The sequence below is a fragment of the Alloprevotella tannerae ATCC 51259 genome, from assembly GCF_000159995.1.
In the GTDB taxonomy this organism is placed as follows: domain Bacteria; phylum Bacteroidota; class Bacteroidia; order Bacteroidales; family Bacteroidaceae; genus Alloprevotella; species Alloprevotella tannerae.
Window position 1 is genome coordinate 85,320 of record NZ_GG700643.1, and the last position, 57,671, is coordinate 142,990.

Below are 57,671 nucleotides of genomic sequence, written 5' to 3' on the forward strand. Positions count from 1 at the left end.
AGATTCTAAAGATGTGCTCAAAGAATTGGAACAACAAATGCGTCAACATTGTGATTCTAAGAAACTTATTTGCGTATTTAATAAAACGGATCTTCAAATCCCTCAATATATCCCAAAGGGGATAGATACCGTTTCTATTAGTGCTAAAAAGAATATAGGGATGGATAAGCTGCGAGATCTTCTGAAAGTAAGCACTGATATTGCTCCGGCTGAAGATGTCATTGTCTCCAATATCCGCCACTATGAGGCACTCTGCGAAGCTAGAACTTCTTTAGAGAGGGTTCAATCTGGCTTAATTAATCATCTGAGTGGAGAGTTTGTAAGTCAAGATTTAAGGGCCTGTATCCAAAGTCTTTCTGAAATAGTAGGAGATATAACTTCTCAGTCTGTTTTAAATAACATTTTTAGTCATTTCTGCGTAGGAAAGTAAGACATATTTATACGTGCTAAAGGCAACGTAAAGAAAACATAATCCCTGCACAATTACACTCGGAGAATCAGGCTTTTGTAAAAATGAAAACATCTTTGCGTTTTGTCTCTATTTGTCTTTGTTTTGTCGTATTTTTGTTGTTACTTTGTTACTCGATATCTAAAGCAACAAATTGAGCAACAAATTATGGGAAATTCAAAAGAGCCTGTACGCTTGCGGCAACGCAAGACGCCATCAGGGCTTATCAGCTTGTACCTTGATGTTTATGTAGACGGGCGGCGCAGTTACGAGTATCTGAAAATGTACCTCGTACCTGGAAAGTAAGCCTATAAATATCTGTTTTTTTCGTATCGTGTCAGGATCTATCTGCCGGCTGAGCTCAAGCAAATAGTGAATTGACTCTTGATGTGTTGAGTCATTAATATCACTAATATTAAGACCCCATTCCTGGATGATACTCTTTAGCTAAACCACCTTCACTAGTCTCGCGATACAACGAGGGGAGATCTTGACCTGTCTCTTTCATAACTTCTACGCATTTGTCATAGCTTATAAGATGTAGTCCATCAGCGAATGTTGCGTAGATATTAGCATCTAATGCTCGAGCTGCTGCGTGTGCGTTTCGTTCTATGCAGGGGATTTGCACTAAGCCGCAAACAGGATCACAGGTCATTCCTAAATGATGCTCCAAACCCATTTCGGCCGCATATTCTATGCTAGCTAATGTACCACCAAATAGATAATTAGCTGCTGCTGCTGCCATTGCACAAGCCACACCAACTTCTGCTTGACAGCCGCATTCTGCTCCGCTAATTGAAGCTCTACTTTTAGCGATATTGCCAATGAGGCCTGCTGTAGCAAGGGCATGTAATATTCGCTTTTCTGGAAAGTTTCTAGAATTGGCGATGTGATACAAAACAGCGGGTACTACTCCGCAACTACCGCAAGTCGGAGCTGTTACAATTTTGCCGCCACTTGCATTCTCTTCGCTTACGGCTAATGCGTATGAAAAGACGAGGCCACGAGACTGTAAAGTCTGCCTATACCCAGTAGCTCTTATAAAATAATCTGGCGCTTTTCTACGTAAATGAAGCTCTCCAGGAAGAACTCCTTCATGTACTAAACCACGGTCTACAGCATCGCGCATTGTTTGCCAAACTCGAGCAAGATAGCGCCAAATCTCTGCACCTTCACAGGCTTCAACGTACTCCCAATAAGTCTTCCCCCGTTGCTCACACCAAATCTGTATGTCTTTAAGCCTATTATATTCATAAACGTCTGGGGTCTCTAGGCGTGAACTGTCTTTTTCAGCCAAGGCTCCTCCACCTATACTATAAACTGTCCAAGGATGTTTCCATTCAGATGTAGAGGTAGATTTTGATGGAGAAGCAACACTATATATTGTACCCCAAGATTTTTGTGGAGGATTTTCTCCAATGATACATTCAAATTTCATCCCATTAGGATGAAAGTCCGGTTTTATTTCTGGTTTCCAAATGATCTCACAACGATCTCCTAAAACTTGTCGAATGGCAATATCTGTTAAGTGTCCTTTTCCCGTAGCCGCTAAACTTCCATACAGTGTTGCGCGAAAACAGATAGCATTCGGGTGCTCAGAAAGATACTTTTCAGCTGCGAATCGAGGTCCCATCGTGTGAGAGGACGAGGGACCTTGACCAATGCGAAATAATTCTTTTAGTGATTTCATTGTTTCCTTCATAATACCACAAAAGAAATTTCACTTTCGCTCCTTTATAATGCCTTTTCGATAAGCCATAAGAAGTTTTTCCAAGTCACTTACCTGTTCACTAAGTTCAACTCCTTTATCTGAGTCTGCTACCATTTCCCTATGTCCCATCATTTCTACGATTTGTGTCGTAGTTTGGATGTCAGTACCATTAAGAATAGCTTCTTCTGTGCTGGTAAAAGGTGCATGTTGAACGAGTTGGAAGCCCCGGCTATGGTATACAAGAGTATAGCCAGCAATACCCGTAGTATTGTGGTAAGCTTTAGCAAATCCTCCATCAATTACCATGAGTCGTCCATCCGCTTTGATGGGTTTCTCACCTTTTCCAACCTTTACCGGAACATGTCCATTTATAATATGTCTATGTTCTCCCTTGACGCCAAACTCGTCCATAATATAATCGCAGATGGCCGCACTATCACGCAATTTATAATACCACCCCTTCTCTTCGACGTGAGTACTCTTATCTGCAATAAAATACCTTTCAAATGTGGACATCTTGGACTTATCGAAAAGAGGACTTTCCGGCCCACACCATAAATACCAGAAATAGTCTATTCCAACTTGGCGTTCTTCTGATTCACTTCCTACATCATACGCAGAACGAATCATTTGTTCAACTCTTTCTAGTAGAGCAACTCCTTTAACATGTTGTCCTGCGACAGAAACTTCATGTAAGCTACCATCCTCATTTAAAGGGACAGATGCATGGTATAGCAGATTGGAATTATAGATTCCATACATAGAACCATGCGTTAGCTGTACGTTTATGTGTCTTTGTAAGCGATCACTGATAAGGAAGCTATGACATAACCGATCAACAACCTCTTTCTCTTCTTTAGTAAGCTCAAAAGGATGTTTAGGATCAATTGTCGGAAAATTCATATCAAGCATTTCATATGTATTTCCATCGACGGTTACAATGCCTTTTTCAAAATCAATTTTGTCGAGAAGTTTGCGATCATCCATTTTCCATTCGGGATGCTTATTATAAAGCTGTCCTTCAAGCTTAAATTGGATAATGGATATAGCCTTGTGCATTTGGGCAATGAGCTTACACTTCTTTTCTGTTAGTAGTTTATCGTTAGTTTCAATTTTGGGCTTGAATACAGTACATTCATCATTTCCGTACGTGTCTATGGAAAATGTTGTGAGAGGCACAAGGTTTATAGCATATCCATCCTCAATGGTTGCTAAATTAGCGTATCGAAGTGAAATTCTCAACACACTAGCAACACAAGCTGGATTGCCAGCTGCTGCTCCCATCCATAAAATATCGTGATTGCCCCATTGTAAATCCCAATTGTGATATGATTCAAGCACATCCATAATTAGATGTGCTCCTGGCCCGCGATCATAAATATCTCCAAGTACGTGCAATTGATCAATTGCAAGTCGTTGTATAAGATAACAGAGTGCAATAATAAAATTGTCAGCTCGTGTTGTTCCAATAATCGTTTGGATGATCACATTAACATAGGCTTGTTTATTATGATCATCCGTACTTTCGTGCATAAGTTCTTCTATGATATAAGCATATTCGGGCGGTAAACTCTTTCTTACTTTTGAACGTGTATATTTAGAACTTACACGCCGACAAACCGCCACCAATTGGTTGAGCGTTGTTTGGTAATAATCAGAAATATTTCTGTCTGTCTTTTTTACTAAGTCTAATTTTTGCTCCGGATAATAAATAAGTGTGCAGAGGTCTTTTTTCTCCTGTTCTCGTAGTGTAGTGCCAAAGAGTTCATTTACCTTGCGTTTAATATTACCCGACGCATTTCTCAGCACATGCTGAAAAGCTTCATTCTCTCCATGCAAGTCTGCTAAGAAATGTTCTGTTGGTTTAGGTAGATGAAGAATGGCTTCCAAGTTTATAATTTCAGTTGTGACAGAAGAGATTGTGGGAAAATCTCTAGATAATAAGCGAAGGTATCGCAAATCGTCATTGACCTTTTTAATAGAAGATTGTTTCATAGCGCTTTTATATTTTAATTATACCGAGACTTCCCTCTTTGTTGATAAAGGGAAGCTCGGTACGTAGGTTATTATGCAAAGCTAAGTTCTCCATCTATTTATAAAAGAGATGCTATTATGCTTGCTGAAGTTTGGCGTCCATTTCAGCTGCAGCACGCTTTCCGTCACCCATAGCAAGGATAACGGTTGCTCCTCCACGCGTGATGTCGCCTCCGGCATAAATCATTGGGATAGATGTTTCTTGCTTTTCATCAACCTCAATGGTGCCCCATTTGCTAAGTTGTAGCCCTTCGACAGAATTAGCGAAAATAGGATTAGCAGATACGCCGACCGCTACGATGACTAAGTCAACGTCCATTTTAATTAAAGCGCCTTCGATGGGTACCGGTCTGCGGCGACCTGATGAATCCGGCTCTCCCAATTCCATCTTTTGAAGTATGACGCGACAAACATTTCCTTGGTCATCTGCTTCGTAAGAAACAGGGTTATGCAAGTTCATAAACTGAACGCCTTCGTCTTTAGCTTGGATAATTTCCTCTAAGCCTGCAGGCATTTCTTCTTCACTGCGTCGATAAACGATCGTTGCACTGGCTGCACCTAAGCGAAGTGCTGTGCGCACGGAGTCCATAGCAGTGTTTCCACCGCCGACAACAATAACTTTCTTACCATAAGGAATAGGTGTTTCACTGGACTCCTCTATACCCTTCATTAAGTTAACGCGAGTAAGATACTCATTTGAAGAAAGGATATTGTTATAGTTCTCTCCGGGAATATTCATGAAGTTCGGGCGTCCGGCACCTGTGGCAACGAAAAGACCTTTGAAGCCTTCCTCTTTCAATTGTTCTACAGTGACTGTTTTACCAACAAGGCAATTCTTGACAAACTTAACCCCACTGCGTTCGAGCGTTTCGATTTCGTTGTCAACGATGCGATTAGGTAGGCGATATTCAGGTATACCATATTTTAATACGCCTCCCAATTCATGCAATGCTTCAAATACCGTTACGTCATAGCCGCGTTTGGTCATTTCACCTGCAAAAGACAAGCCTCCAGGACCTGAACCTACAACGCCTATCTTTATATTGCGCTTGACGGCAGGGATAAAGCTCTCCTTTACACCATGCTCGCGTTGATAATCTGCGGCGAAGCGCTCTAAGCCGCCAATAGCTACGGCACGACGCTTGGTCTTTGTATGAATACATTGGCTTTCGCATTACTTCTCTTGCGGACATACGCGCCCACATACGGCCGGTAGCGAACTAATTTCTTTGATGGAAAGGGCAGCTTTGATAAATTCTCCCTTTTCAATCAATTTGATAAATCGAGGAATGTTTACATGGACAGGACATCCTTGTACGCAGCCGGGATTAGGGCAATCTAAGCAGCGCTGTGCTTCTTGAATGGCTTGCTCTTTTGTAAATCCACAGCTTACTTCTTCATTCATTTGACGCGCACGGTAAACAGGATCGAGCAAGGGCATAGCTACGCGCGGCATAGCCATACGTTCTTTTGGCTTAAATTTAGCCAATAATTCTTTGCGCCATTCTGCGTCACGCGAAAGATCATCTTCGGTGAGCGTAACGGCTATACGGTCAGCTTCATCTATTGCAACTTCGTTTACTTTGTCGGTAGTTGTTGCATCTGAAGCTTTTGTTTCCTTTAAATAATGTGCGTAAGCGACCTTTTCTTCTTCTGAATAAGAGTTAAGGCGGTTAATGAGTTCGGGGAAATCAACCTGGTGTCCATCAAAGTCAGGCCCATCCATGCAAACGAACTTCGTGCGCCCATCTATTGTAATACGACAAGCACCACACATACCCATACCATCAACCATAATAGCATTGAGCGCCACGTTCGTAGGTATAGAATGCTCTTTCGTTAGATCGCAAACATATTGCATCATCAGCGGATCGCCTATTGTAAATACCTTGTTTACGGTCTGCTGACGGAAGATTTGATCCAAAGAGGCTATAATCTGTGCTTTTTCTCCATCTTTTCCGTGGTTAGAAGAAAGAATTACTTCGTCAGTTATTGCCTTTATTTCCTGTTCAAGAATAATAGGTTCATTCTCGCGCTCCATTAATACAGCGATGACATGATTGTTTTCGCTTTTCAGAGCAGAAATGATGGGTAGGAGTGAGGCAATTCCTATGCCGCTGCCCACACAAACGACAGTGCCATATTGCTGCACCGGTGTAGGTTTTCCCAAAGGACCTACAATATCTTTAATTTCTTCTCCGCTATTAAGCGCTACAATTTTAGCCGTAGAGACGCCTACGGCTTGAACCACTAAAGTCAGGGTTTCTTGTTTTTTATCAGCAGCAATCACAGACAAAGGAACGCGCGCGCCATCTTCTACGGCACGAGCAATAACAAAATTTCCCGGTCGATGAGCCTTAGCAATGCGAGGCGCCTTCACAATAAATTTAAAGAGGTTCTCAGAGAGTTTCTCTTTTGAAATGATTTGATACATACGGTTAACGATTTGATACGGCGAAGATACAGGAAATGTATGATATAAAAGATATTTTCTCGATTATTTCTGGCTTTTAGCTGATCTTACTTGACAGATTGACGTTGCATAATCGTTGTTTGAATAACTAACTGTGACAAACAGAATAAAAGGGTTGGTTGCTTTTCTCTTGTTTTCTTGGTATAATCCATAGAAATGTTATGAAATAATCGCTGTTTTTGAAAATAAAGATACATTTGCGTAGATGGAATTTGTGGGCATTGAAGATTCATAAACGAGACTTTATGAATAAAATATAAGATGCCTATATTTGAAAATAGGAGTGCAAGAATATGTAGCTATTATCAGAAGACGATTCTATTTTTATCTTATCACGTAGATTCCAGTGGACAATGAAATAATATGCAGGTCATTATGTGTTAGCTACACTTTTTTGCTGATGACCTATATTAAGCTTGGAGGTCATAAGGACAACATATAAACAGATGCTGATTAGATTGTAGAGTAGAAAGCAGTGTAACCATTGTACCATAATTAAGTTTCCGATAGTTTCCGGCAAACTTTGTTGATGTCCTTTCACGAGGGTACGTTTGTCCTTTCACGAAAGTACAATCGTACTTCTATGATGGTACATTCTTTTTCTCACGGATGCACATAAAAACAACAACACATAAATGTTTATATATTGTTGTTGTTTATGCGTTTATACATTTCTATTCCTTGAAAACTATTCTCTTCTTTACTGAGCTTTGATGTATGTTGATTTATCTCCATTATTGTTCGGTAGATTATGGTGGATAGTAAATGCAAGGTGTATTATCAGATGATGAATAGGATTACTCTATAGTCGTAAATGTGGAGTTGTTAATAACGTGATTGGCATAGAAATTTTTAAGCCCTTCATACGCTTGACTAGTATGAAGGGCTATGTTAGAGTAAGAGCTTTGCTATATTGGGTAAGAGGATGCAGGATTTTATCCTAATATAGTGTTCTTATCAAGCAAACGATTTTGGGGAGGCATAATAATTGCCTACTCCCATTCGATAGTTGAGGGTGGTTTTGAGGAGATGTCGTAACAAACTCTATTAACCCCCTTAACCTTACGTATGATGTCGTTGGATACTTTTGCCATAAATTCGTAGGGAAGGCGAGCCCAATCTGCAGTCATTGCATCAGAACTGGTTACTGCACGCAAGGCTACTGCTTGTTCATAAGTACGTTCATCGCCCATAACGCCTACGCTCTTAATAGGTAATAGGATTGTGCCGGCTTGCCATACCAAATCGTAAAGTTCTACTTCATTTCCGTTGTCGTCTTTTACTCTCCAGTCGTGCAAACCTTTTATATAAATGTCGTCAGCCTCTTGCAAGATACTTACTTTTTCAGGTGTAATGTCGCCCAAAATGCGCACAGCCAAACCCGGTCCCGGGAATGGGTGACGCTTGATTAGGTGCTCAGGCATTCCTAATTCGTAGCCCACGCGTCTAACTTCATCCTTAAACAACCATTCGAGCGGTTCACAGAGTTGTAGATTTAACTCTTCGGGCAAGCCGCCTACGTTATGATGGCTCTTGATAGTTTTTCCTGTAATGTTTAGACTCTCGATGCGGTCCGGATAGATCGTGCCTTGTGCCAGCCATTTAGCATCTGTAATTTTTCTCGCCTCTTCTTCAAAGACATCAATAAATCCTTTTCCAATAATCTTGCGCTTTTTTTCGGGATCTGTTACACCGGCCAAATCGTTAAAGAACTTTTCGCCGGCATTTACCCCCAACACGTTTAAGCCTAAGCCTTCATAATCTTTTAAGACGTTAGCATATTCGTTTTTACGAAGCATTCCGTGATCTACAAAAATGCAAGTGAGATTTTTACCGATTGCCTTATTCAGTAATGTGGCACAAACGGAAGAGTCAACGCCACCGCTTAGCCCTAGAATCACTTTGTCGTTGCCCAATTGGCTCTTGAGTTGGGCAACTGTGGACTCAATGAAAGACGCAGGACTCCAATCTTGCTTGCTTCCGCAGATATCGACAGCAAAATTACGCAGCAGCTGTTTGCCTTCTAAAGTGTGAGCTACTTCAGGATGAAACTGAACACCCCAAATCTGTTCGTCTTTTGCCTGAAATGCAGCATTAACAACTTTGTCGGTAGAAGCTATATGATAGAAGTTGTCGGGTAGGGCAGTAATTGTGTCACCATGACTCATCCAAACCTGACTGTCCTTGCTGATATCCTTTAATAAGGGATTATCTTTTTCAGCCAACTGCAAGTTGGCACGGCCATATTCTCTGCAGTCTGCTGATTCCACTTTTCCTCCAAATTGAGATGCAAGAAATTGAGCGCCATAGCAAATACCCAAAATGGGAAAGCGCCCTCTGATGCTGCTTAAATCTAACTTAAAGGCTTGTGGATCATTTACACTGAAGGGAGAGCCGCTAAGAATGACACCAATAACGCCCCTAGTGTCTTTAGGGAATTTGTTGTAAGGAATAACCTCACAGAATGTATCCAATTCGCGTAGCCTGCGACCGATAAGTTGGGTCGTCTGTGAGCCGAAGTCTAAAATGATGATCTTTTGTTGCATCGTTGGGTTAGATTATAATAGGCGCAAAGTTAGTTTTTTTCGTTTAATCGCTTTCTTCTTTCATAAGGAAAATAAAAAATACGCCGGGTAGGCTATGACTTGACTACATCATTTCTAAATATTCAACTCCGCAAAGCCCATCAAAATCCATCACAATATTTTAGTAATATAATTATAATCTGATTTTGTTGAAACTTCGTTGGAATTAAAAAAGGCTCTACTTGAAATTTTACATCGAATGTCGTAATTTTGCCGTATCTAAGCAAAACTATCATCTATGAGTCTACTATATTTGGGCATCTTATTGTTCTTGTTCATACTGGCTATTTGTGATTTGTCTGTAGGAGTCGCGAATGACGCAGTAAACTTTATGAGCCCGGCAGTAGGCGCAAGGGCTGCCAAATTTAAGGTCGTGCTAATTGTAGCTGCAATTGGTATCTTGGTGGGAGCTTCAGCTAGTTCTGGAATGATGGATATAGCCCGACATGGCATTATTAATCCGCTCTATTATACTTTTGATGACGTTATATGCATATTCCTAGCCGTCTCTGCAACAGATATTATCCTTATGGATATATTTAATACGTTAGGAATGCCCACCTCTACTACTGTTTCAATGGTATTTGGTTTGCTTGGAGGTAGTAGTGCATTAGCGTTGAGTAAAATGATGGATAATGCCTATACTTATGCAGACTTGATCAATACAGGAAAAGCCCTGCAGGTAATTATTGGCATATTCTTGTCTGTGGCTATAGCCTTTGTCGTGGGTCTCATCGTTATGTGGATTGCCCGCGTCATCTTTACCTTTAATTATAAAAAGCATTTGCGCTGGAGTATCGCAATCTATGGCGGCTTAGCTATTACTTGTATCTCTTATTTTTTGCTAGTGAGTGGTCTGAAAGGCACAAAACTCCTCGCTTCAGTGGGAATGACGTCAGAGTGGATCAATACACATAATTGGGAAATCCTTATTTACTTATTTGTCGGGGCAACTATCTTGATGGAAATTCTCCATTTATTGAAAGTAAATATATTCCGTATCATCGTCTTATTTGGTACCTTTTCGTTGGCGATGGCTTTTGCCGGCAATGACTTGGTTAACTTTATTGGCGTTCCGCTGTCTGGCTTAGAGTCATATATAGATTTTACTCGACACGGTAGCGATGGCCATACTTATATTATGAGTATTCTTGCCGCTCCTTCCACAGATCCTCTTTTTGTCTCAATGAAGCCGTGGTTTCTTATTGGGGCGGGAATTGTTATGGTTTTGGCTATTAGTATGTCTCAAAAAGCCAGAAAGGTTATTGAAACAAACAATAATTTGGCAAGCCAACAAGAAGGAGAAGAGGTCTTTAGTTCTTCCAAGATCGCAAGAACGATGGTGCGAACTGTGATTAATGCAACATCGACGGTAGATAAAATAATCCCGAAAAAGGTAGAGGCTTGGATAAATACACGTTTCAATGAAGACGAGTCTATTATACCAGAGGGGGCTACTTTTGACTTGGTGAGAGCTTCTGTAAACCTTGTTTTGTCAGGCCTGCTGATTGTTGTTGGTACATCTCTTCAGTTGCCATTGTCTACAACCTATGTGGCCTTTATGGTTGGAATGGGTTCTAGTTTGGCTGATCGCGCTTGGGGAAGAGAAACAGCTGTCTATCGAATTACAGGCGTAATTACTGTTATTGGTGGATGGTTTATTACAGCAGGCGCAGCCTTTATATTGAGCCTATGTATTGCCTCTATAAATCATTCTGCTGGCGTCTTGGGAATTTTGATCGTCATTGGAATCGTAATAGCTGTTATTATTCGTAACAATAGAGCCTTCAAAAAGAAGCAGTCAAGTGAAGATGTCGACTTAATCTTCCGTCGTTTGGCAAAATCTCATAATAAACAAGAGGTCTGGGAACTTTTATCTTCTCATGTATTGAGAATGCAGGGGGACTTTACAGAGTCCATAAGGGAGATCTTTAGAAATATAACTAATGGTGTAATGCATGAGAATATTCGCCAATTACGTCAGGCATCGCACGACTTGGAAAATTTGAAAAATAAGTGGAAAAGGTATAGACGCAAGGAAATTTTAGGCATGCGTAAGATTGACTATTTGTTAGCTGTAGAAAAGAATACTTGGTTTCACCTTGGCAGTAACAATATGACGCAAATTATCTATAGCTTAAAACGTATGCTAGATCCTGCTTTGGAGCATGTTGATAATAATTTCTCCCCTCTATCAAAAGAGGTAATCGATGAGTTTATTCCGATTTGTAATGATACAGATCTATTATTAGAAAGTATATTACAGATGGTGAAGTCGAATGACTTTAAGGGGTCTGATAAAACCCTAGTTGAAGGAAATGCTCTAAAAAGTCGCCTTTCTCAAATTCGTCATACACAACAAGACCACTTGCAGAGAGAAGAAAATAATATACGTGCAGCATTGTTATATCTGAATATGCTTGACGAAACACAGGAATTGATCTCTATGATGCGCCATTTATTGCGAGCAGCTAAGAGGTTTCAACAATAAGGATGAAAATAGGAATCGTCGGATCTGGAAATGTAGCCTCGCATCTTACCCGAGCTCTAATACAGGCGGGTTATTCTATTGCTGGAGTATGCAGTAGAAAGCTTTCTCATGCAGAGGCTCTAATAGAAGAAATAGATAGCTTGACGCAAACGGCAATAGCAACAGATCGTATAGAGAACTTATTACCGACTGATATCTTAATCTTAGCTATCAATGATGATTCTATACAAGATATTGCTCAAGTTCTTGGGAAGATAGCTCCAAAGAGTTATGTGTTTCATACATCTGGGAGCACTTCTCTTAAAGTGCTCAGTGAATACTTACCACATTGTGGCGTATTATATCCACTGCAAACGTTTTCAAAAGATAGAAAAATAGATTTCTCATCTGTTCCTTTGTTTATTGAGGCTTCAGACGGGCCGACACAGGAACTCTTGCGTAGTATTGCGTTAAGTTTAAGTAAGCGAGTTATAGAAATGGATTCAGAGCAGCGTAAACGAATGCACTTAGCTGCTGTCTTTGCTTGTAATTTCGTAAATCATTGCTATGTTTTAGCTGAACAAGAAATGAATAAATGTGGCCTAGATTTTGAGATCCTCTTACCACTTATAGATGAAACGACATCAAAAGTACATACACTATCTCCGCGCCAAGCTCAAACTGGCCCAGCTGTCCGTAATGATAAGCGCATAATTAATCTCCAGAAATCCCTTCTAGGACAGTCAGAGCAAGATATTTACCAGTTATTGAGTGATAACATTCAACGTATACGTTATGATAAACTTCGACCTCGCAAAAATTAAAGCATTAGCTTTTGATATAGATGGAGTTCTCAGCACGAATATTGTGCGGATGGAAAATGATGGAGCTGGACTTATGCGCACTGCTAATATAAAAGATGGCTATGCATTGCAGCTGGCTGTCAAATGTGGCTTACAATTGGCTATCGTTACCGGGGGTAATAGTGAGGCGATAAGGAATCGTTATGAGCAGCTTGGAGTTCAGCACATATTCCAACGCGCAGCGGTAAAAATTAACGTATTCCGTGATTGGTGTGCGCAAATAGAAGTACAACCTCAAGATGTTTTATATATGGGAGATGACATCCCAGACTTTGAAGTGATGAAAGAGTGTGGGCTACCTGTGTGCCCAGCGGATGCTGCTGCAGAAATTAAAGCCATCGCTACTTATGTTAGTCATCTTCCTGGCGGATGTGGATGCGTTAGAGATGTAATAGAGCAAGTATTAAAAGCACAAAACCATTGGATGAGCTCTGCTCGAGCCTTCGGATGGTAATACAGAACCATATAAAATGAAACAACAATGCTAGAGAATTTAAAACGCTACAATGTGATTTTGGCGAGTAATTCACCAAGACGAAAGGAGCTGCTTACGCGTTTAGGCGTATCCTTTAAGGTTCGCACTCTTTTAGGAATCGACGAGCGTTATCCGTCTTCCTTGAGAGCGGAAGAAATTGCAGAATACGTCTCACGTAAAAAAGCTGCAGGCTATCGCTCTTATATGGCAAACAATGAACTCTTGATTTGTGCCGATACCATTGTTGTATTAGGTAATGAAATCTTGGGAAAACCCCGTGATGTTGAAGAAGCCTCAGCAACTTTACGAAAACTTTCCGGTCGAACTCACCAAGTTATTACTGGAGTAACCGTACAGACTGACCTTCGTATAGAAAGTTTTACGGCGATGAGTAAGGTTACTTTTGGCGAGATAACAGATGAAGAGATCGATTACTACATTAGCAATTATCTGCCGCTTGACAAGGCTGGCTCTTATGGTATTCAAGACTGGATAGGTATGATTTCTGTAGAACATTTAGAGGGAAGTTATTTTAACGTAGTCGGACTTCCCACCCATAAGCTCTACCAATTATTGAAAACCTTCTAAGGTCTACCTCAACAGTAAGCAGTAGCCTTATATATATGGTATATTTAAGCTAGCCAATTTTACAAGGAAGAGATCTTGCCTTTAGAAAGCGAATAGCCCTTCTTTCATTTCTGCTGAACGGAGATGAAAGAAGGACTATTTGTGTTCAATGAATGCTTTATAAGTTTCACCATGGGGAGCAAAACTAGACTAGTTTCTCGAATCTTTTACAAGGATATTTGTAGATGATTCAAATTATTTATCTTGACTAGTGGCTAACCTTAAAAAATATACCTATATTTGCCAAGGTCGTTAAATCCAATATTCGTGTCACATCAAACCTAAACCACCATTATAAACATTTTACTTATGAGAAATCTATTATTTCTGGCGAGAGTAGTCGTCGTGTCTTTCATCGTTTCGCTGCAGCTTTACGCACAGCCTTATCCTACCACATCCTATCAACTTGACGAAGAAGGTAAAACCATCGTAAAATGGCTTGGCTCTGAAGCCGAACTTAATCTGTCAAGTGATCCTGCATTTTCGGCAATAGAAACGATTGGCTCAAAAGCTTTTGCCAATTGTCGCAACTTAAAAACAATTATATTACCAGAGAAAACCACTAACATCGAGGGTGGTGCTTTTTATGATTGCAATGAACTCGCGGAAATCACTTGGGGCAATGCTCTTGTGTCGATTGGCGAGGATGCCTTCTTTGCTTGTAAAAGATTAAAGAAGGTTGATTTGAAATCTGTGCAAAACATAGGTAATACAGCCTTTAGCGGTTGTGCTGCATTAGAGGAAATCTTTATCCCTAAAACTCTTGAAGAGTTAGGATATTCTGCATTCTATAATTGTAGGTCAATAAAGGCTTTTAGGGTGGACAAAGAAAATGAATATTTTACTTCATATCTGGAAGTCCTCTTTGACAAGAACTTAAGCTACCTTTTGGCTTACCCGAGAGCGAAAGTCGGATCAGAATATGTAGTTCCGCCTACAGTTACTGTTATTGCCGGTAGGGCGTTTGATAACTGCACACAGTTGCAAACTCTAACGCTTTCTCCGCGACTTTCAATGATTGGTAAGAACGCATTGTTTAAATGTAAAGGGCTAAAGAAGATTAGTATTCGCTCTTCAATCATACCAGAGTTACAGGGCGACGCGCCACTTAACGGAATAGACTTAGAAAACTGCCACCTGTTTGTACCTGAAGAAGCAATCAATGCTTATCGAGAGGATGAGGTTTGGAAAAAATTTGTACATATTGAGGCTCTGCCGGCTGTAACCGGCATTCCGGAAGATAGCTATTTGCTAGATGAGACGGGAAAAACCCTACTGCGTTGGTTAGGAGGTGAAACTGAAATTGATATGGCTGCAGATACAAGGCTTTCACAAGTAGAAACGATTGCTGCAGAGGCTTTCACCGTAAGGGGTGATCACCATACAGCCAATACAGTGTTGGAAAGATTAAAGACCTCCCCTCAATTGCGCAAGATCGAGTCTGTTGGTCTGTGGTGTATCGCTTTACAAGAGATAGAGTTGTCTGAGGGTTTAGAGGAGCTTGAAACTTGCGCTTTTTCCGGAGGAATGTTTGTGAAGACACTCAAACTACCAGCATCACTAAAGCGCGTTGCTGGTGTACCTTTCTTTAATTTTTATGATCTAGAATCAATAGAGTTGGCAGCAGGTAGCCAAGTGTTTACTTTAATAAGTGATATGCTGGTTGAGAAAGCGACAAATCGTCTCATTTTTACGCCGCAGCATCGCAACAGGTTTACGATAAATGTCCCTAAAGGCGTTCAGATTATAGGCCAAGATGCATTCTCTGACAACAACTTCATTTGCAATGTAATGATTCCTGAAGGAGTAACCACACTTGAGTCGACTTGCTTCTTAGGCTGTGACCAACTGGCGAGAGTAGATCTACCTGCCAGCTTGACAAAGATAGACTTCCGAGCTTTTGCTCGTTCTAGTGCACTGGATACCGTCATTGTGCGGGCAACGACACCCCCAACATTAGTGATTGGAGACGGAGGACAGACACCCTTTGATCGCATTGGCGATGAGGCTGTCTTATGGGTGCCTCAAGCGGCCTTGGATAGCTATCGTAACAATGAAACTTGGAGTGAACTGTTCACTGAGATACGCCCCTTGGAAGATCTATTTTTACAGGTTGTTCAGCCTACGAATCAGTCGGAAAATATTATACTCAAAGAGCACGTGCTGACCGTAAAAGCTGAGGGAAATATTGTTGTCTATAATAGTGCTGGTATCATTCTAAGTAGAGCAAAGGGTACATTAAGCATACAACTTCCTCAACAGGGTGGGGTATATTTGCTGAGTATTAACGGCCGCGTCACCAAGATTTTGGATATATAACACTAGTCGTTGAAAATCTCGATATCAAAACAATCGCGATAGTCACGAAAAACAGGATAGAAAGTTTCTCTAGCTATCGCGATTCATATTAGTTATTATATAAGAGATCCTCCATATAGAATAGATCATAGGCTCACACGTAACTATGATGAATAAACAGTAGAAATTCAATATGTAAATTTAGAATTGGAGTTGCAAGTCCTAATATCGCTTCCTCAATACTTTGCTTAAGAGCATTCTTTTCGTGATAATAGATTTGTCCTTCCACGATGGTACAAACGTACTATCGTGATGAGAAGTTTGTACTCTCCTGAAAGGAAACAAAGCAAATATGAGGACCATTTTTTATATTGGTATATTGATGGACAGAAAAAAGCACTAAGTTTGGCGCAACAAGATTCCAAACTTTTCTGATAGATACATCTCTAAATCTTGTATGATTTTCGACTCCAAACTTGTATAACAAATAAAAAATAGAGTAGGGCCTGATTTCGTTTATAACTACATTATTCCTCTTGTTCCGAAATGAACATTGGCAAGTAAAATGTATAGAATGATATATAACCGATATTCGCGATCTCTTTTACAGTCAATTACAACCGTAGAAAAGTCGTGGTATTAAAAAGTCGAAAAGCTACAATAGAATCTGTTTATTTACTTTTTTGCAATGCACACTTGTTATAGGATTGTGAGTGAATTCTGTTTTTTTAACACTAAAAAGAGAAAAAAGGCTTGTGATATTGTTGTGTTCATTTTTTTCCTTGTAACTTTGCTCAAAACACGAGCCTATACGCTTTATGCAAGAAAAACATACAGACATCAATCGAATGATAGAGTCAGGAGAAGTTGAACTCGCTTTAGCTCGACTCGCTGTGGAACTAAAACAAACTTCGGAAGATGCATTTTTGTATTATTTGAGTGGAAAAGCACAAATGAAATTGGGAAATTGGGGAAAAGCAATCTCTGACTTCCTACACTCCGAACAGTTGGATGAGGATTCGCCCGCTGTTGAGTCTCGCAAGATGCTCGAAGACATTATGCAGTTTTACAACAAAGATATGTATAATCAATAATCACTTAACATAACAATTATGGGTAAAATTAGAGGAGCCGTCGTCATAGACGAAGAGCGCTGTAAGGGATGCAGCTTATGCATTGTAGCTTGTCCCGTAAAATGCTTATCCTTGGTTGCTGGAGAAGTTAACCACAAAGGCTACGCATTTTGTCAGCAAACAAATTGGGAAATTTGTACAGGTTGCACAAGTTGCGCTGTTGTATGTCCCGATGGATGTATTACTGTTTATAGAAAAAAGGAGGATTGATTTATGGAAGACAATAGCAATGTAGTCTTAATGAAGGGTAATGAGGCCATAGCACACGCAGCTATTCGCTGTGGTTGTGATGGCTACTTCGGATACCCGATTACACCGCAATCGGAAGTATTGGAAACGCTAGCACAATTAAAGCCTTGGGAAACGACAGGAATGGTGGTTTTGCAAGCTGAAAGCGAAATCGCATCAATTAACATGCTTTATGGTGGCGGAGGTACTGGTAAAAAAGTATTGACCTCGTCTTCTAGTCCTGGTGTCGCCTTGATGCAAGAGGGTATAACCTATATGGCTGGTGCTGAAGTGCCTTGCGTTATCGTTAGTGTACAACGTGGCGGTCCGGGTCTTGGTACTATCCAACCTTCACAGAGCGACTATAATCAATCTACTCGCGGTGGTGGTAATGGTGACTATAATACAATAGTGTTAGCTCCTAACTCAGTACAGGAGATGGCCGACTTCGTAGACTTAGCATTTACCTTGGCATTCCGCTATCGTAATCCGGCTATGATCCTCTCTGATGGTGTGATTGGCCAAATGATGGAGAAAGTTGTACTTCCTCCGCAAAAGCCGCGTCGAACAGAAGAGGAAATTGCCAAAGAGTGCCCTTGGGCTGCTAATGGGCACGGTTTGAAGAGCAGAAAACCAAACTATATTACCTCACTCGAGTTGGATTCTGCCGTTATGGAGCAACGCAATATTGCACTCCAAAAGAAATACGCAGAATGCGCAGAAAAAGAAGTTCGTTATGAGGAGATCCAATGTGATGATGCAGAATATTTAATCGTTGCATTTGGTTCAGCGTCTCGTATCTCTCGTAAGGCTATGGATATGTTGCGTGCTCAAGGTGTTAAGGTTGGCTTATTCCGCCCGATTACACTTTGGCCTTTCCCGACAAAGCGTTTAAAAGAACTCAGCAAACGAGTTAAAGGTATGCTCGTTATGGAAATAAACGCTGGCCAAATGGTGTTTGACGTACGCGCAGCTGTTGAATATTCTATTCCTGTAGAACATTTCGGACGTCTTGGTGGTATTGTTCCTAGTCCGGACGAAATCGTAGATGCAGTTAATAAGATGCGAAAATAAAATGTTGACAGAAAAAGACAAGGAATTCTTGGAGTGCTTGAATCAAACAGCAGAGAAAGAGGAGAATGCTGCAGGAATAAAAAGTGGGAAATTACTCCATATTCGGAATATCCTAAATGCTATATTCATCTTATTGGCGATTATAGCTATGGTTGGTATTCTGATTTCAAAAACTCACACTTACCTTGTCTGGAGCTATGGCGTTGGAATTTTAGCTGTTTTAATAAAAATGGCAGAAGTCGTTTTACGTTATCCTTCAATGATACGAAATTCGAATGATGTAAAAAATCGCCGCCGCTCCCATTAAATAAAAAAAATCATGACAAAAGAAGAAATATTGCAGCCACAAAATATGGTCGCTCAAAAGCCGGAGCTGATGAACGACGTAACAATGCACTACTGCCCAGGCTGCTCGCATGGCGTTGTCCATAAATTGGTGGCAGAAGTAATTGCGGAAATGGGCATGGAAGAAAAGACGATAGGTATTAGTCCTGTAGGTTGTGCGGTCTTTGCCTATCGCTATATAGATATTGACTGGCAGGAGTCTGCACACGGTAGAGCTCCCGCATTAGCAACTGCTTGTAAACGTTTATGGCCGGATCGTTTGGTGTTCACTTATCAAGGCGACGGCGACATGGCTTGTATTGGTACTGCCGAAACAATCCACGCGCTTAATCGCGGTGAAAATATAACCATTATTTTCGTCAACAATGCTATTTATGGTATGACTGGTGGCCAAATGGCACCAACGACTTTAGTGGGAATGAAAACTGCAACTTGCCCCTATGGCCGCGATCCTCAATTGCATGGATATCCCCTGAGAATTTCTGATATTGCAGCTCAATTGGAAGGAACGGCTTACGTTACACGTCAGAGTGTAGAAACGGTGGCTGCTGTCCGCAAAGCCAAGAAAGCGTTGAGAAAAGCTTTTGAAAACTCAATGAATGGTAAGGGCTCTAATCTCGTCGAATTTGTTGCTACTTGCTCTTCTGGTTGGAAAATGACTCCCACAAATGCCAATAAATGGATGGAAGAGAATATGTGCGAATATTACAAACTTGGCGATCTTAAGGTTAAGGAATAAAAGAATAGACAATTATGACACAAGAAATAATTATCTCCGGCTTTGGTGGCCAAGGCGTGTTGTCAATGGGCAAAATCTTAGCTTATGCCGGTTTGATGGAAGGAAAAGAAGTAAGTTGGATGCCTGCATATGGTCCGGAACAACGTGGAGGAACTGCGAATGTTACAGTTATTGTAAGTGACAATCCAATATCTTCTCCCATTTTAAGTGAGTACGATACGGCTATTCTCCTCAATCAACCTTCGCTTGAAAAGTTTGAAAGTAAGATAAAGCCAGGTGGGACTATTATTTATGATAGCTTTGGCATTATCAAGAAACCAACACGTACAGATATCAATATCTATTGTATTGATGCAATGAATACAGCGGCTGAGTTGAAAATGATGAAGACATTTAATATGATTGTCCTTGGTGGATTGCTGAAAATACATCCGATTGTTCAGTTGGAAGGTGTAATGAAGGCTCTGAAGAAGACTCTTCCCGAACGTCACTGGCATCTTTTGCCAACAAATGAACAAGCCATTTTGAAGGGAATGGAAATTATTAAGCCACAAGATAAACAATAAACTCTTGCGCCTGTAGATATGTCTCTACAGGCGCAAATCTTACAAATAAAATTATGAGTAGTAGAAGAAAGCTGAAAAAGGACATCAAAAAGGCCTTCGGGGAGCTTTTCGCTGATTGCGTAACATTAAATATGTGTCATCAAGCAGATGAAAAGAAGATAGCAGAGCTAATGACTCAGACATTATCCACTTATTCAGATTTGGTTTCTCGCATCAGCCATACAGAAAAAGGTCGCGAACGCGCATTCTATCATAAGCTTCGTGAAGAGTTTGTTATAGCGTTTAATAAGATTTCTGAGGAAATCGTAAAGGCGTAGCAACAGCATCTAAACAAGCAACAGCCAATTATCTTTGTCTAAGAGATAATATACGACGATAAAGATATATTGGGATTGAATATTTATCTTTGTGGCAGTTCGTAATGATTAAAGGTTGAGGACTTAGCCATAATATTATCTTGGTTGAATGATTTTAAATTATATAACAATGAATACAACAATAGGATTGGCTTGTGATCACGCAGGTTTTGAACTTAAGCAGTTTGTAATACAATACCTCGAGAAAAAAGGTATATCTTACAAAGATTATGGAACTTATAGTACGATGAGCTGTGATTATCCTGACTTCGCTCATGCTTTAGCAGAAGGCATAGAGCAGGGGGAAGTTGAAAAAGGAATAGCCATCTGTGGTTCAGGAGAAGGTATTTCTATGACCTTAAATAAGCACCAATCTATTCGTGCAGCCCTTGCATGGAATGAAGAGGTCGCAGGTCTTTGCAGACAGCATAATGATGCAAATGTGCTGTGTATGCCGGGGCGTTTTATAGACAATAAAACAGCAGAAAAGGTTATGGATAAGTTCTTTAGTACACCTTTTGAAGGGGGAAGACACGAGCGTCGCATCAATAAAATACCACTGAAACCCTAAAAACCGCTTATCACATTTCCATAAACCATTTGTAAATTATATCTTTGCACTCGCTTTCAAAAGAAGTTTAACTAATTATTAAGTTCAGAAGATGACTAAAGCTGATATTGTCAATGAGATAGCAAAGAAAACCGGAATAGACCGTGTTACTGTTCTAACGACCGTCGAGGCCTTTATGAATAGTGTAAAGGATTCATTGGATAGAGAGCAAAATGTGTATTTGAGAGGGTTTGGTAGTTTTATCTTGAAGAAAAGAGCAGAAAAGACAGCTCGCAATATTTCAAAGAATACTACATTGATCATTCCCGAGCATAACATTCCAGCCTTTAAGCCGGCTAAATCATTTTTGCAATCTATTTCCAAGCTCAAAGGGTGATATGGATTAGATAATTCACAGTTATTCAACACTAAAATATAAGAACTATGCCAAGCGGAAAAAAGAAAAAAAGACACAAGATGTCAACGCATAAGCGCAAGAAAAGACTGAGAAAGAACAGACATAAGAGCAAATAAGCTCTCTGTACTTTCTGAATTGGGAATTGAAAAATTGGAAACGAATTTGAGGAGAAACCGAAAATACGGCCTATTTCTCAATTCTCAATTCTCATTTAAATCATCCAATCTAAAGACTTTAACTGACTATTTCATATCGTTTTTTCTTTATGTAGATTGGAGGAGTAATTAATTATTTTATGACAAGCGAAGTAATAGTAAATGTACAGCCGAAGGAAATTTCTATTGCTCTTCTTGAGGACAAACGTCTTGTAGAGTTCCAACAGGAGGGTAAAGAAGAAAGTTTCTCAGTAGGCAACATCTACCTGGCTAAGGTAAAAAAAATAATGCCGGGTTTAAATGCTTGCTTCGTGAACGTTGGACATGAGCGGGATGCTTTTCTACACTATTTAGATCTAGGGATTCATTACCGTTCATTTGAAAAGTATCTGCAACTTATTCAGGATGGAAAGAAAGGAAATCTTCCCCTGACAAAAGCATCCGGACAATCAGATTTAGAAAAAGACGGAAGTATACAGAACACACTAAAGCAAGGTCAAGAAGTACTTGTACAAATAGCTAAAGAGCCTATTTCAACAAAAGGACCTCGCCTTACTTGTGAAATCTCTTTTGCAGGACGTTTTATTGTTTTAATACCTTTCTGCGATAAGATTTCTGTCTCTACTAAAATTAAGAGTGCGCAGGAACGTGCGAGATTGAAGCAATTAATATCCAGCATTAAGCCGAAAGGATTTGGTTGCATCATTCGTACAGTAGCTGAAGGCAAGAGAGTCGCAGAGTTGGACTTGGAGTTGAAGACCTTACTGAAGCGATGGACTGATGCTATAGCAAAGATTCAAAAGAACAAGGCGCTGACACAGCCAAAGTTTCCTTTGCTTTGTTATGAAGAAACGAGCCGAACGGTAGCTCTCTTAAGAGACTTATTCAATCCCTCTTACGAAAATATCTATGTTGACGATGAAAGCGTCTATAAGGATGTACAAGATTATGTTAGGCTTATAGCCCCTGATCGCCAACAAATTGTAAAGTTATACAAAGGTAAGGTTCCTATCTTTGATAACTTTTCTGTAACAAAACAAATTAAGACTTCATTCGGTCGCACTATCACTTATAAGCATGGCGCTTATCTTATTATTGAACATACTGAAGCGCTTCACGTGGTTGATGTGAATAGTGGTAACCGATCAAAGAGTCCTGAGGGGCAGGAAGTAAACGCGTTAGACGTTAACCTTGGTGCGGCTGATGAACTAGCACGCCAATTGCGCTTGCGTGATATGGGAGGTATCATTGTCGTTGACTTTATAGATATGAATTTGGCTGAAAATCGCCAAAAGCTTTATGAGCGAATGGTCGAAAACATGAAAAAAGACCGAGCTCGCCACAATATTCTCCCGCTAAGCAAATTCGGCCTCATGCAAATCACACGCCAGCGCGTACGCCCTGCTATGGACGTAAAAGTAGAAGAGTCTTGTCCAACTTGTGGAGGGACCGGAAAGATTAAGTCAAGTCTTCTATTTACAGATGCTTTGGAAGGGAAGATCCAAATGCTTGCAGATAAATTAAATTATAGAAAAATCCGACTTCACGTGCATCCTTTTGTTGCCGCCTACTTGGATAAAGGTCTATTATCTTTACGTCGGAAATGGCAACTTAGGCACAAAATCAACATTCAGGTCATTCCAAATCAAAAGCTCTCTTATCTTCAATACCTTTTCTATGATAGAGATGGGCAAGAGATTGATATGCGAGAGGAAAATGAAATGCAATAATGACCAATGGTATAAAAGATAGCTCTAAGGATTTCTTACGAGCTATCTTTTTTCTTGTTATTACTCAGCTGTTATTATTTTTTCTTTACTGCCACAATTTATTATCAACAATCACTCTTTGGCAGGAAATGTAAATACGTAAAGTTTAGAGTTGGAAACTGCTCTGGGAATTAGCAAAATCTAATTACTGGCAGTTTATAATGCAACTTTTGCGCACCAAATCATATTTATTACTTGTACCTTCGTGATAGTACTTTTGTCCCCCCGCGGAAGTATAAGCATACTCTCACGAGGGGACAAAAGTATCATCACAGTAGAAAATTGCAGTAATCAGATTTTTTTAACTGAAGATGCTACAAAGCTTTTGAATTTTTGATCATACAGTTGGACTATTGCATTTTTCTGAAAACTGTTGGCTGATTTTTTGGGGATAATCAGTTTACATCAAGTGTTTAACTTGCTCGTGATGTGTAGCTGTGAGTTAGTCTTCTGCATAATGGCGGATTGCCTCAAGCGTTTCTACGCGTACAGGAACTAAAGGTAGGCGTACGACGTTGTCAGCTTTACCTTGAATGTAGAGAAGCCCCTTAATGCCGGATGGATTTCCGTCTACGGACATTAACTTATACAACCTACGAAATTGTCGATGCTGACTGAGCGCAGAAGTATAGTCACCCGCTTGTGCAGCATGGACCATTGCGCCAAATTCTTCTGGATAAGCATTGCCAATAACCGAGATAACGCCTTTGGCCCCAATGGTGAGGAGTTCAAAAGTAATGGCATCGTCTCCACTAAATACATCAAAACCATCGGGAGCGTATTCTACGATTTCCTCTATTTGAGTGATGATGCCGCTGGCTTCTTTTATGGCTACAATATTTGGGCAGTCGTTAGCTAAGCGCAGCGTTGTTGCTGCTTGCAGATTGACGCCGGTTCGCCCGGGGATGTTATATAGGATAATCGGGAGTGGACTTTCTTCGCTGATTTTTTTAAAGTGTTGATACAATCCCTCTTGCGTGGGTTTGTTATAAAAGGGACAGACCATCAATAGTCCGCTAAAGCCTTCAAAATTATCTTCTCTCAGTTGGCGGCAAACGGCTTGCGTGGAATTATTTCCGGCTCCAAGCAGGAGTGGTACGCGCTCTTGATTGACTTCAACAACGACACGTCGTATCTCTAATTTTTCTTCTTCGGTTAGCGTAGGCGTTTCGGCTGTCGTCCCTAAGACGCAGATAAAATCGACTCCACCGACAATAATATTATCTACCAAGGAACGTAATGCAACAAAGTCTATGCTGCCGTCCGAATTGAACGGAGTAGCCAATGCTACTCCAAAGCCTTGGAAAGGATTGCTTCTATTCATATTTTTCTTGTTTTTATGCTGTAAAGGGTTAGATTGCTGTAGTTGATTCTTCGTCGAGCATAGCTAAAAAGGCCTCTTCTTGTAGCAACGGTATGCCCAACGCTTCGGCTTTCGTCCGTTTAGATGGGCCCATGTTGTCTCCAGCTAAAATAAAGTCGGTTTTTTTAGAGATGCTACCTACATTTTTACCACCATTTTCTTCTATGATAGCTTTATATTCTTCTCTACTATGTCGTGTGAAAGTTCCACTGATTACAATGCTTTTTCCAGCGAGTCTGTTAGAAACTTGGCGAGATACATCTGCTGTCATTTGTAAGCCAGCAACAGTCAGGCGATCTAATATTTGGAGATTAGTTGGACTCATAAACCATTGGCGCACATTCTCTGCAATAGTTTGTCCCACACCTTCCACTTGGAGCAGCTCTTCTAACGTAGCTGCTTGCAGGGCATCCATAGAGTGGAAATAAGCCGCCAACGTTTTTGCTACGACTTTTCCAACAAAGCGAATGCCCAAGGCATAAAGTACGCGATCGAATGGGGTAGACTTACTCTTCTCTATACCTTCAATTATTTTACGAGCGGACTTCAAACGCGTAGCATCACTGCCTGCCAAATCCTCTATGCGTAACTTGTATAGATCTGCGATGTCGTGAATCAACCCTCGCTCGTAATAGTTGTCAATCGTTTCCGGGCCGAGCGAATTAATATCCATCGCATCACGACTAATGAAATGTTCAATCCGGCCTTTTATTTGCGGAGGGCAAGTAGCATCATTAGGGCAATATGTTGCAGCTTCGTTTGGAAATCTAATCAAGTGAGTTCCACATTCCGGACACTGCGTAATGAAATGTACTTTATCGCCTAAAGACTCATTGCGTGCATCTTTGTCTACACCAACGATTTGCGGAATGATTTCGCCAGCTTTTTCTACAAAAACAAAGTCGTTATAATGTAAATCCAACTGCTGAATAATGTCTTCATTGTGTAAGGAAGCCCGCTTCACGGTAGTGCCTGCTAATAAAACGGGATCCATAACGGCAACCGGCGTAACAGCTCCCGTGCGCCCTACTTGGTAGATCACATCTAATAAATGCGTGCGGGCACGTTCTGCCTTAAATTTATAGGCAATAGCCCATCGCGGACTCTTAGCTGTGCTGCCAAGCTGCTGCTGCTGGTTTAGGTTGTCTACTTTAAGTACAATTCCATCTGTGGCAACGGGTAGGTATCTACGTTCCGTATCCCAATGGTCAATATAGGCATAAATATTATCTAGGGACTTAGATAAATGGATATTCTCAGAGACTTTGAACCCCCATTTTTTTATCATCAGGAGATTTTCGTAATGACTTTTCTTTGGAATATCCTCCCCTAATACATAGTATAAATAAGCATCTAAGCGACGAGAAGCAACAACGGCAGAATTTTTACTCTTTAGTGTGCCAGAAGCAGCATTGCGTGGATTGGCAAAGAGCGGCTCTCCGTTAGTTTCGCGCTCTGTATTCAATTTTTCGAAACTTGCCCAAGGCATGAGCACTTCTCCTCGCACCTCAAAGCGACGAGGCCAACCTAATCCCTCTTGTAATTGGAGAGGAATGCTTTTAATGGTCTTTATATTCTCAGTTACATCATCACCAACGCTTCCGTCTCCGCGCGTTACTGCTCTAATAAGCCTGCCATCTTCATAAAGTAAAGAAATACTCAGACCATCAAACTTTAATTCGCAACAGATTTCAAAAGCAGATCCCTTTAAGTCTCCTGTAATACGATCATAAAATTCTTTGATTTCAGCTTTGTCGTATGTATTTCCTAAAGATAGCATAGGATATTGATGTCTGACTTGTACGAAATCGTTAGATAGATCGCTTCCGACGCGTACGGTAGGGGAGTTATTGTCTGCCCATTCCGGATGCTTTTGCTCTAAATCGGCCAATTCTTGCATTAAAGCATCAAAGTCTGCGTCAAGAATTTCAGGATTATTCTTAACGTAGTAATTATAGTTGTGTCTGTGCAACTCCTTACGTAGAAAGTCGATTCTATCCTTTTCGTTCATAATTGCAATCATTAAGTTGGCCCGTAAAAGAGTGATGAGCGAAATCAGCAACCTTCGATGGTGTGAATTGTTGCATAAGATCAACGGGATTTACTTCGGCAAAGTTAAAGAAAAGCGAGGATATTTCCCTATTTTTGCAGCGTTCATCAAGAAAAAGATTATGAGAATAGACATCATTACTGTGCTTCCTGAAATGCTCGATGGCTTTATTAATACGTCAATCTTAGCACGTGCCCAAAAAAAAGGGCTTGTAGAAGTCTATGTACACAACCTGCGCGATTATACTACAGACAAACATCGCCGCGTAGATGACTATCCGTTTGGTGGTTTTGCGGGAATGGTAATGCAATGTCAGCCCATAGATGCTTGTATCAGAAAGTTGACAACAGAACGCACTTATGATCAAATCATATTTACTACACCAGATGGGGAAAAATTTGATCAGCCAATGGCAAATGAGTTAAGTCTGTCGAAGAATCTTATTATATTGTGTGGTCATTATAAGGGCATAGACTATCGCATACGTGAGCATTTGATTACGAAAGAAGTCTCTATCGGAGATTATGTGCTTACAGGTGGTGAAATAGCTGCGGCGGCAATGTCGGATGCAATTGTAAGACTTGTACCAGGCGTTTTGAGTGATGAACAAAGCGCTTTAAGTGATAGTTTTCAAGATAATTTGCTTGCAGCTCCGGTCTATACGCGCCCATCTGACTATAAAGGATGGAAAGTTCCGGAGGTTCTGCTATCCGGAAACGAGGCTAAAATAAAAGAATGGGAATTGCAACAAAGTTATGAGCGTACCAAGCGTTTGCGTCCAGATTTGCTTGAACATACAGGTTTAAATGGGTAACGATTTTTATAACTTGTTGGTCCTATTGTAGACTCAAATATAAAGAAACAGATGAGAGTCAAAATAAGAGACAAGTAAAGAAGGAATAGATAGAGTGCGAAAGATTTTTTCTTCACGCTTTGCAAGCATTTTCTATGTAGAATCAGTCTAAATGGTTTTCATTCAGTCTGTTTACCGATAGAGAACTTTCGTTTTAATATTTTATGGAGGAAACTTCTTTGTCTATATTGCAAAATTCCTGTGTTTTTATTTGGCTCAACCATTCAAAAGCTATACATTTGCTGCGTAAAGCAATAAGAATAACACCAAACTCTAATCAAAACAAAAGATTATGAAAACCGAAAAAATCATGGCCGACCTGGAGGCTAAACACCCAGGCGAAAAAGAGTACTTACAAGCAGTGCGTGAGGTGCTTCTTTCAATCGAAGATGTTTACAATCAACATCCGGAATTTGAAAAAGTAAAACTCATTGAGCGTTTGGTAGAGCCGGATCGTATTTTGACGTTCCGTGTGCCTTGGGTTGATGACCAAGGTGAAGTACATGTAAACCTCGGTTACCGCGTACAATTTAATAACGCAATTGGCCCGTACAAAGGTGGTCTTCGTTTCCACCCGAGCGTTACGCTTAGCATCTTGAAGTTCTTAGGCTTTGAGCAAATCTTTAAGAATGCATTGACAACGTTGCCTATGGGTGGCGGTAAAGGTGGTTCTGACTTCGCTCCTCGCGGTAAAAGCGATAGCGAAATTATGAGATTCTGCCAGGCATTTATGCTTGAAGCTCATAAGATCCTTGGCCCAGATATGGACGTTCCTGCTGGCGATATCGGCGTAGGTGGTCGTGAAGTTGGTTATCTCTATGGTATGTACAAGAAATTGACTCACGAGTGCACTGGTACAATGACGGGTAAAGGCCGCGAATTTGGCGGTAGCATTCTTCGTCCTGAAGCAACTGGCTTTGGCGCTTGCTATTTCTTGAAGCAAATGTTGAACGATTACAACATGGATATCAAGGATAAGACTGTTGCTGTTTCTGGTTTTGGAAACGTGGCTTGGGGTGCAATTAAGAAAGCTACAGAACTCGGTGCTAAGTGCGTTACGCTTTCAGGTCCTGACGGCTATATCTATGATCCGGATGGTATTAGCGGTGACAAGATCGATTATATGCTTGAGCTTCGTTCTTCTGGCAATGATATCTGCGCACCTTATGCTGAGAAGTATCCGAATGCTAAATTCTTCGCAGGCCGCAAGCCTTGGGAAGTTAAGGTTGATATCGCTATGCCTTGTGCAACTCAAAACGAGTTGAACGAAGATGATGCAAAAGCACTTGTTGCTAATGGCGTTAAGTGTGTTGCTGAAGTAAGTAATATGGGCTGTACAGCTGAAGCTATTGATTATTTCATCGCTCAGAAGACGCCGTTTGCTCCTGGTAAGGCTGTTAACTCTGGTGGTGTTGCTACGTCTGGTCTTGAAATGACTCAAAATGCAATGCACATCTATTGGAGCGCTGAAGAAGTTGATGAGAGATTGCACACTATTATGAAAGACGTTCACGAGCAATGTCTCGCTTATGGTAAGCAAGCTGATGGCTATATCAACTACGTACGTGGTGCAAACATTGCAGGCTTTATGAAGGTTGCTAATGCAATGATCAGCCAGGGCATCATCTAATTCTGAATTCAGAATATTAGAAATTATAATGAAGAGATGCACGGAAATTCCGTGCATCTCTTTTTTGTATACATATATCACCGGGCATAACGCAAAAAATCGACCATGAAGTGAAACATTTGCGGATAAAATGCATCATGTCCCTCTTTTCTGCGCTTTAGCAAGGGATTGAAACAACATAATCACTAAATTCGCAGGAAAAGAAATACGAAACTTCAATAATATGCTACGAACGATAAATGTACGCTGTAAAAATACGGGTAAGACACATAGAGTCCCAGCCGGTTTTACGATGGAAGAAGTCTATGATATGCTTGAAATCAACTTGCCCTACGAATGTACGAGCGTCAAGGTCAACAATAAAACCGAAGGACTTCATTATACAATTTATAATGACAAGGATATAGAGTTTATTGATATTACAAATCCTTCCGGAATGCGTACCTATACACGCTCTTTGTTTTTTGTTTTATACAAAGCTGTGTGTGAAGTTTATCCTCAAGCGCGCCTAAGGATAGATACACCTGTCTCTAATGGCTACTATTGTCGCTTGTCGGGTTTGCCTGCTGGAGTGAATGGCGATGTAGTCGCAGCTTTGCGAAATAAAATGAGGGCAATAATTGATGCCAACTTACCTTATCATAGAATAACAGCACCGACTGACGAGGCCATTGCACTTTTTCGGCAGCATAGATTGGAAGATAAGGCTCAACTATTGGAAGGTTCCGGCCTACTATACACTACCTATTATACATTAGGCGGTACGCCGGATTATTTCTATGGTTCACTCTTGATAAACACAGGTCAATTACAGCTGTTCGACCTTGTACCTTATTACGATGGCTTATTATTGCGTGTGCCCGATCCTAAAAATCCAGAGGAATTAAAGCCAATGATTGATCAGCGCAAGATGTTTGACGTCTTCAATGAGCAACATCGCTGGCAAGAGATTTTAGGGATTTCCACGATAGGCCAATTCAATAAAGCTTGTTCGGAAGGAGGAACAGACGAACTAATCAACATTTCAGAAGCTCTGCAAGAGAAACGCATCAGCGCCTTGGCAGATCGCATAGCGAATCAACCTGATATTAAGGTAATCTTAATTTCAGGTCCATCGTCCAGTGGAAAGACTACTTTCTGTAAGCGTTTGGCCGTACAATTGTCTGCCTGTGGCAAGCGTCCTATGACAATTTCTTTAGACGACTACTTTGTTGATCGCAGTAAAACCCCACTTGATGAGCAGGGGGAATATGATTATGAGCATATTAATGCGATGAATATTCCGCTACTTAACAAACAATTGAACGAATTACTGAAAGGAGAGACCGTAGAATTGCCCAAGTTTAACTTTTTACGCGGTATCAGCGAGAAAAGTGGGATAAAAATACGAATGGAAGAGGGCACACTGCTTATTTTAGAGGGAATACATGCGCTCAATCCTATGCTTACAGCGCAGATTTCCAATGAATGTAAATTCAAAATCTATGCCTCTGCGCTAACTACTATTCTTTTAGATGATCATAACTATATTCCAACGGCTGATAATCGTTTGTTGCGACGTATAATCCGTGATTTTAAATATCGCGGATATAGTGCAGAAGAAACGATTCGGCGTTGGCCGTCTGTTCGCTCCGGCGAAGAGAAGTGGATTTTCCCTTATCAAGAAGAAGCTGATGTGATGATGAACACCGCACTTTTATTTGAGTTTGCTGCTCTTCGTAATCAAGCCCTCCCTCTTTTGGAACAAGTTCCGGAAAATGTGCCGGAGTATTCGGAGGCTTACCGTTTGCGCAAGTTTCTATCTTACCTCAAACCGATTTCCATCAGAAATCTACCGCCCACATCTTTGTTGCGAGAATTTCTTGGTGGCAGTGTTTTTCGCTATTGATAAAACTAAAAACGTGTCTATCAATCGTAGAGTGATGAATGCCTCAATTGCAATCCTCCTCTGTTTTTATACTTCAAGTGAAAAATAGATTTTCACATAGAAACATCTATAAATGAATCCAGCAAGGTGATAAAGATAACTACCGTAAATACAAGTTGAAATGACGAAGATGCTATAAGCTTCTTTTTCCAACAAGAAAAGAGGGTGACATCCACTAAAACACAAGCCTCAAAGATAGGCTTGACCAACGTACCATCGTAAGAGTAGGTTTGTACCATCGTGGTGGTATAAACCTACTCTCGTGTAAGGATATCCGTACCACCTCGATGGTACATTCTGCTTTTTTGTTAGTAGTAGTTGAAAATAAAATTTAATATTTTGTTATTCAATGGAATATGGATAATAGATAGGGCTTTACTTTAATGCAAAAGAACTTGTGAATGTTCAATCTAATTATTGAAGAATGGGGGTGAAAGCAAGCGTTATCTATCACAAGTTTCGTTGTTAGTATAAAGAAAATTGAGGAGGAGAGAATAAATCCTCAAGCCACAAACTCGCCTCTAAATCATTGCATAATGCCTCCTTGATGGATGATAGATGACTTTTGTGAGATGAATCAGGCATACAAGACATAAAATCTTTATGTCAATGATTGGGATATGCTTCTAAAATGCTTATTTTTGCATAGCGAGCTGGCAGTATTGAAGTTGTAAGCAGCTGATTATGGCTTATGCTCAGGGAATATAACAACACTTGTCGTTTACTGTTAAAACTAAGTCGTTTAGGATAATTCTGAACAACAAAGAAAGATCTTATGGATTTAAAAGCATCTTGGATTGAAAAAGGTTTTATTGATGAACCAATCCCTCAAGGTTTAGATTTAAAACAAGAAATTAGACAGTTGTGTGAGGAAAAGAATGCTATTATTCTCGCACATTATTATACAATCGGCGAATTGCAGGATTTGGCTGATTTTGTTGGCGATAGTCTTGCTTTGGCACAAAAGGCTGCTACTACAGATGCTGATATTATAGTGATGTGCGGTGTGCATTTTATGGCTGAAACCAATAAGATTCTCTGTCCGAATAAAAAAGTACTGATTCCGGATCTGAACTCTTCTTGCTCTTTGGCTGAGAGTTGTCCGGGTGAAGACTTTGCAAAGTTTGTTGCAGCACACCCTGATCATAAAGTAATCTCATACGTCAATACTTCTGCTGCGACAAAGGCTGTGACAGATGTGGTCGTGACATCAAGTAATGCGAAACAGATTGTCGAAAGCTTTCCCAAAGAGCAGAAACTTATATTCGGGCCGGATAAAAACTTAGGTAGTTACATCAATTCTATTACCGGACGTAATATGTTACTTTGGGATGGAGCCTGCCATGTGCACGAGCGTTTTTCCATAGAGAAGATTATCGATCTAAAGGAGCAAAATCCCGGAGCAAAAGTCTTAGCTCATCCGGAATGTAAAGGGCCTGTTTTGAAACTAGCTGATGTTGTAGGCTCTACAGCTAACTTGTTAAAGTATGCTGTTAATAGTTTGGATAAGACTTTTATTGTCGTCACGGAAAGCGGTATTCTTCATGAGATGCAAAATAAGTGTCCTGATAAGCGCTTTATCCCTGTTCCGCCTGATGATAGCACGTGTGCTTGCAATGAATGCAATTATATGCGTCTGAATAGTATGGAGAAGGTCTATAATTGTTTGAAATATGAATGGCCGGAAGTGGATGTCGACAAGCAAGTTGCAGAACGAGCTGTACGCCCCATCAAGGCTATGCTTGATATTTCTGCCCGTTTAGGCTTATAATTGCTGATTTAGGTGACGGATTATTGACTTTTGGGATCAGAGCCTTTATGATGGAAAGATCTGCGACGATTATGGGCGCCATTATAGGCGATACCATTGGCTCCACTTATGAGTTTAATCCTACGAAGGACTATAATTTCCCTTTGTACAATGATGCTATGAACTATACGGACGATAGTATTATGACGATTGCCGTAGCTGATTGGATATTGAAGGATGAGTCTTTATCGCCGATGAAGCTGGTTCACACAATGAGGTACTATGGAAATAAATACACCCCTCCTAAAGGAGGATATGGGTACCTTTTCTCTGAATGGCTTAGGCACCCGAAGATGAAAGCCTATAATTCGTGGGGAAATGGATCTGCTATGCGTATTTCATCCATAGGGTTTGGCTTTCCTACGTTAGATAAAACGCTGAAAGTGGCTGAAATTTCTGCAGCTGTTACGCATAATCATCCAGAGGGAATTAAAGGGGCGCAAGCAACGGCCGCTGCGATTTTTCTAGCCCGCAAAGGAGAGAGTAAAGAGACAATACGTAAATATATAACGGAAACATTTGGCTATAATTTAAATAGAACTTGTGAGGAAATTCGACCAACTTATCAGTTTGAAGCAAGTTGTCAGGAGACCGTTCCACAAGCTATTGTGGCCTTTTTAGATAGCAAGGACTATTTAGATGCAATCAGATTAGGCATTTCGTTGGGCGGAGATGCTGACACGATTGCCGCCATTACTGGTGCAATTGCAGCAGCTTTTTATAAAAAAGTGCCTTCGGAACTCTATGATCGAGTCTTAGCAAAATTACCTAAGGATTTAGAGGCTATAACATTACTGTTTGAAGCCAAGGTCCTTGCTTGATTAAAATAATCCCTCTTTAAGCGCAATACTTAAAGAGGGATTTATGATTATTGTAGACTGATGCTACAATATTTTTTACTTAACAAAGTCAATAATCTTATCTGCTACTTGTTGTGGTGTAAAGCCTAACTTATCGTCCAACACTTGATAAGGTGCAGAATAACCAAAATGATCTAAGCCATAGATGTAGCCGTTGCGACCTACTAATCCTTCAAAAGTAGCAGGTAAACCAGCCGTCAGCGCAAAGATCTTTGCATCAGCAGGCAATAACTTCTCTTGATATTCAGCAGACTGTCTGCGGAATAAACCTTCACTTGGGCAACTAATAACTCTGGCTTTAATATTCTTTTCCTGCAATAGAGGCAGTGTATCAACCAAAGTTGAAACTTCCGAACCGCTAGCTAAAAGAATTACATCGGGATATTCTTCTTTCACAACCTCATAAGCGCCTTTTTCTACTCCTATGTAGTCTACGCCTTCAGGAAGGTCTTTAATAGCCTGCCGACTAAAGATAAGAGCAGTCGGGGTTTCCACATTTTCCATTGCTAAGCGCCAGCATTGCGTTGCTGCTTGGTTATTACAAGGACGGAATACACGGACGCTGTCTTTGCCACTGTGGTTCTTAAGCTTTTCCATCAAACGAATTTGTGCTTCCTGCTCAACGGGTTCGTGAGTCGGGCCATCTTCGCCTACACGGAAAGCGTCATGTGTCCAAACAAACTTAACCGGTGTTTCCATCAAAGCAGCCATACGGACAGCCGGTTTCATATAATCAGAGAAGACGAAGAAAGTTCCCATTGCGGAAATAATGCCTCCGTGCAACATCATACCGATACAAACACAAGCCATCGAAAGTTCGCTTACACCTGCTTGCAAGAAGCCACCAGCAAAGTTCGTACGAGAGATAGGAGTGGTGTGTGCTAAGAAGCCATCAGTCTTATCTGAATTGCAAAGATCGGCCGAGCTCACAATCATATTAGGAACATATTCTGACAATAAGGCAAGTACAGCCTTAGAACCATCACGTGTTGCTTTATTTGGCTTTTGCTCTAATTTATCCCAAGGTATTTCCGGTAACTTCTGATTGAACCAATCACTTAAAAGTTGAGATTTTTCGGGATTTTCCTGTGCCCATTTCTTTTCTGCCTGTCTGATTTTCTCAACTTCTTGCGTGAGTTCGCTAAGACGTGCTTTATACATCTCCGCTACTTCAGGGAAAATGTGGAAAGGATCTTCAGGATCAGCGCCTAAGTTCTTAATTGTTTCGATATAGGCATTGCCTCCAAGTGGTGCGCCGTGCGTTCCACAATCGCGTTCAAAGCTTTCACCGTCAGCCTTTCGTGCGCCTTTACCCATTATCGTGTGACCGATAATCAGTGTAGGACGAGCTGTTTCCTCGTTAGCAGCTTTTAGTGCTTTTCTTATTTGTTCTGGATTATTACCATCGATTTCCAAGACATTCCAGTTCCAAGCCTTATACTTTAGGGCTGTATCTTCACTCGTCACATCTGCCGTTGGCGTAGAAAGTTGGATATCGTTAGCATCGTAGAACATAATGAGATTATCCAAGCCCAAGTGTCCGGCCATACGACCCGCACCTTGCGACACCTCTTCCTGTATGCCGCCATCAGAAATATAAGCATAAATCTTTTCGCGTTTAAAGCCCGGATTACCCGTTCTTGCATACAGCGCTTTAGCGGCAATAGCAGCTCCGACAGCATAAACATGGCCTTGCCCTAAGGGGCCGCTGGTATTTTCTATACCGCGCTCTACGTTACGTTCAGGGTGTCCCGGTGTAACGGAGTCCCATTGACGGAATTGTTTGAGGTCTTCCATCGTAAAACGCTCACAAAGCATAAGAATGCTGTAAAGCATCGGCGACATATGGCCCGGATCTAAGAAGAAACGGTCGCGACATTCCCAAGTCGGATCTTTGGGATCAAACGTTAGAAACTCCGAATAGAGCACGTTGATAAAGTCTGCTCCGCCCATAGCGCCACCAGGGTGTCCCGATTTTGCCTTTTCGACCATAGAAGCAACAAGCACACGGATGTTATCCGCGGCACGATTCATAAGTTTTGATGAATGTTCCATCATAGCATTAAAACAAAGTGTAAAGTTGTATGCAGCAAAAATACAGATAAAAAGCGAGTGGGGCGAATGATAGACAAAGAAAAACCCTATCATTCATTTTTTTTGTCAGCCTTATTCTTTTAATCCATTAAATTCCGGATCATCCGGCCCGTAGATCTTTGTCCCCTTTGTAAATCGATTGCTTTTTCGAGGTCTGTTACCAGATACAGCATAATCAGAATAGCCAGCCATCGTCCCCGCACCGGGATTTCCACCATAAGCTCTCCAGCGTGAGAGTATAGCATCGACATAGCCGTAAGTCTCGCTACCGATCATATAACCATATGAGACAACGGGGTCACGATAATAAAGAGGCAGAGTCAAATTCCTAACATAGAAACTGACGTCGTCCCAGAGATGAGGATTTTTGCCATACTTGCGAGCCAAGGCTTGTGCATCTTGAATATGACCGACCCCTCCATTATAAGCTGCTAGTACAAACTTGATACGCTCTCCGCTATCTCTAATACCACTAAATTTTCCTGATAACTCGCGAATGTAGCGTGCGGCGGCAGCAACATTTTCTTTTGGATCATTGACATTGGAAACACCTAAATGTACTACTGTCTTTGGCATAATCTGCATCAATCCCTTAGCACCGGCATATGATGTTGCGTTTGGGTCGAAACCTGATTCTTGGTAACACTGTGCGGCAATGAGCCGCCAGTCCCAACCTGTGACAGCCGAAGCAGCCCTAAACTCATGATCATAAACGGAGATGATACCCTTTTCTCTAGAAAGGTAAGGCGCCCGCATCTTTCTTATAACGGTATGGCGTGTTTCAAAGCGCTTAGTTTCTTCCTTTTGAATTTTAAGGGCTACACCTGCACTATACCAATCGTTGAGTGCCTGCGCTAAATCCTCGCTCGATTTATTTACAGCCCAAGATGTAGACACCTTTTCTTCTTGTGCTCCGGCTGAAGTGAGTTGTTGACTCTGAATAAAACTTTTATTTAGCTGATAAACAGCTATATCTATATCTTTATTCTTTAATAATTGAACCAACTGTTGTTCATTTTTAGCGAGTTCAACTCGCAATCGGACGCCTTGAGATTGTGCAAAATTCTGTGCCAAAGCGTATTGCATACCCAATCCCTGCCCATTATAATCAAAGTAAGTCGTAGGTCCTGAAATCGTACCTATAATTAACTCTCCTGCGTCTAAGATTTGATTAAGATCATAATGGACATTATTGTCTTTAGTGTTAGAAATATGCGTAAAGAGAGAGTTTCCCTTCTTTTGTTTATTCGTATTGCAACCAACCAATACCGATAATATGATAAGGAGATAAAGAAATCTTTGTCGCATATTGGTGCGAAATTACTATTTAAATCCTTTCTTGGCAAGACTTCACGGGTGATTTCCCTAACCCGCTGTTTATATTAGGCAAGGAGTTGACCTATTGAAGCGTCTCATTTGTGTTCACATAATATCACCTAATATGCAGCTATCTATAAATTTAATGGAGAGACATTTTCTCCTTTTATTATTATTGTCGACAAACTATTTTTTTAGTTGAAATGAAGGAGTACATTACAACCGAGTTTGTTACATAAAGATTACCTCATAAATTCCACTTAATAAGTATACAACGATGCTAGCACACCTTTTATTTATCTACACACAAAAGCAACCCTTGGTATTTGTTATTGTGAAAGTACAATTGTACCCTTGTAGTGGTATGAACGTCCTTTCGTGATGAAACACTAGTACCATCACGAGGGTATTTCCTCATTTTGTGAACATCGTGTTTAGATTAAAGATTTGGATCTACACTGTGACGACTCCTTTGGAGTATTGTTGGATGATGGGGGGTTATGTGTTGGTTTGCAGCTTCTTTGTCATAGTTTTATTGCACAATCAAAAGGCTACAGGATATATCTTCCCTATCAATGATTACTTATCAGATACAAATATCTCCGAGTAACAAATGAATGTTGTTCGGAGATGATTTGTTAGAGTATTACTACTTATCGTAATGAGTCAGAGCTTTGAACTTATTCTTCAATCGTGCGTCCTGTGATACCACGTTTAGAAGAATTGATAAAACTAACGATATAGTCGATTTCTTCGCTTTGCGGTATTTGCTCTTTAATGCGAATTAGCGCGTCTTCTAAACTAACGGTTGCTGAATAGATTAAGCGGTAAGCATTAGCAATATGACGCAAGATGCGATCAGATTCCTTCTGTTGGCATAGGACGGTACTATTAATGCCATGATAGGTGGCTGGATTTCCACCTAAAATGATGTAGGGTGGAATATCTCTGTGCACGCGGCAGCCGCTTTGAACAAGTGCATACCGGCCAATGTGCACACGATGCTGAATCAGGGCATTACTACTCAAAATAACAGAGTCATCTAAAATGCAATCACCGGAAATTTGCGCATGAATTCCTAACACGCTGTCATTACCAATATGTACATCATGGCAAACGTGAACACCATCCATTAAAAAGTTATTGTCGCCAATTATTGTTGCTGAATTTTCATCTAAACTTCCAGCAATGACAACATTTTCTCGGATGCGGTTGTTGTCGCCAATAACAACTTTGGTGCGATGGCCGACCTTAAAGCGAAAACTTTGAGGTACGGCACCGACAACGGCATTTTGATAAATGTAATTTTGCTTACCTATCACGACACCCTCTAAGATTGTTGCGTGAGACATCACAACAGAATTGTCGCCAATCACAACATCCTTATCAATAAAGGCGAAAGGGTAGATCTTTACATTGTTGCCAATCTTTGCAGATGGATCAACGAAGGCCAGGGGGCTGATTTGATTATCCATACTATTTTATTTTCTACCGCCGCCAAGGGCTTGGTACAAACTGATTACGGCTTGGGCACGATCAAAATTGTCAGAGATCAAATTAAGTTGTGCTTGCAACAGGCCTTGCTGTGCCGTAAGCGTTTCCAAGTAACTTACGCGGTTGTCATGTTTGAAAATGAGGTTTGTTGTCTCGACGGACTTCTGTAGTTCTTCAACTAATTTAGTACGCTGTTGAATCTTAAGTAGCGATGTTTGATAATTTGCCAAAGCATTGCTCACTTCATTGCCTGCATTAAGCAGCTTTTGCTCAAAATTAAGCTGCGCTGCTTCTACCTCGGCCTTTGCTATTTTAAGATTTGCACGAAGTTGGCCTCGTGCAAAAAGCGGCTGAACGATAGATCCAACAAAGTTGGCTACCCACATCCCGGGATTTGTAATCATACCTAAGTTGTTTGTCCACCCGCCGGTACCATTAATCGTAATATTAGGATAGAAAGCCGAATAAGCTTTATTTACGCCATAAAAGCAAGAGGCTAATTTATATTCAGCCGCACGAACATCTGGTCGATTTGACAAAAGCTGGGCTGGAACACCGGCTGAAAGCACACTGGGGAACGATAAGTCTTGGATAGCACCGCGCTCTATGGGGTGGGGTGCTTCGTGGAGCAAAGCGCAAAGCGAGTTTTCCGTTTTTCGGATCTGACTTTCCAATGTCGGAATTGTTGTGAGAATGGACAAACGATTTGCCTTAGCTTGTGAAACTGCTGCTGCATTCGTCATTCCGGCTTGCATCATAACCTCCATAGCTTCGACATTCTTATCCCATAATGCGGCCGTTGATTTAGTTGTTTGCAATTGTGCGTCCAACATTTCCAACGTATAATACAGATTGGCTGTAGAAGCGATTAAAGCAGTCTGTATGGATTGACGGGCTGCCTTAGCCGCTAAAACGCCATATTCAGATTGTTTTTTCGCATTGCGCAATGAGCCAAAAGCATCTATTTGCCAACTGGCTTGTAGTGGTATATTGTAGGTTTTGGAAGTAGTTCCGCCCTCTACAATAGAGATCGTTCCAGAAGGTGAGAAGGACAACGAAGGGAAGAAAGCCAGTCGACTTACTTGAAGTCCTGCTTCTGCCTTTTGAATGGTTAAATCTGCTGTACGAAGATCCACATTCTTTTCTAAAACCAAGCGAATCAGGCTTTGTAAATGAGGATCTGAGAAGACATCAGGCCAAGAAAGGTTGCCAAAATTAATGGTGTCTCCTTTCAATGCTTGGTCTACAGTGGTTGTATCTCTATAGAGTTGCTCCATTTGAACGTCCAATTTTGGACGTTCGTAGTTGGAATAGATGCGACAGGAGCTTAAGCTAACTCCCAACAAGACTATATATATGAACTTTTTCATACTTCTATTTTCTTACGTATTGTTCAATATCTGGTTCTGCCTCAATTGGAGCTGTATCATCCCACTTTAAAGGTGTGATTTTCTCTTGAAGATATTCAAAGGCGACGAATAGAGCCGGAACAATGAATATTTGACATATCATACCAATCAACATACCGCCAATGGCTGTTGTACCTAAAGACCTATTGCCATTTGCTCCGACACCAAATGAGAACATCATCGGCAACAGACCAACGATCATTGCTAAAGAGGTCATTAAGATCGGACGTAAACGAGCGCCTGCACCTAAGACTGCTGCCCAAGTAATACTCATGCCCATCTTACGACGATCTAAAGCAAACTCTGTGATCAAAATCGCATTTTTAGCTAACAAACCAATCAACATAATCAAGGCAATTTGCGTGTATATGTTATTTGATGCAGCCCCAAATATTGGAATGATCGAATTGAATCCACCCATCATTTGAATGAATAAGAAAGACCCTGCAAGACCGAAAGGCACGGATAACAATACCGCCATTGGCAATAAATAACTCTCATATTGAGCAGAAAGAAGCAGATAGATAAATACGAAGCATAGCAAGAATACGATAGCTGTTGTAGACCCACTGCTAGATTGCTCTTCACGGCTCAGTCCCGAATATTCAAAGCTATAGCCTAAGGGTAGATATTTATCTGCAGTTTCTTGAATAGCCTGCAAAGCTTGCCCTGATGTATAACCATCAGCAGGATTGCCATTAACACTAATGGATGTATACATATTAAAGCGGCTGATGTTATCTGGGCCGTAGATGCGCTTTAATGTTACAAACTGCGTGATTGGTGCCATTTCAGACCCGTTACGCACCATCACACTTTTAAGCGTTTCTATATTAACTCGTTTATTAGGAGCTGCTTGAATCATTACACGATACAGCTTTCCAAACCGGTTAAAATTAGAAGCGTAAAGGCCACCATAATATCCTTGTAATGTCGTGAGAATTGCGCTTGGAGATAAGCCGGCCTTCAGGCATTGAGCTTCGTCAATCTCAACCATGTATTGAGGGAAACTTGGATTAAATGTCGTCTGAGCTGATTGGATCTCTGGGCGCTTCTGCAACTCTGCAAGGAACTCCTGAGAGACTTGGTAAAACTTATCCAAGCTTCCACCAGTTCTATCTTGTAAGTTAAACGAAAAACCATTAGATACGCCATATCCCATAATCATAGGAGGCTGGAAAAAGAGTACTTGAGCATTCTTAAACACATCCAAAGACTTCAATAGTAATTGAACTGCAACAATAGTTGAGCCTTGCTTTAGAGATCGCTCTTCCCAAGGCTTTAATTTTACAATGAAGGAACCATAGCTAGGACCTTGCCCACCTATAAAACTATAACCAGAAATCATCGTACTGGTTTCAACTGCCGGTGATGAGCGCACTAAGCTATCAATTTCAGCCAATACTTGTTCTGTGCGATCTTGAGATGTTCCCGGCGGAAGTGTTACAACACCCATAATAGTTCCTGTATCCTCTGAGGGAATCATAGCATTAGGAGTAGCTCTCATTAAAAATATAAGTAGCGTTATTCCTACAGCGACTGCACCAAAAGCAATAACAGGTTTGTGAATAAAGAAAAGTACGCGCTTTTTATACTTACCTAATAAGGCGTCGTAATGAGCATTAAAACTTTTATGAAAACGACTTATGAAAGTCGATTTCGGTTGTTTATCTTCATTCTTTGGCTTTAAGAAAATTGCACAAAGAGCAGGGGAGAGGGTCAAAGCATTTAAAGCTGAAAAGCCAATTGCTATGGCCATTGTAATACCAAATTGTCTATAAAAGATACCAGATGTTCCAGATATAAAGCTAACCGGAATAAATACAGCCATCATTACAAGCGTAATAGAAACAATTGCTCCGCCTAGTTCTCTCATCGCATCGATAGAAGCTTTGCGAGAAGATTTGTAACCTTGATCCAGTTTGGCGTGAACACCTTCGACAACAACAATCGCATCATCGACAACAATAGCAATAGCTAAAACAAGCGCATTAAGTGTTAGAAGGTTTATACTAAATCCTATAAGATATAGAACGAAGAACGTTCCAATCAATGCAACAGGAATAGCTATTGTAGGGATGAGCGTAGAACGCAAGTCTTGTAAGAATATGTAGACTACAAAAAAAACCAAGATAAATGCTTCAAACAAAGTCTTGATAACCTCCTCTATTGAAGCAAATAAGAAATCGTTTACATTTTGTGAAACGACAATTTTTATACCCGAGGGTAGGGATTTTTGGCTTTCTTCTAAAGTCTTTTGAATATTTTGAACTGTTTCGGTCGCATTTGTACCCGCCATCTGGAATACTATACACGTCACAGAATTGTGCCCATTAACTTTTCCAGAGAAAGAATAAGTTGAACGACCTAATTCAACACGTGCAACATCCTTAACACGCAAAACCTCTCCATTTGGAAGAGCCTTAATAATCATGTTTTCAAACTCGCTTTCTGTAGAAAGACGCCCTTTATAACGGAGCGTATACATAAAGGTTTGATTTTCGCGCTCTCCAACTGTACCTGGGGCTGCTTCTATATTTTGTTGCGCTAACACACTAGTGATATCGGTAGGCATTAGATGGTGTAAAGCCATTTTTGTCGGATCTAGCCAAATGCGCATAGAGTAATCTGCGCCCATAACCATTGCTTCACCAACGCCTTGTACACGTTGCACCTGAGGAATTACATTAATCTTAGCATAATTCTCAAGAAATTGTTGATCATACTTTCCAGACTCATCTGCAAGAGAAAAGACCATAAGCATAGAGCTTTGGCGTTTTTGAGTAATGACACCGACTTTTGTTACTTCTGCAGGCAGAAGACCTTGTGCCTTATTGACGCAGTTTTGTACATTTACAGCTGCCATATCAGGATCAGTACCTTGTTTAAAGGTTATTGATATAGTGGCTGTACCCGTATTTGTAGCTGAAGACGTCATATAGTCTAATCCTTCAACGCCATTAATCTGTTCCTCTAGTGGAATAATTACAGAGTTGAGTACAGTCTGCGCATTGGCTCCCATATATGAGGTTGAAACACTCACCGTCGGCGGAGCAATACTTGGATATTGAGTAATCGGCAAAGAAATCAAACCTATTGCACCCAAAAGAACAATTAGGATAGAAATCACCGTAGAGAGAACAGGCCGATTAATGAAGTTATCTAATTTCATATGGAATGTTGGGTTTTCCCGTTTTTATATAGTTATTTCTCACCTGGCATTTTTCCATCTTTGATGTCTTGCTTTGCCTTAGCCATGTTTTTTGCTGCTTGAGCTGCTGTAATGGGTTTGATCTTCTGACCATTTTTAAGATTCTGAACGCCTTCAATTACAATTTTATCTCCAGAAGTCAAACCAAATGTAACGACATAAACGTTACCATTATTTTGTTCTTCCACCTTAATTTCTTTGCTTGTGACCTCATTGTTTGCATTTACAATGTATACAAACTTTTTATCTTGTATTTCAATCGTAGCGCTTTGTGGAACTAGAATAGCATTATGTGTGCGAATTGGCATTTGTATCGTTGCAGATCCTCCGCTTCTCAACAGACCTTGTTCATTACTAAAAGTGGCCCTCATACTTACAGCCCCTGTAGTTTGATCAATGATTCCACTAACCGCATCAATTTTTCCTTGTGTCTGGTAGAGAGTACCATCAGCTAATAGTAGTGAAACGGAAGGAAATAGTTTAATTGCTTCAGCCACACCACCATTAGAATTCCTTGACATTTCCAGCAATTGCTTCTCTGTCATTGAGAAATACACATGAACTTGCGAAATATCTGAAACAGTAGTAAAAGGTGTTGACATACTTGGACTTACAAGTGCACCAGTTTTAAAAGGAAGCATTCCGATAACTCCGTCAGCAGGACTAGTTATTGTACACCAACGAAGGTTGTCCAAAGCTGCTCGCAATTGTGAGCGAGCAGCCAAGAGTTGGGCTTGAGTACTTTGCAGAGTATTTTCAGCCATCTTCATATCATAATCACTGATTATATTCTTTGAATATAACAAGCGTTTGTTTTCTACTGTTAACTTTTGAGTTGCAATAGTCGCATTACACACTTTTATTTGAGCGCGCGCACTCAATACTGCTGCGCGAAACTGTGCATCATCGATGCTGAAGAGAACTTGACCTTTTTTGACGCATTGTCCTTCTTTTACAAAGACTTTAGTCACGAATCCGGATATTTTAGGTCTGATTTCAACATCTTTGGTCCCTTTGATTGTAGCTGGGTATGATACTTTCAAGTCTGCATTGCCAGTCTTCACAACCTCAACTGTGTATTCATTATTACCCGTAGGCATTTCATGTGTCTTATTTTTGCAGCTTGTAAAAATAAGAGCCGTTGCAAACAGCAACAAAATTAGTCGTTTCATATCTGAAATTTTGTCTTAATGTATTGTGGTGGCAAAGATAGCATAAAACTATTTAGAATACATAAGTTTCTACAGCCTTATTTATTCTAATTAAACATAATGTATATTCTAATAGGTAATATAGAAATAGTTAATGAATATGACCTTCCTCCATACGCTCTATAGTAAGCTGACGCAAATCGTACATTGATCCATTGTATATATTGAAATCAACTTTTCCAGAAATACCTTCAAGTCTTCCACAATCTGTATGTTGCCAAAAACGCCATTTTCCCTTGTAGGATAAATTTAGAACATAGTAATGAGCTATCCAATAAGGGTAATCCTCAAATTCTTTTGTATTGAGATAGCGCAATTTAAATTTATAATTTGCGTATATGATTGGTTTAACCCCATAATGGTCACCAACAATTTTCAGCCATGTGAGAGCAGCTTTTCTCAATTGTTCATCAGAAAGTCCGCCATCTATTTCTATATCTAATACCGGAGGTAAGTCTCCTTCTTCCAAATGTACTTGGTGTAAGAAAAATTCAGCTTGCTCTTTCGCTGATTTATCTGGTAAGAAAAAATGGTATACACCACGTAAGAATCCATGCTCACGAGCTTGATAGAAATTATCATTGAAATTTTCATCAAGTAGGCTAGTACCTTCAGTACCTTTTATGAAGATAAAACTAATCGGTTCTTTCCCCATTGTGGCTTGAGAGAGTTTATCCCAGTTGATATCCCCTTGATGATGAGAAATATCTATACCGCGAATCGAATACCCCTCAGGAAACTCTGTCATACCATAAAGCGCCTTCCATCGAAGCGTGAAAGGTGACACTATATATATATAAATAATGTATGCTACGCCTAATACCAACAGTGCTCCCAAAATTTGAGATAAGGTGTGCCTTATCCCTTGATGGTGATTTCGCTTTCTAGGTTTCCCTTTTCGGCGTTTAGGCCTGCTGATCTTACGCTTTTTTTGCGTAGACATTGAATTGTGTTTTTCTATGAAAGAAGAAAGAGTATCTCTCTGTAGTATTCGATACAGAGAGATACTTACATTTTATTTCTTATGCTCTAATGCTAAAGTCATAGTGCATTGATCGCATACTTCTAATGGTCCAAAATACTGAATTGGTCCGGGGTACACGTATCGCGTATTGACAGCCCAGTCTTTACGTCGTTCTACTAACTCCTTAAAGGGCTCTCCGTCTAGGAGTACCAGAGCCTTTTTAATAACCGGCTTCATCTGCCCATTACGACGTTCAAGATTCATCATCTTCGTGATAGGAACTCCACCGGCAACCCACTCATCTGCAGGAGCTGTCGTATTTTTTACAATAGCCATATAGCCGGTTTTCCCATTGGCAACTAATTGTGCTGCACTTGTTCCTAATGCATAGCAATAGTTGCAGTCAAAATTTGATGGTGTTGCGCATCGACCCTCGTATCCGAAGAAGTGATGTAGAGCAGCAAACTTACCTTTAAACTTACCTTGTTCTTTCCATTCGTCTAAACGCTTAGCGCACATTTCACTAAGCATTTTTTCCGTCTCGATGAGAGATACTTGCACATTGCCATGCGGATCGCGCCCTAAAGCTAACTGCTTTGCAACCTCCTCGGGAAGGCTTTTCAAAGTCGGGAGGTTTTCTGCAGAAACATGGTTCAAAATCCAAGCTAACAAATCATCAGACTTCAATCCCTTTGCTTCAGTCTTAGCTAAATCAGAAGAAAGCAAGTCGCTCAGCTCGGCAATCAAACGCTTGAAAGCAGGAACGAATTCAATCAATCCTTCCGGAATCAAAATTGTGCCATAATAAAGTCCCTCTTCCGAACGTTTAACAACGACTTCACAAATCTGATTTACAACATCATCCAATGTCATATTGTTGGCTTCCACCTCTTCACTGATAATGCAAATATTGGGTTGCGTCTGCAACGCACACTCTAAAGCTATGTGGCTAGCTGAGCGGCCCATAAGCTTAATGAAGTGCCAATATTTACGAGCTGAGTTAGCATCGCGTTGTATATTACCTATCAACTCACTATAAGTTTTACAAGCAGAGTCAAATCCGAAGCTGGTTTCTATTTGGTCGTTCTTAAGATCCCCATCAATTGTTTTCGGACAGCCAATCACAGACACCCCTGCATTAATTGAGGCATAATATTCCGCCAACATGCACGCATTAGTGTTTGAATCGTCACCACCAATAATGATTACAGCGTTAAGATTGAGTTGACGAATAATTTCTAAGCCACTATCAAATTGCTCTTTCGTTTCCAGCTTTGTACGTCCAGAACCGATCATATCAAATCCGCCTGTATTTCGGTATTTATCAATGACTTCTGCCGTAAGTTCTTTATATTTATGGTCTACTAAACCGCTTGGTCCCATTAAGAAACCATACAGCTTACTTTTAGGATTTTGCTTCTTCAATTCGTCAAATAAGCCGCAAATCACGTTATGGCCGCCGGGAGCTTGGCCTCCTGACAAAATTATACCAACATTGATCGGTGCATATTCTTTCACCTCCTTTGCAGGAGCGAATTCCACGAGAGGCATACCATAAGTATGCGGAAAGAGTCTTTTAATTTCTGCCTGATCGCCTACACTCTCCGTAGGAGCACCCTCAATAATGTCTACATTTCCGCGCAAGCCTTTTGGCAATTTGGGCTGATAGGACGAACGAGCCTTCTGTAATGCACTAATTTCCATTTTCAAATCAAATAATTAGTTACTGAATACACCAAATTTGAAATCCGCGACACGATCAAAGAAGAAAAGGTTTTTCTTCATCTATATAGCGGTTCCTATTTCATCAGCGAAATTACATATTTGCTTAAGATAGGCCAAAGAAAATAACAACTTTGTTTGAGATAATCAACTAAAAGTTCCCAAAGCGCATATAGACTTTACAAACATATGCAATAAGGATAAAACAATTTTAAAGATTGGCGATAATTCCCCCTTTTAAGTTGTGTATTAGACTTATTGGCTTTATCTTTGCAATGTTTTTCATGGTATTAGATTTAAGGTTAGCAAGAGGTTGGTTGTCGTGAGACAATCAACCTTTACTTTTTATACCACCGAAGTCAACAAACCCAAGTAGCATAATCTTTCGCAATTTATGGTTTGCAATTTAACAACTAAAAACATAAACAATTTTAAACACTTAGAGAAAGATGCCGAATTACTTGCGAAACAATTTCTTTACCCTTAACTTCGCATCGTTTTCATGGTATTAGATTTAAGGTTAGTAAAGATTGGTTGTCGTGAGACACTCAATCTTTTTATGTTATATAGCTGAAACATTTTAAAGGATAGATAAGGTGAATCTATTGAGATTCTATTGGGTGACGAATTGTTTTATTAATTTTTCTCATACCCTCTTTCCATATCAATCCCCCACCACTCTATTTTAAAAAGTTTCTATTTCAACGTTTGTAGATATCGAAAAAGGTTTTGCACGCTCCACTCGTGAAGGCAAATTTCTCCCATCACGAAAGTACGTTTATTCGCTTGCGGTGATACAATTGTACCACTGTGAAGGTACAAACTTGAAACGGCAGTTAGGCAAATTTACAACAAGGTTTTACCAATAAAATTCAGATACTTATTCCCATGGCACCAAGAGCGTGATCGCTTGACGTTAAGCCCTTGCGGCTTCAATATCATTACTAATTTTGCAAAAGCTGTTCATTCGCATAAAAAAGCCTTACTGTAGTAGCAATCACAGTAAGGCTTATCTGTGGCAATATAAATATACAGAAAGTCATAATGACAACTACTTTGCCGATTTTGACTTTAATTTCTCTTGCACCTCCTCATAAGCTTTTTCCCAATCAGTATTTAGCGGGAAAGGTATTAGGTTTTCGCCGGTTGATATGCTATCTTCAGCTGTCGCCTCCTCTACTATCTTAAATTGAGGATGAGCGTTTGCTGCTTTGAAAAATAACATTATGCACCTCTTTTGCTTATCTTCTTTCAAGCCTTTTACCTTCATCAATTCATTGAAGAAAAGCGTAATAAACTCCGACAGATAATAAGCCTTTGTATTTAAGAAGTTAGTGGTCACTTCAGGCATAGTATCGAAAGCTTTCTGCTTCATATAGTTTAATGCCGTTATTTTAAATTGCGCAATTTGAGTTTGCGCAAAACTACTTGTTGGCATCTCAACAGCATGTTGTGCATTTTGCATTACCATTTTATACACCTCTTGTGCAGTAGCTTTTTGTCCTGAAAAAAGTAGCAGAGTACAAGTGATAATACATAAAAAAGTTGTTCGTTTCATTCCTTCAATGTTTTTTTAGTTTGGCAGTTATCAATCTTTAATCGTGATTTATTGGGTAATACGGCCACTCTATTTTGATTTTGTTTTACAAAAGCAGCCCACGAATGAGGCACGCCAAGCGTTTTTTCTTCGCGACCATCTTGCAAATAATGACAATAGGCCGCAGCTAAAGCATCCGTGGCATCCATATAAGAAAGCATTTGTTCCTCTTTTAAACTCAAGATACGTTTTAAAAAGTCAGCCACTTGCTCTTTGCTAGCCTGTCCATTTCCCGTTATAGCCATCTTAATTTTTAACGGGGCATATTCGTGAATAGGTATATCTCGGCTTATTGCGGCTGCAATTGCCACGCCCTGTGCCCTACCCAATTTCAGCATACTTTGTATGTTTTTGCCAAAAAATGGAGCTTCGATAGCCAATTCATCAGGATGAAATGAGTCAATAATGCCTATTATACGCTCATGTATGCGTCCAAGCTTAAGATATACATCTTTGACTTTTCGCAAATCAATCACTCCCATTGCTTCCATTTCGACTTTGTTGTTGCGAATATGAAGCACGCCATATCCAAGAAGGTTCGTTCCTGGATCTATTCCCAATATAACTTTGTCGATTGTTTTCCTCATCCTTTGTAGAAGTACTAAAGCAAACGGGTAGCGGCTATTAATCGTTGCAAAAATACGGATAACGGCTTGATAGCCCATTTTTTTTCTGTGAAAGATTACTATTAAGCAAAATAATCCTATTTTTGCAGAATAAGAAACCCCAACTAAATATAGAAAAGGTTATGAAAAGATTTTTACTCATAGCAGGTCTTCTTCTAGGAGCAATATGCCAAACGCTACAAGCACAAGCTGTGATTCAGTTTGAAAAGACATCTCACGATTTTGGTACATTCTCAAGTGACCAACCGCAAAAGTGCGAATTTCTGTTTACCAATACCGGCGATAAGCCTTTGGTGATTCAGCAGGCATTCTCCTCTTGTGGTTGCACTGTAGCCAGCTTTACGCGTACACCGATCAATCCGGGCGAAAAGGGGAAAGTCACAATAAGCTATAATGGCAAGAACTTATTCCCAGGCCATTTTAAGAAGCCGGTCACGATCAGTTCGAATGCGAAAAATAATATAGTGCGCGTCTATATAGAAGGAGATATGGTCTCAAATAAAAAGTAATCGTTATGCCGGATAATCATCTTGTCATAATGGCTGGCGGCATTGGTAGTCGTTTCTGGCCACTTAGTAGTAGTAAACTACCTAAACAGTTTATAGATGTTTTAGGTTGCGGACTGACACTTATACAGTTAACAGCCAAAAGATTTGAAGGAATTGTACCGGCCAAGAATATTTGGGTGGTCACTTCAGCCGATTATCGCGATTTGGTCTATGAGCAATTGCCGGATATACCTAAAGAGAATGTTCTCTTGGAACCTGTTAGAAGAAATACAGCTCCCTGCATTTGTTACGCAAGCTGGAAGATTAAGAAACAGAGCCCTCGGGCGAACATCATCGTTACGCCGAGTGATCATATCATAACTGACGTTCCGGATTTTAGGAATGTGATTGAAGGCGGATTGAAGTTTGCTTCAGAAACGGATGCTATTGTTACCATAGGTATTCGCCCCACTCATCCGGAAACAGGATATGGCTATATCAAAGCTGATCTGACGGCAGCATCGCCTCGAATGAAGAATATCTTTCGTGTAGATATGTTTAAAGAGAAGCCAACTTTAGAGGTTGCCAAAGAGTATCTACGGCGTAATGTTTATTTCTGGAACTCAGGTATCTTTATATGGAGCGTCAGTACAATCGTTAATGCTTTCCGAATCTGGGACCCTGAGATTTCAGAATTGTTTGAATCTCGCTTGCCTTACTATGGTACGGATCAGGAACAAGAAAAAATAAACGAGGCTTATGAGAAATGTCCATCTATCTCAGTCGATTATGCTATACTTGAGCGTTCTGAAGATGTATATGTATACCCAGCATCCTTTGGTTGGAGCGACTTAGGCTCGTGGGGCTCGTTGCGTAATCATATATCGCAAGATAAATATGGCAATGCTTCTATCGGAGAGCAAATTAACTTGTATGACAGTTTTAATTGCATTGTTCACACAGAGAATCTGAAAAAGGTAGTTGTACAGGGATTAGATGGGTATATAGTAGCGGAAAAAGAAGGAACGCTTCTTATCTGCAAATTATCGGAAGAGCAGCGTATCAAACTTTTCCATGATTGATACGTTTGAAGCATCAAGCCTTCAAGAGGCTCATTATTTTGCAGAACAAATAGAAGAATGGTATCTCAATAATAAGCGAGAACTACCTTGGCGCGATATAAAAGATCCATATCGCATATGGATTTCTGAAATCATCTTACAACAAACAAGGGTTGTTCAAGGATATGACTACTATCTCCGGTTCATAGATCGCTTTCCTTCTGTAGAAGATTTGGCTAAAGCCGATGAAGATGAGGTGCTAAAACTGTGGCAAGGTTTGGGCTATTACTCTCGTGCACGAAATTTGTATAGTGCTGCAAAATCAATAGTAGAAAGAGGAGAATTTCCAACCAACTATAAGGATATAAGGATGTTAAAAGGAGTTGGCGATTATACAGCTGCGGCCATAGCGTCGTTTGCTTATAATCTGCCTTATGCCGTAGTTGATGGAAACGTGTATAGAGTGCTTGCAAGATACTGGGGAATAACAACGCCTATTGATACAACTGAAGGAAAAAAGTTATTTGCCGCACTGGCACAAAACCTTTTAGATAAAAAAAATCCTGCACAATACAATCAAGCTCTGATGGACTTTGGTGCGTTGCAGTGTGTCCCCAATAACCCAAATTGTAATGAATGTCCTCTACAAGCGAACTGTATTGCGTTTTTAGAAACCTCAGTTTCATCGTTACCTATCAAGGCAAAAAAAACAGCGATTCGAACCCGTTTTTTAGTTTATCTTTATATCAGATACAAAGATCGTATCCTATTGCATCGTCGAGAGAGAGGAGATATATGGCAAGGGCTTTATGAGCCATTACTTATAGAATTTTCTGAGCATGCTGAATTGCCTTCTATTATTCAAAAGGCGAACCTTCCCAAACAAGCAGCATTTAGATTAGCAGTAAAGGAGATAAAACATGTACTAACACATCAAGTTTTAATTGTAGATTGTTATGAGGTGGATCTCACTAAATTTACAACTATTGAAAAGTATAGTTTTATTCCAGAAAAAGAAAGAGCAAACTATCCAGCGTCCAGATTAGTAGAGCAATTATATGAAGCCATAGACAACTTAAAATAAATGTCTCTTTCCTACCTTTTAAAAGTATTCTCACTGTTGAGAAAACAGCAAGACCTACAGATTAATTCAATAAAAGTCATTAACTTCGCAATCCAAAAATAAAGATTTTCATGGCAAGAAAAAGGAAGCCTCTACCCTTGTTAGAAAACATACAGATTGAAGGTATCGCAGCCGAAGGAAAGGCTATAGCTCGAGTAGATAATAAGGTTATTTTTATTCCTTATGCGGTACCGGGCGACATTGTTGATCTACAAGTTACACGTAAGAAATCGCATTACGCAGAAGCAACTATTGCAAGCATTATTCAGCCTTCCCCAATGCGCATACAGCCATTTTGTAAACATTTCGGCGTTTGCGGTGGCTGTAAATGGCAGTGTCTTCCTTATGAAGAACAACTCAAAGCGAAGCAACAGCAGGTAGAAGATGCCTTAGCAAGAATAGGGAAAGTCTCCTTTCCTAATATTTCTCCAATTATAGGAAGCAAAAAAACTAAAGCCTATCGAAACAAATTAGAGTTTGGCTTCTCAAATAAAAAGTGGCTCACTAAAGAGGAAATAGAGAGCAGAGTTGTCTTTCCAGATATGAATGCCGTAGGCTTCCATATCCCAGGGGCGTTTGATAAGATCTTAGATTTAAAAGAATGTTTCCTAATGGATGACTTTAACAATAGAATTAGAAATGGTCTGCGCAGTTATATTATTGAAAAAGGATATTCCTTTTTTGACCTAAGAAATCAGACGGGACTGCTCCGTAATATGATGTTGCGAAAAACTTCAACCGGAGAGATTATGGTGCTTCTTCAATTTAGTATTAGGGAGGCTCAAGAGGAAAAAGAAGCTCAGGATGTTCTACAATGGATAAAAACAACCTTTCCTGAAATAACCTCACTGTTGTATGTCAATAACACTAAATGCAACGATACAATTTCTGATTTAGACATACATACATACAGCGGGACTGATTGCATATATGAGCAAATGGAAGATCTTCAATTTAAGATTGGTCCTAAGAGTTTTTATCAGACAAACTCTGAACAAGCATTTACCTTGTACAAGGTAGTACGTGAGTTTGCCAATCTCTCTGGCAATGAATACGTGTACGATCTTTATACTGGTACTGGGACCATTGCCAACTTTATTGCAGGAAAAGCCAAAAGAGTTATAGGTATTGAATATGTTCCAGAAGCGATAAAAGACGCAAAAGAAAATGCAGTACTAAACAATCTTGACAATATTCAGTTCTTTGCCGGAGATATGAAGGATATTCTTACTGATGATTTCGTGGCATTATATGGGCGTCCAGATGTTATAATCACAGATCCTCCACGAGCAGGTATGCATAATGACGTTATATCTACTATACTTTTTGCTGCCCCGAAGCGTATTGTATACGTTAGCTGTAATCCTGCAACACAAGCTCGCGATGTATCACTTCTTTCTACAGACTATCATATTACCAAAGTACAGCCTGTAGATATGTTTCCGCAAACTCATCATGTGGAAAATGTTCTATTGATGGAAAGAAACAATTAATTTATTCCGTACAGTCATAATGTCTGCACTGAGAAAGCACAACCCACGGATAGAGTCAAGACTCACGACTTTTCTCCAAGCAAATGACGCAATAGGGTTATATAATTATCTACTGCAACTAAGCAATGCTGAATTTAGAACGGCAGGTTTTTTGTTAGGAGATAAGTTGTTGTCGTCTTTGTCGCGAGAATCTTATTGGCATTGCTTCATAACAATCGTTCCCAAAAACTCAAAAGCATTCTTGGGCACATTCCTCAAGGCGATACCAAATCATTTTGCACTTGAGCTAAAGGAAATAAAAGAATATGCTCAAGTCGCAAGCCCCATTGACAAAAATAAACTCCTTGCAACCCTTCTTCCTACCCTATCAGATCCGCAAGAAATAGAATGGATTCTTAATCTCTATTATGATGAAGATAGTCGCAAGCGAGTCAAACTTCTTTTAAATTTCAATACACTACCCATATACTATTGTATTTTCCAATCGTTACGCAAAATGGATCATCAGATTCAAGCTCTGAGGGAATATTCAATTTTACTAATGCGTAAAGGAGATCATCTGAGTTTTAATTTAGCTGGTATCATTCAGAGTTATTTTGGGTTAAATGCGCTTCCTGGCACATTTTCGCTGCGACTTGAAACATACGAGCTGAATAGATTGGAAACTTACGAAGGATTCCAGAAAATCATTACAACTTAATAACTCAACTATGAAAAAGTTTATACTTCTCTCTGTCTGCTTATTTTTCTCAATAGCGACGGAAACAATGGCTCGAAAAAAGCCCAATCCTCCCGCAAAAGATGCTAAACCTGCGGAGAAAACTATTACAACTAAAGGACTCTTTAATGTTATCAAAACAGATAAAGATTACTTCTTCGAAATCCCTGATTCAATTATAGGGAGACGCTTCTTAGTTTCTGTACGGTATACTTCTACACCTGCAAACTCCGGTTTATATGGTGGAGAACAAGTCAACTACTCCACTATGTATTTTGAGAAATCTCCTAACGATCAATTACTTCTTCGTTCAGAGTTACTCATGAATACTGCAGATAGCCTCGATGCAGTTAATCGTGCTATATTAATCAGCAATTCCAATCCTATCATAGGAGCGTTCAAGATAGAAAGTCATGCAAAGAGTCTGTATAAGATAAAGGTATCAGCCTTCTTCCAAGAAGACAATGCTGCGATTGGGTTAAACCAAATGGCTAAGAAAAGGTTCGGACTTGGGATGATGTTACCTTCAATGTCTTACATAGAAAGCATAAAGACCTTCCCTATTAACACTGAAGTTCGCACAGTTAAAACCTGGACTTCTACGCAAAACAACACATATGCAGGTTATGAGACAGGTAAAGTTACGATAGGATTAAATGTCTCCTTTATTCTCTTGCCTAAAATACCAATGCAGCGCCGCTTATTTGATCCTCGCGTTGGATACTTTAGTGATAGCTTTGTTCAATTTTCAGACTTCCAGCAACGTGTGGAAAAAAAGCGTTTTATCACACGTTGGCGGCTTGAGCCTAAAGATAGTGTTGATGCAGAAAAAATGAAACGAGGCGAACTTGTTGAGCCTAAAAAGCCCATCATCTATTATGTTGATCCTGCTACTCCTAAACGCTGGCGCCCTTACCTCATTGCTGGCGTTAACGATTGGGCAAAAGCATTTGAAAAAGCAGGTTTCAAGAATGCAATTATGGCCAAAGAATGGCCGGACACAGACTCTACGATGTCTATGGAAGATGCTCGCTATAGCTGTATACGCTATTTAGCATCACCTATTGAAAATGCTTATGGGCCTCAAGTACACGATCCGCGCTCGGGAGAGATTCTAGAGAGCCATATTTGTTGGTATCATAATGTGATGAAATTGGTTCACGATTGGTATATGATCCAAGCAGGCACAATAGACGAAGCTGCTCAAAAGATGCGCTTCGATGATGACTTGATGGGCCAACTAATCCGATTTGTTTCCAGCCATGAAGTTGGCCATACGCTAGGCCTACGTCATAACTTTGGCTCTTCAAGCACTGTACCCGTTGATAGTCTACGCAATAAATTATGGGTAGAGGCCCATGGACACACCCCTAGTATCATGGACTATGCAAGATTTAATTATGTCGCGCAACCCGAAGACAATATTTCCCGCGAAGGTATCTTCCCAAGAATTGGCGATTATGATATGTGGGCTATTCAGTGGGGCTATACGCCAACTTGGGATTCTTATGATGATGTGAGTGACCATTATGAATTAGAAGCGCTTACCTCTAAAATGCTCAAAAGCAATCGTCGTCTTTGGTTTGGTGATGGTGAATCAAATAATGTCAACGACCCCCGTTGTCAAACAGAGGATCTGAGTAATGATGTTATGAAAGCTAACGAGTATGGCATATTAAACCTCAAGCGTGAAGTGAAAGAGCTTCCTGATTGGACATATCAACACGGTGACATCTTTGGCACAAATCTTCTCGATGCTTATCAAGCTGTCAATAACCAATTCTTGCGCTATATCTCACACGTCTTCCGTTTTGTAGGTGGCGTATATAAAGACTTTAAGACTGTAGACCAAGAAGGAGCTATTTATACAAACGTTCCTGCAAAGCGGCAGCGAGAGGCTTTGGCTTGGTTGAATCGTCAAGTACTCGAAGAACCGAAATGGTTGATAAATGAAAGCTATCTTAACCGTCTGACTAAAGATCCTCAGTCTGTTACGATCAATGTCGGTAATTCGCTTGTGCGTAAATTGGTAGCTAAAAGCACTTTAGACAATCTAAATGCAGACTATCCTACTACGGCTTATCTTCCGGAAGTCACGGAGTTGATCTTCAAAGAGCTCAAATCTAAAGTAAAAGTTACGCCATACCGCAAAGCCCTTCAAAGTACATTTGTAAATGAGTTGACGCAATACTTTAAACAATCTACAACAACATCACCTGCACGTCCAACAGTGTTGAAAATATTGACACAGTTGCAACACTCTCTGAAAATGGCAGGAACAGATGCGGCATCTGCTGCGCACTATGCAAACTTGAGCGATATGATTAGTCGTGCTCTTGTAATTAAGTAGAAGAATCATTACAATAGAATCAGAATATTGTAGGAGGAATACGATTGTGTATTCCTCCTACAATCATTTTGGACCAATAAAGTCCAGGTGGTGTTTGCCGAATTCAAGCAACGATTGTAGATGAATGTAACAATAATAAACCTATTGGCCTCTCCACCTCTTTTTGTATAGATCACTCAAAGTACTTCCACGATGGTAGAAATGTCCTTTCGTGTAAGGAGGCTTGTACCACCACGAAAGGACATTAGTACCATCAGCATCGTAGCTTAACATCTTCTATCCTTTTTGAGTATTAGGCAAAACTAGTGGGGCAAAATCTCGTACAAGAATAGTGAGGATAGCAAGACGATACTTTAAGATCTACTTGTAGGATTTTCGCTTAGAAGTTATCTGAAAATCAATTAGTATGGTTGAATAACAGATGAAATTAAAATTCAACTTTAGCGCCTAAGAAAAAGGTTCTTGGTAATCCTGGCCCATAAATATAAGCAGAATCCCTATTCCATCCTTGATCAAAATCTTTTTGATAAGCATTACTTAAGTTTTGAACTCCGGCATTCAACTGCAAAGTCAAGGAACCTGGGAGCGAAATATCATAGCTGGCCTTGGCATTGATCACCATAAATCGAGGCGTCTCTACCGCTATCGGTTTTGTGATTTTATCGCCACCGGAATGCCCAACTAACATACTGCCCGTATAGTTGCCCGATAATAAGAAAGCAAGCCGCTTGATTGGAGTAATCTTAGCCGTGAAATAGCCATAGGCATTCGGCGTACGCAGCATCTTTCTGACAGGTGCAGCATCCTCATTCCATTCTACTGGTTCGCAGTAGCGACTTTGCTGCAAAGTGATACCGGCTTCCACCGTTAGCCACTTAGTGAATAAAGCTCTACCTTCAATATTTACCCCCAGGACGTTTGCACCATGTGCATTATAACGTTCTTGGATAGCGTTGCCTTGATCATCTGTTCTATTTAGCAGG

General features: G+C 40.3%; 43 protein-coding genes and 2 pseudogenes (2 of these 45 cut by a window edge). 28 read left to right on the forward strand and 17 right to left on the reverse strand.

Translation table 11 applies throughout. The annotated features are described in order from the left end of the window. Both mnmE and GCWU000325_RS11530 read left to right on the forward strand, forming a co-directional pair. A protein-coding gene (gene mnmE, locus GCWU000325_RS06380) for a tRNA uridine-5-carboxymethylaminomethyl(34) synthesis GTPase MnmE (RefSeq protein ID WP_006255486.1) crosses the window boundary here: on the forward strand, positions 1-430 show its 3' portion. Its footprint begins 899 nt before the window's first position; 430 of the gene's 1,329 nt are visible here — the last part of the coding sequence; its start codon lies off the left edge, out of view; the stop codon is at positions 428-430. A gap of 186 nt (positions 431-616) precedes the next feature. Next, positions 617-745: pseudogene (locus tag GCWU000325_RS11530) on the forward strand (Arm DNA-binding domain-containing protein); the annotation flags it as partial. A gap of 118 nt (positions 746-863) precedes the next feature. On the opposite strand, the gene GCWU000325_RS06385 reads toward GCWU000325_RS11530, so the two are convergent. The 4 genes and pseudogenes from GCWU000325_RS06385 to guaA all read right to left on the reverse strand — a co-directional run bounded on the left by GCWU000325_RS06385 (position 864) and on the right by guaA (position 9,212). After that, positions 864-2,138: an L-serine ammonia-lyase, iron-sulfur-dependent, subunit alpha gene (locus GCWU000325_RS06385; RefSeq protein WP_040599668.1), complete on the reverse strand. Its 1,275-nt coding sequence runs from the start codon at positions 2,136-2,138 to the stop codon at positions 864-866. Between the two features lie 30 nt (positions 2,139-2,168). Then, positions 2,169-4,154 (reverse strand): fructose-1,6-bisphosphatase, encoded by a 1,986-nt coding sequence (locus GCWU000325_RS06390; protein WP_006255489.1) that lies wholly within the window; start codon positions 4,152-4,154, stop codon positions 2,169-2,171. Positions 4,155-4,269: 115 nt separating this feature from the next. After that, positions 4,270-6,627, reverse strand: a pseudogene (locus GCWU000325_RS06395) (bifunctional dihydroorotate dehydrogenase B NAD binding subunit/NADPH-dependent glutamate synthase). A 1,031-nt stretch (positions 6,628-7,658) separates the two neighbouring features. After that, entirely contained in the window at positions 7,659-9,212 is a 1,554-nt protein-coding gene (gene guaA / locus GCWU000325_RS06400; protein ID WP_006255492.1) for a glutamine-hydrolyzing GMP synthase, read from the reverse strand. Between the two features lie 277 nt (positions 9,213-9,489). Here guaA and GCWU000325_RS06405 point away from each other — a divergent pair, with 277 nt between their 5' ends. The 15 genes from GCWU000325_RS06405 (at position 9,490) to GCWU000325_RS06470 (ending at position 23,278) form a co-directional block, all read left to right on the forward strand. After that, positions 9,490-11,742 carry an inorganic phosphate transporter gene (locus GCWU000325_RS06405; protein WP_006255493.1) on the forward strand — a complete coding sequence of 751 codons (2,253 nt, stop codon included), beginning with the start codon at positions 9,490-9,492 and terminating at the stop codon, positions 11,740-11,742. A gap of 2 nt (positions 11,743-11,744) precedes the next feature. Then, positions 11,745-12,545, forward strand: a complete 801-nt coding sequence (locus tag GCWU000325_RS06410) for a Rossmann-like and DUF2520 domain-containing protein (RefSeq protein WP_006255495.1) — start codon at positions 11,745-11,747, stop codon at positions 12,543-12,545. Continuing rightward, positions 12,517-13,038: a KdsC family phosphatase gene (locus tag GCWU000325_RS06415; protein ID WP_006255496.1), complete on the forward strand. Its 522-nt coding sequence runs from the start codon at positions 12,517-12,519 to the stop codon at positions 13,036-13,038. The genes GCWU000325_RS06410 and GCWU000325_RS06415 overlap by 29 nt, the downstream gene beginning before the upstream one ends. A 27-nt stretch (positions 13,039-13,065) precedes the next feature. Next, entirely contained in the window at positions 13,066-13,647 is a 582-nt protein-coding gene (locus GCWU000325_RS06420; RefSeq protein ID WP_006255497.1) for a Maf family nucleotide pyrophosphatase, read from the forward strand. 348 nt (positions 13,648-13,995) lie between these two features. Further along, positions 13,996-16,005, forward strand: coding sequence for a leucine-rich repeat domain-containing protein (locus GCWU000325_RS06425; protein ID WP_006255498.1), 2,010 nt, complete (start codon positions 13,996-13,998; stop codon positions 16,003-16,005). 797 nt (positions 16,006-16,802) lie between these two features. Further along, complete coding sequence (locus GCWU000325_RS06430; RefSeq protein WP_006255501.1) at positions 16,803-17,078, forward strand: tetratricopeptide repeat protein; 276 nt, start codon at positions 16,803-16,805, stop codon at positions 17,076-17,078. 18 nt (positions 17,079-17,096) lie between these two features. Then, positions 17,097-17,327: a 4Fe-4S dicluster domain-containing protein gene (locus tag GCWU000325_RS11535; protein WP_083787992.1), complete on the forward strand. Its 231-nt coding sequence runs from the start codon at positions 17,097-17,099 to the stop codon at positions 17,325-17,327. 3 nt (positions 17,328-17,330) lie between these two features. Next, a complete protein-coding gene (locus GCWU000325_RS06435; RefSeq protein ID WP_006255503.1) occupies positions 17,331-18,419 on the forward strand; it encodes a 3-methyl-2-oxobutanoate dehydrogenase subunit VorB in 1,089 nt (362 codons plus the stop codon). A 1-nt stretch (position 18,420) separates the two neighbouring features. Continuing rightward, positions 18,421-18,726 (forward strand): hypothetical protein, encoded by a 306-nt coding sequence (locus GCWU000325_RS06440; protein WP_154646617.1) that lies wholly within the window; start codon positions 18,421-18,423, stop codon positions 18,724-18,726. Between the two features lie 12 nt (positions 18,727-18,738). After that, positions 18,739-19,503 carry a thiamine pyrophosphate-dependent enzyme gene (locus tag GCWU000325_RS06445; protein ID WP_006255505.1) on the forward strand — a complete coding sequence of 255 codons (765 nt, stop codon included), beginning with the start codon at positions 18,739-18,741 and terminating at the stop codon, positions 19,501-19,503. A 14-nt stretch (positions 19,504-19,517) separates the two neighbouring features. Then, positions 19,518-20,069, forward strand: a complete 552-nt coding sequence (locus tag GCWU000325_RS06450) for a 2-oxoacid:acceptor oxidoreductase family protein (RefSeq protein ID WP_006255506.1) — start codon at positions 19,518-19,520, stop codon at positions 20,067-20,069. A 53-nt stretch (positions 20,070-20,122) separates the two neighbouring features. Then, positions 20,123-20,386 (forward strand): hypothetical protein, encoded by a 264-nt coding sequence (locus tag GCWU000325_RS06455; protein ID WP_006255507.1) that lies wholly within the window; start codon positions 20,123-20,125, stop codon positions 20,384-20,386. A gap of 169 nt (positions 20,387-20,555) precedes the next feature. Further along, a complete protein-coding gene (gene rpiB / locus GCWU000325_RS06460; RefSeq protein WP_040599669.1) occupies positions 20,556-20,996 on the forward strand; it encodes a ribose 5-phosphate isomerase B in 441 nt (146 codons plus the stop codon). A 91-nt stretch (positions 20,997-21,087) separates the two neighbouring features. Next, positions 21,088-21,372, forward strand: a complete 285-nt coding sequence (locus tag GCWU000325_RS06465) for an HU family DNA-binding protein (RefSeq protein WP_006255509.1) — start codon at positions 21,088-21,090, stop codon at positions 21,370-21,372. A gap of 316 nt (positions 21,373-21,688) precedes the next feature. Beyond that, positions 21,689-23,278 carry an Rne/Rng family ribonuclease gene (locus tag GCWU000325_RS06470; protein ID WP_006255510.1) on the forward strand — a complete coding sequence of 530 codons (1,590 nt, stop codon included), beginning with the start codon at positions 21,689-21,691 and terminating at the stop codon, positions 23,276-23,278. Between the two features lie 481 nt (positions 23,279-23,759). Here the strand turns inward: GCWU000325_RS06470 and dapA are convergent, their stop codons facing one another. After that, entirely contained in the window at positions 23,760-24,641 is an 882-nt protein-coding gene (gene dapA, locus GCWU000325_RS06475; protein WP_006255511.1) for a 4-hydroxy-tetrahydrodipicolinate synthase, read from the reverse strand. A gap of 28 nt (positions 24,642-24,669) precedes the next feature. After that, positions 24,670-26,691 (reverse strand): NAD-dependent DNA ligase LigA, encoded by a 2,022-nt coding sequence (gene ligA, locus GCWU000325_RS06480; RefSeq protein WP_040599670.1) that lies wholly within the window; start codon positions 26,689-26,691, stop codon positions 24,670-24,672. A 160-nt stretch (positions 26,692-26,851) separates the two neighbouring features. Here ligA and trmD point away from each other — a divergent pair, with 160 nt between their 5' ends. The 5 genes from trmD (at position 26,852) to GCWU000325_RS06510 (ending at position 33,771) form a co-directional block, all read left to right on the forward strand. Further along, on the forward strand, positions 26,852-27,544 hold the full coding sequence (gene trmD / locus GCWU000325_RS06485; RefSeq protein ID WP_040599671.1) for a tRNA (guanosine(37)-N1)-methyltransferase TrmD: 693 nt from the start codon (positions 26,852-26,854) through the stop codon (positions 27,542-27,544). A 331-nt stretch (positions 27,545-27,875) separates the two neighbouring features. Continuing rightward, a complete protein-coding gene (gene gdhA, locus GCWU000325_RS06490) occupies positions 27,876-29,213 on the forward strand; it encodes an NADP-specific glutamate dehydrogenase (RefSeq protein ID WP_006255514.1) in 1,338 nt (445 codons plus the stop codon). A gap of 223 nt (positions 29,214-29,436) precedes the next feature. Beyond that, positions 29,437-31,101 carry a nucleoside kinase gene (locus GCWU000325_RS06495; RefSeq protein ID WP_040599449.1) on the forward strand — a complete coding sequence of 555 codons (1,665 nt, stop codon included), beginning with the start codon at positions 29,437-29,439 and terminating at the stop codon, positions 31,099-31,101. An 814-nt stretch (positions 31,102-31,915) separates the two neighbouring features. After that, a complete protein-coding gene (nadA, locus tag GCWU000325_RS06505) occupies positions 31,916-32,911 on the forward strand; it encodes a quinolinate synthase NadA (protein ID WP_006255517.1) in 996 nt (331 codons plus the stop codon). 47 nt (positions 32,912-32,958) lie between these two features. Continuing rightward, a complete protein-coding gene (locus GCWU000325_RS06510) occupies positions 32,959-33,771 on the forward strand; it encodes an ADP-ribosylglycohydrolase family protein (protein ID WP_006255518.1) in 813 nt (270 codons plus the stop codon). A 75-nt stretch (positions 33,772-33,846) separates the two neighbouring features. Here GCWU000325_RS06510 and GCWU000325_RS06515 read toward each other — a convergent pair whose 3' ends face one another. The 10 genes from GCWU000325_RS06515 to ruvC all read right to left on the reverse strand — a co-directional run bounded on the left by GCWU000325_RS06515 (position 33,847) and on the right by ruvC (position 49,416). After that, positions 33,847-35,865, reverse strand: coding sequence for a transketolase family protein (locus GCWU000325_RS06515; protein WP_154646650.1), 2,019 nt, complete (start codon positions 35,863-35,865; stop codon positions 33,847-33,849). 111 nt (positions 35,866-35,976) lie between these two features. Continuing rightward, positions 35,977-37,212, reverse strand: a complete 1,236-nt coding sequence (locus GCWU000325_RS06520; protein ID WP_006255520.1) for an MltF family protein — start codon at positions 37,210-37,212, stop codon at positions 35,977-35,979. Positions 37,213-37,901: 689 nt separating this feature from the next. Then, on the reverse strand, positions 37,902-38,696 hold the full coding sequence (gene lpxA, locus GCWU000325_RS06525) for an acyl-ACP--UDP-N-acetylglucosamine O-acyltransferase (RefSeq protein WP_006255521.1): 795 nt from the start codon (positions 38,694-38,696) through the stop codon (positions 37,902-37,904). A 6-nt stretch (positions 38,697-38,702) separates the two neighbouring features. After that, positions 38,703-40,085 (reverse strand): efflux transporter outer membrane subunit, encoded by a 1,383-nt coding sequence (locus tag GCWU000325_RS06530; RefSeq protein WP_006255522.1) that lies wholly within the window; start codon positions 40,083-40,085, stop codon positions 38,703-38,705. Positions 40,086-40,089: 4 nt separating this feature from the next. Then, complete coding sequence (locus GCWU000325_RS06535; protein WP_006255523.1) at positions 40,090-43,296, reverse strand: efflux RND transporter permease subunit; 3,207 nt, start codon at positions 43,294-43,296, stop codon at positions 40,090-40,092. A 32-nt stretch (positions 43,297-43,328) separates the two neighbouring features. Then, positions 43,329-44,507 carry an efflux RND transporter periplasmic adaptor subunit gene (locus GCWU000325_RS06540; RefSeq protein WP_006255524.1) on the reverse strand — a complete coding sequence of 393 codons (1,179 nt, stop codon included), beginning with the start codon at positions 44,505-44,507 and terminating at the stop codon, positions 43,329-43,331. A gap of 130 nt (positions 44,508-44,637) precedes the next feature. Next, positions 44,638-45,489 (reverse strand): glycoside hydrolase family 25 protein, encoded by an 852-nt coding sequence (locus GCWU000325_RS06545; protein ID WP_006255525.1) that lies wholly within the window; start codon positions 45,487-45,489, stop codon positions 44,638-44,640. Between the two features lie 72 nt (positions 45,490-45,561). Beyond that, a complete protein-coding gene (locus GCWU000325_RS06550; protein WP_006255527.1) occupies positions 45,562-47,214 on the reverse strand; it encodes a diphosphate--fructose-6-phosphate 1-phosphotransferase in 1,653 nt (550 codons plus the stop codon). A gap of 1,069 nt (positions 47,215-48,283) precedes the next feature. Further along, positions 48,284-48,790, reverse strand: a complete 507-nt coding sequence (locus tag GCWU000325_RS06555) for a hypothetical protein (protein WP_006255528.1) — start codon at positions 48,788-48,790, stop codon at positions 48,284-48,286. Continuing rightward, positions 48,787-49,416, reverse strand: coding sequence for a crossover junction endodeoxyribonuclease RuvC (ruvC, locus tag GCWU000325_RS06560; RefSeq protein WP_050756639.1), 630 nt, complete (start codon positions 49,414-49,416; stop codon positions 48,787-48,789). Before ruvC ends, GCWU000325_RS06555 begins: the two co-directional genes overlap by 4 nt. A 161-nt stretch (positions 49,417-49,577) precedes the next feature. On the opposite strand from ruvC, the gene GCWU000325_RS06565 reads away from it, so the two are divergent. The 6 genes from GCWU000325_RS06565 (at position 49,578) to GCWU000325_RS06590 (ending at position 56,688) form a co-directional block, all read left to right on the forward strand. Continuing rightward, positions 49,578-49,964, forward strand: a complete 387-nt coding sequence (locus tag GCWU000325_RS06565) for a DUF1573 domain-containing protein (protein ID WP_040599674.1) — start codon at positions 49,578-49,580, stop codon at positions 49,962-49,964. A gap of 5 nt (positions 49,965-49,969) precedes the next feature. Further along, positions 49,970-51,025: a mannose-1-phosphate guanylyltransferase gene (locus GCWU000325_RS06570; protein WP_006255531.1), complete on the forward strand. Its 1,056-nt coding sequence runs from the start codon at positions 49,970-49,972 to the stop codon at positions 51,023-51,025. Further along, a complete protein-coding gene (gene mutY / locus GCWU000325_RS06575) occupies positions 51,018-52,088 on the forward strand; it encodes an A/G-specific adenine glycosylase (protein ID WP_006255532.1) in 1,071 nt (356 codons plus the stop codon). The genes GCWU000325_RS06570 and mutY overlap by 8 nt, the downstream gene beginning before the upstream one ends. 110 nt (positions 52,089-52,198) lie before the next feature. Further along, entirely contained in the window at positions 52,199-53,620 is a 1,422-nt protein-coding gene (rlmD, locus tag GCWU000325_RS06580) for a 23S rRNA (uracil(1939)-C(5))-methyltransferase RlmD (protein ID WP_006255533.1), read from the forward strand. Between the two features lie 19 nt (positions 53,621-53,639). Next, on the forward strand, positions 53,640-54,320 hold the full coding sequence (locus tag GCWU000325_RS06585; RefSeq protein ID WP_006255534.1) for a hypothetical protein: 681 nt from the start codon (positions 53,640-53,642) through the stop codon (positions 54,318-54,320). Positions 54,321-54,330: 10 nt separating this feature from the next. Then, the gene (locus GCWU000325_RS06590) at positions 54,331-56,688 is read left to right on the forward strand and encodes a zinc-dependent metalloprotease (RefSeq protein WP_006255535.1); all 2,358 of its coding nucleotides are present in this window, start codon (positions 54,331-54,333) and stop codon (positions 56,686-56,688) included. 427 nt (positions 56,689-57,115) lie between these two features. Here the strand turns inward: GCWU000325_RS06590 and GCWU000325_RS06595 are convergent, their stop codons facing one another. After that, positions 57,116-57,671, reverse strand: partial view of a TonB-dependent receptor gene (locus tag GCWU000325_RS06595; protein ID WP_006255537.1) — the 3' end only. 1,769 nt of this gene lie beyond the right edge of the window; 556 of the gene's 2,325 nt are visible here — the last part of the coding sequence; its start codon lies beyond the right edge, outside the window; the stop codon is at positions 57,116-57,118.

Coding starts and splice junctions, on each gene's coding strand:
- GCWU000325_RS06385 (WP_040599668.1), bottom strand. CDS start 2,138: ATGAAATCACTAAAAGAATTATTTCGCATTGGTCAAGGTCCCTCGTCC.
- GCWU000325_RS06390 (WP_006255489.1), bottom strand. CDS start 4,154: ATGAAACAATCTTCTATTAAAAAGGTCAATGACGATTTGCGATACCTT.
- guaA (WP_006255492.1), bottom strand. CDS start 9,212: ATGCAACAAAAGATCATCATTTTAGACTTCGGCTCACAGACGACCCAA.
- GCWU000325_RS06405 (WP_006255493.1), top strand. CDS start 9,490: ATGAGTCTACTATATTTGGGCATCTTATTGTTCTTGTTCATACTGGCT.
- GCWU000325_RS06410 (WP_006255495.1), top strand. CDS start 11,745: ATGAAAATAGGAATCGTCGGATCTGGAAATGTAGCCTCGCATCTTACC.
- GCWU000325_RS06415 (WP_006255496.1), top strand. CDS start 12,517: ATGATAAACTTCGACCTCGCAAAAATTAAAGCATTAGCTTTTGATATA.
- GCWU000325_RS06420 (WP_006255497.1), top strand. CDS start 13,066: ATGCTAGAGAATTTAAAACGCTACAATGTGATTTTGGCGAGTAATTCA.
- GCWU000325_RS06425 (WP_006255498.1), top strand. CDS start 13,996: ATGAGAAATCTATTATTTCTGGCGAGAGTAGTCGTCGTGTCTTTCATC.
- GCWU000325_RS06430 (WP_006255501.1), top strand. CDS start 16,803: ATGCAAGAAAAACATACAGACATCAATCGAATGATAGAGTCAGGAGAA.
- GCWU000325_RS11535 (WP_083787992.1), top strand. CDS start 17,097: ATGGGTAAAATTAGAGGAGCCGTCGTCATAGACGAAGAGCGCTGTAAG.
- GCWU000325_RS06435 (WP_006255503.1), top strand. CDS start 17,331: ATGGAAGACAATAGCAATGTAGTCTTAATGAAGGGTAATGAGGCCATA.
- GCWU000325_RS06440 (WP_154646617.1), top strand. CDS start 18,421: ATGTTGACAGAAAAAGACAAGGAATTCTTGGAGTGCTTGAATCAAACA.
- GCWU000325_RS06445 (WP_006255505.1), top strand. CDS start 18,739: ATGACAAAAGAAGAAATATTGCAGCCACAAAATATGGTCGCTCAAAAG.
- GCWU000325_RS06450 (WP_006255506.1), top strand. CDS start 19,518: ATGACACAAGAAATAATTATCTCCGGCTTTGGTGGCCAAGGCGTGTTG.
- GCWU000325_RS06455 (WP_006255507.1), top strand. CDS start 20,123: ATGAGTAGTAGAAGAAAGCTGAAAAAGGACATCAAAAAGGCCTTCGGG.
- rpiB (WP_040599669.1), top strand. CDS start 20,556: ATGAATACAACAATAGGATTGGCTTGTGATCACGCAGGTTTTGAACTT.
- GCWU000325_RS06465 (WP_006255509.1), top strand. CDS start 21,088: ATGACTAAAGCTGATATTGTCAATGAGATAGCAAAGAAAACCGGAATA.
- GCWU000325_RS06470 (WP_006255510.1), top strand. CDS start 21,689: ATGACAAGCGAAGTAATAGTAAATGTACAGCCGAAGGAAATTTCTATT.
- dapA (WP_006255511.1), bottom strand. CDS start 24,641: ATGAATAGAAGCAATCCTTTCCAAGGCTTTGGAGTAGCATTGGCTACT.
- ligA (WP_040599670.1), bottom strand. CDS start 26,691: ATGAACGAAAAGGATAGAATCGACTTTCTACGTAAGGAGTTGCACAGA.
- trmD (WP_040599671.1), top strand. CDS start 26,852: ATGAGAATAGACATCATTACTGTGCTTCCTGAAATGCTCGATGGCTTT.
- gdhA (WP_006255514.1), top strand. CDS start 27,876: ATGAAAACCGAAAAAATCATGGCCGACCTGGAGGCTAAACACCCAGGC.
- GCWU000325_RS06495 (WP_040599449.1), top strand. CDS start 29,437: ATGCTACGAACGATAAATGTACGCTGTAAAAATACGGGTAAGACACAT.
- nadA (WP_006255517.1), top strand. CDS start 31,916: ATGGATTTAAAAGCATCTTGGATTGAAAAAGGTTTTATTGATGAACCA.
- GCWU000325_RS06510 (WP_006255518.1), top strand. CDS start 32,959: ATGATGGAAAGATCTGCGACGATTATGGGCGCCATTATAGGCGATACC.
- GCWU000325_RS06515 (WP_154646650.1), bottom strand. CDS start 35,865: ATGGAACATTCATCAAAACTTATGAATCGTGCCGCGGATAACATCCGT.
- GCWU000325_RS06520 (WP_006255520.1), bottom strand. CDS start 37,212: ATGCGACAAAGATTTCTTTATCTCCTTATCATATTATCGGTATTGGTT.
- lpxA (WP_006255521.1), bottom strand. CDS start 38,696: ATGGATAATCAAATCAGCCCCCTGGCCTTCGTTGATCCATCTGCAAAG.
- GCWU000325_RS06530 (WP_006255522.1), bottom strand. CDS start 40,085: ATGAAAAAGTTCATATATATAGTCTTGTTGGGAGTTAGCTTAAGCTCC.
- GCWU000325_RS06535 (WP_006255523.1), bottom strand. CDS start 43,296: ATGAAATTAGATAACTTCATTAATCGGCCTGTTCTCTCTACGGTGATT.
- GCWU000325_RS06540 (WP_006255524.1), bottom strand. CDS start 44,507: ATGAAACGACTAATTTTGTTGCTGTTTGCAACGGCTCTTATTTTTACA.
- GCWU000325_RS06545 (WP_006255525.1), bottom strand. CDS start 45,489: ATGTCTACGCAAAAAAAGCGTAAGATCAGCAGGCCTAAACGCCGAAAA.
- GCWU000325_RS06550 (WP_006255527.1), bottom strand. CDS start 47,214: ATGGAAATTAGTGCATTACAGAAGGCTCGTTCGTCCTATCAGCCCAAA.
- GCWU000325_RS06555 (WP_006255528.1), bottom strand. CDS start 48,790: ATGAAACGAACAACTTTTTTATGTATTATCACTTGTACTCTGCTACTT.
- ruvC (WP_050756639.1), bottom strand. CDS start 49,416: ATGAGGAAAACAATCGACAAAGTTATATTGGGAATAGATCCAGGAACG.
- GCWU000325_RS06565 (WP_040599674.1), top strand. CDS start 49,578: ATGAAAAGATTTTTACTCATAGCAGGTCTTCTTCTAGGAGCAATATGC.
- GCWU000325_RS06570 (WP_006255531.1), top strand. CDS start 49,970: ATGCCGGATAATCATCTTGTCATAATGGCTGGCGGCATTGGTAGTCGT.
- mutY (WP_006255532.1), top strand. CDS start 51,018: ATGATTGATACGTTTGAAGCATCAAGCCTTCAAGAGGCTCATTATTTT.
- rlmD (WP_006255533.1), top strand. CDS start 52,199: ATGGCAAGAAAAAGGAAGCCTCTACCCTTGTTAGAAAACATACAGATT.
- GCWU000325_RS06585 (WP_006255534.1), top strand. CDS start 53,640: ATGTCTGCACTGAGAAAGCACAACCCACGGATAGAGTCAAGACTCACG.
- GCWU000325_RS06590 (WP_006255535.1), top strand. CDS start 54,331: ATGAAAAAGTTTATACTTCTCTCTGTCTGCTTATTTTTCTCAATAGCG.